Origin of the sequence: Candidatus Villigracilis proximus (assembly GCF_016717045.1) — a bacterium.
Lineage (GTDB): Bacteria > Chloroflexota > Anaerolineae > Anaerolineales > Villigracilaceae > Villigracilis > Villigracilis proximus.
Map to the genome: position 1 here is coordinate 1 of NZ_JADJUO010000006.1, position 56,557 is coordinate 56,557.

Consider the following 56,557-nt stretch of genomic DNA (forward strand, 5'->3'; position numbering starts at 1 on the left):
CTTCATCCTTATCCTCACCGCCCACGTCTTCTACAACACCACCATCGTCATCCGCATCGTCGGCAACGCCCTCTCGCGCCTCGACCCAAAACTCGAAGCCGCCGCCCGTTCCCTCGGCGCGGACTCGTTCCACGTGTGGAAAGATATCACCCTGCCATTGCTGCGCCCATCCCTGCTTGCCGCCGCCTTGCTCGTCTTCATGTTTGACTTCACCAGCTTCGGCGTCATCCTTTTATTGGGCAGCTCGAACTTCTCGACCCTTGAAGTGGAAATTTATCTGCGTGTGCTCAAGCTCCCCAACCTGCCGCTTGCCGCATTGCTTTCCATCGTTCAACTGATTTTCACGCTCATCTTTTCTATTCTCTACACCCGCACCATTAATCAAGTCACGACCCAAACCGCGCCGCGTTTTTCAGCCTCGCGTCCTCCCAAAACCATCCGCGAACGAATCTTTGTTTTTACTTTTTACTTATTACTCATTACTTTTTTCGCTCTTCCACTGATTTCCCTCCCCATCCGCTCCCTCACCCGCCTCGAAGCAGACCGTGGTCAACGCGGCGAAGTTCAATACGGATTCACCACCGACTACTACAAAGAACTTTTCATCAATCGCCGCGGATCATTGTTCTACGTCCCGCCGATTCAAGCCGCCGCCAATTCACTCGGGTACGCCAGCGTCACCGTTTTTCTTTCGCTCGCACTTGGTTATCCCGCCGCGTACGCGCTTGCCAAACCGACCCGACTCGAAAATTTCTCGACCCACTTATTATGCTTCCGCTTGGTTCTTCGGCGGTCATGCTAGGTTGGGTTTCATCATTTCTTTCGGACGTTCGCTTGCGTCGCCGTGGTTCGTTCCCATCGCGCATACGCTTGTTGCGCTTCCTTTTGTCATTCGCACACTTCAGCCTGCGCTTGCATCCATTCCTGAACGTCTGCGTCAAGCTGCATCCACGTTGGGCGCATCGCCTTTCCGCGTTTGGCAAACTGTTGATTTTCCAATCCTTTCGCGCGCCACGTTGAGCGCCGCTACTTTTGCTTTCACGGTTTCGCTCGGCGAGTTTGGCGCGACCCTGCTGCTCACCCGCCCCGAATACCCGACCATCCCGATTGCCATTCAACGGTTTCTGTCCCAGCCTGGCGGTCTCAATTTTGGTCAGGCGATGGCGATGGCGACTCTGCTCATGCTGCTCACCACGCTTGCGATTCTTGCCATTGAAAAACTGCGTCTTTCCGACTCTGGAGAATTCTAAAATGCTCGAAGTCCGAAACATTTTCAAAACCTATGAAAACAAACCGCTTCTGCGCGGCATCTCATTTTCAGTGGCGCAGGGTGAAACCATTTGTTTGCTCGGCGCATCAGGAAGCGGAAAGTCCACCCTCTTGCGGATGATCGCTGGTCTGGAGTTTCCTGAAAGCGGACAGTTTCTGTTTAACCAAATTGACCTCGCCCAAACACCGCCTCACCTCCGCGACTTTGGCTTGGTCTTTCAAGACTATGGGCTTTTTCCTCACCTGAACATTTTCGACAACATCGCGTTTGGGTTGAAGATGAGAAACGTCCCCGCCGAAGCAATAAAACCAAGAGTCGCCGAGATGTTGGACTTGGTCAATTTGACAGACTTCGAAAACCGCAAAGTGACCGACCTCTCAGGCGGCGAGCAGCAGCGCGTGGCACTCGCTCGCGCCCTCGCGCCGAGTCCGCGCCTGTTGATGTTCGATGAACCTCTCGGCGCGTTGGATAAATCTTTGAAGGAAGACCTGCTGAATCAAATCCGCGCTATTTTGCATAAGACAAAAATCCCTGCGATCTATGTCACGCATGATCAAGATGAAGCCTTCACTATTGCAGACCGCATCCTGTTCCTGCACGACGGCGAAATCATCCGCGACGGCACGCCTGATGAAGTGTGGAATCATCCGAACTCTGTCCACGCGGCACGGATGTTGGGGATGGGGAATGTTATTGAAGGAAAAGTGCTTGAAATGAAAGAAGAAAGAGGAAAGATAAAGGTCTTTTCAGAAATTGGCACACTCGACGTGGAGTGTGGGCATAATCATTCGACGGGAGATAACGTCTCGTTGCTGATCAGGCAATCGGGTGAAGGAGAGGAGATAAAACTCACAGTGGAAGATGTGCTCTTTGATCGGGATCAGTTTCAGGTTAAGACGGGAAGCGCTGCCCTGAGTGGCGAAGCCGTATCGAAGGGCGGGCTTGTCATCCACATGAAAGACGCACCGAAAATCGGTGAAATTATCCGTGTGCGAGTTAAGGTAGAATGTCTCGCATGAAAATCTTAAAGAAAAATATTAACGATGAAGTGACATGGCAATATGAAGGCGTGGTTTTGAGCCGCGAAAAAAATGCCATTACGCTGGAAGCATTATTCAATCGTGACGACATGCCGTTCATGGGTATCATCCTAAAGCGCAATGACCGTTTCGTGGAGACGTTTTACTCTGACCGCTGGTACAACATCTTTGAAATTTATGACCGCGATGATGGAAAGTTCAAAGGGTTCTATTGTAATATTGGCAAGCCCGCCATTATTGAAGATGACTTTGTTTCATATGTTGATCTTGCGCTGGATCTGTGGGTTTCGGCCAATGGGGATTCAAACTGTTTTAGATGAAGATGAACTGGAAGATTTAAACCTGGATGATGACTTGAAGCAAAAAGTATATGAGAGTCTGCATGAATTGCAGGAGTTGATTAAAACAAAAAGTCCTCACGGCTAGCCGTGAGGACTTTTTGTTTTAATAGTTTTTTTATCCACCACCGCTTGCATGATGGAGTCACCAAAGAACCAACCGCCAGCAACGAACATGCAGCAGCAGCATAATAATACAACAACCACGACACCGATGATAATGGGGGTATTGTTTTTCTTTGGCTCTTCACTTGGGGTAACAGGCATTTCATTCATGATTTCGTCTCCTTATGATATAGGTAGGTCGCGCAAAATAATTTACGCGTTAAAAACTAAATGGTGGAGCGGAAGATATTGACCAGCGAAAAATTTGAGCTTTCAAGTAAATATTGTCCGACGAGTCCTATGACACAGCATAAACAACATAATATCACAGCGCCGATCACTACATAAAGAAGCAGGTTATTTTTTTGGGGCTCATTGGTTGGCAGGGTGCTTTGTTCTGTCATATGACCTTCCAGTAAATTTTGGGTGATTATATCAGGCAGTACGCGCCTTGTCTGTGCGGCGCCAGAGCCACCAAAGTACTAGTGCAAGCAGGACGACCAAAATGGTTCCCATGACGATCGGGAGCAGAATCGCAAACACGGATGCGACGAAAGCGAGGATATCTTCCGCGATGGAGACGGGGACGTTTCCTGCTCCGCCTGTGGTGGCTGTCACTGCCGGGCGTACGGCCGCCGCCTTGACTACATGTACGCCGCCTGCCATCAGCAGACCGCACGCTAATGCGAGGACGGGGTTGATATCGGTCACAACTTTTGCGCTGGCCGCGAATGCAATCGCTCCCGCTGCCGGGCGGACAACAGTTTGAATGAGATCGTTGATGTGATTCACTGCGGGGACTTTATCTGCAACCATTTCGATGATGACCAAAACACCGAGCAAAAGCAATATCCACGGGTTGGCGATCAGGTCCCATGGCTGGCTGAGTTTTAGGGTATCGGGGAAGTAATGTCCGATCACACCTACAACCAACAGCGGGATGTAGGCATTGAGTCCTGCACTGGCTGAAAGCCCAAATGCAGAAAATACACCAAGTAGCATTTCCATTTTTATCTCCTTTTATACGAACTTAAAAGCCTTTTTTCATTGTTTGAAAATCATTATGAATGACTTCCAAAGTTTTGTGATTGATGTTTATCCGGACATTCCGGGAAAACCGCTCCAGGTGCCTGTGAATTGCAGACGTAACAGGTCAATGCTGAGCAGCATGAGCATTGCCAGGGTAAAGCCTGAAAGGAATGGAAGCCAAAGTTGCCGCGCGTGCTCAAATTCGTTATCCTGCCGCATGAGCATGATCCACAAGATGGCAAAGACGATCACGAGCAGGGATAATGTGCCGAGTGCGCTGAGATATGCAATTGGGTAAAGGATGATCGGGCTGTCAGTAAGAATGATCAAATTAATAACAGCGATCAATCCAACAAGCATACCGAAGGATTTCCATTCGAGCGCGGGGCGGTCATCCATTTCACGCCACAGAGTCTGATTGATAACCGGATACAAGACTGCCGCGAGGGCAATTCCCATGCCGCTGCCGGTGAAGAGACGCAGGGTGTTGTTGGGGATATACAGGTTTGGGATCTGATCGAGCGCGCCGCCCGCAGTTTGCTTCATCAGGTATAGATAAGAATTACTTCCATCAATGCCAAAGGCGAGGAAGAACAAAACGAGCACTGCAATGATTCCGCGCGAGGGAAGTTTATTGCGTTTGCCGCTCATAAAAACCTGAAAGATCAATGCAAGGCCTGCCGCGTAAAATTCACCTGTGCAGCGCGCACAAAGCGGAAGCTGGCGGTCGTCAATTTGAAAAGAGCGTGCATCGATGCGATGACAAACGGCGTAACCGATCGCATCCAGTTTGCCGAGTGCGCCCTCGGGAGAAATATACATCCATGCCGCAAAGGCAAGGGCTGCTGCTACTGGCATAAACCAGCGCAGAATGTTCTGTAATTTTTGTCTTATTGGTTGAGTTTCCATTGGGTTCATTATATGGGTAATGAGATTGGATTGCAAGAAAGATGTATACTTTGAAGTGCGTTGTGAAAATATTTTATTTTATTAAGGAGAGTCCATGATGAAGAGAATTGGAATTCTCACAGGCGGTAGCGATGCGCCCGGATTAAATGCCGTGATCCGTGCGGCGGTTAAGACAGCCATCAACGTGTATGACTGTGAAGTCTTTGGTATTCGAAACGGATATGATGGCTTTCTTGAATCAGATGGCGTCGTGCCTTTGGGGATGGAGGAAGTGCGCGGAATTTTGCCACGTGGAGGGACGATCCTCGGGGCGGCAAATCGCGGCAATCCGTATGCGCGGAAAGTAATGCGCGATGGGGTGGAGATCACAATTGATGTTTCAGAAGAGATCGTCAAAGGTATTAAGAAATTAAAGCTTGAGGCGCTGATCGTTTTAGGCGGTGACGGTACTTTGCATATTGCCCACGAACTTGCGTTAAAAGGTGTGCCGATCATTGGTGTTCCAAAAACAATTGATAATGATATTGGCGGCACGGAACTTACCTTTGGGTTTGATACCGCACTGAATATCGCCACTGAAGCCCTCGACCGTTTACACACCACGGCTGAGTCACATCACCGTGCGATGGTGCTTGAATTGATGGGACGTGACGCAGGCTTTATTGCATTACAGGCAGGCATCTGCGGTGGAGCGGATGTGATTCTGATTCCCGAGATTCCGTTTAAGTTTGAAAGTATCATGGCAAAGATCCGCGAACGGGCCGAAAAGGGACGCAAGTTTAGCATTCTCGCTGTGTCTGAAGGTGCAAAGTCACAGGATGGCGTGCAGGTATTTTCACGTGAAGGTGATGATATCTATGTGCCGCGTTTGGGCGGGATCGGTCAAGTGGTTGGGGAATATATTGAGAAGCAGGGCTTCGAATCACGCGTGACTGTTTTAGGGCACCTGCAACGAGGAGGCACACCCACCGCCTTTGACCGTTCGCTCGCCACGCGCTTTGGCGCAGCGGCAGTTCGCCTTGCCGCCCGCGGCGGATTTGACCGCATGGTGGCGTTGCAAAGCGGCAGGGTCACAGATATTTCACTTGTAGATGCAACTGCCATTCCAAAACGTGTGAAGCTTGAAGATGATTCGGTTATCACCGCGCGTAATGTAGGCATTTCTTTCGGAGATGAATAATAAAAGCGGTACGAGACAGTCTGCCTCGTACCGCTTTTATGTTTACCTGATTACTTGTAACTAAATTCCTTATTTCTCAAATACGAACTGTCCATTTTTATAGAATAATTCACCGTCTACAAGGATTTCTGAATCCTGGCGCATATCGCAGATCATATCCCAGTGGATGGCACTCTTGTTTTTAGAACCAGTTTCCGGGTAGCCTGCTCCGAGTGCCATGTGGAAGGAGCCGCCGATCTTTTCGTCGAATAAAATATTGCCGGTGAATTGTTGAATATCGAAGTTGGTGCCGATGGCAAACTCGCCCAGGGAGCGCGCGCCTGCGTCAATATCCAATGTCTTTAGTAGGAAGGTTTCATTTTTATCGGCTTTGGCTCTGGTGACGCGGCCGTTCGAGAAAGTCAACTCTGCGCCTTCAACACTGGTGCCGCCATAATTGGCAGGGTAGGTGAACTTCACCCAGCCATTGACCGATTCTTCAACAGGGCCGGTATAGATTTCACCATCAGGCATATTGTATGTGCCAAATGAATTCATGAATGTGCGTCCCTTAACAGAAAGGGTGAGGTCAACATTCGGGCCGCGTAAAATTACCTGACTCTTACCCGCCATAAAATCCACAGCGGATTGTTGCTTGCTTTCCACTGATTTCCAGAATGCAATTGGATCGTCTTCGTTGGCGTGAACTGCACCAAAGACAAAGTCTTCATATTCTTTAAGACTCATTCCCGCATCTTGTGCGTAGCCATCAGTAGGGAAGAGGGTCGTAACCCATTTGAAGATGCCATCTCCGCCGCGCCGGAATTGTGCTTCGGTGATGGCGGAAAGTGCCTTTCCACGGCGCTGAAGTTTTTCCGGGTCAATATTTGTTGTGCCATGAGTGTTCGTCGCGGAATGAATGCGGATGCGCCCCTCGAACTGATCGTACGCCAATTTGTAAAAAGTGGGCACAAAATCCAGTTGTGTATCCTTGGCATAAGTCAGATACATTTCATCCTGACTGAAGGGCATCATACCCGGCAGCGCCATCATCATATGCGGATGGCCGCCTTTTTCAAGGATCTGGATATAAAGTTCACGTAATAACGGTTCAGCCGCAGTTGTGCCTTCCAATAAAATGCGGTCACCTGGAACCACACGCGCGGAATGTTCCACCAATACTTTTGCAAATTTAGAGATACGAGGATCAGCCACAGAGGACTCCTTGAGATTATGGGTTCAACTTTAATAATTATATCATGCGCTTTTTGCGGTATATTTTGGTAATTATCCATGAAAAAACGGTTTTTTAAGATTGCAATTTTGAGACAATTGAAATAATGTCATTTGAAGCTTGTAACTTATGTCACATGATTTTTTGGGGAAATTGGATATGATAAGTGCAGTTACCAAGGAGCAGACAATGGATTTTCTCTCTCAAAAATCGACAACTGCCTGGGCGGAAGTGGACGAAAACGGACGCCTCATTATTCCGCCCGAAGTTGCCCGCCAATATGGGCTGAATCCCGGCTCCAAAGTTCGCCTCGACGAAGGCCACAACTTTGTGCGCATGCACCGTCCCATCACCCACCTCACCAAAGTTTACATTGAACCAACTGTCGCCTGCAATCTCGATTGCATCACCTGCTTCCGCAACGCATGGGATCAACCCATGGGACGCATGACCGACGAAACCTTTGAGAGCATCTTCAATGGTCTTAAGCAAATGGACCCGATTCCCAATGTGTATTTTGGTGGTATCGGTGAACCGCTCTTCCACCCCAAAACCATCGAATGGATTCGACGCGTCAAAGAACTTGGCGTAAAAGTTGAACTCATCACCAACGGCACCATTCTCACTGAAAAGAAATCGCGCGAATTAATTGATACAGGGCTGGATGTGCTCTGGGTCTCCCTCGACGGCGCAACGCCCGAAACTTATTCTGATGTACGCCTCGGCGCCGAACTCCCGACGATCATCAAAAACCTAGAGCGTTTTGTAAAAATGCGCGCCGCCGGTCATTATCCCTCGCCGGAGATCGGCATCGCGTTTGTGGCAATGAAGCGCAATATTTCAGATCTGCCCCAAGTCATCAAGATCGGCAAATCCCTGCGCGCTAAATATTTCTCCGTCAGCAATCTTCAGCCTGCCACCGAAGATATGCAAGCCGACCGCCTCTACACCCGCACCACGCGCGATATCGCCTATTTGCAGGCGCCGCATCTTCCCAGCCTCAGCCTGCCCAAAATGGATTTTGACGAAACCACAAAGATGCGCTCTTTGAAGTTTTCAACAGCGGCTTGAATATCAGCTATGCGGGCAACAACTGGGGCGGCGCAAACGATGTCTGCAACTTCGTGGAGAACGGAACCATGTCCATTGCGTGGACGGGGGATGTCAGTCCATGCTGGCCGTTGATGCACACCCACATGAGCTATCTGCACAACAAACCGCGACTCTCTCAAAAGCACATCATTGGGAATGTAAACCAACGCCTCCTTTCTGACCTGTGGCTTGATCCCGATTACCTGGCATATCGCGAACGCCTTCACAACTTCGGCTTCGCCCCCTGCACCTTCTGCGGCGGATGCGACCTCTCCGAAACCAACGTCGAAGACTGCCTGGGCAATGACATCGCCCCCGTCTGCGGCGGATGCCTGTGGGCGCAGGGCATTATTCAGTGTCCGTAAAATAATTTTGCATTTTAATGCTCAGATTTATGATCTGAGCATTTTGTTTAGACGCGTGGGGATTAAGGGAGGGATGAGATTTTCGCCAGAACCATGCCCTTGGGGTTTCCTTCCCGCGTTTCATCGAACTATAATCATGCCATCCCGAAGGGATTGAACTGCGTAAGGTGTGTTGATAAAACACCATTCTAAAGAATGGCCTTAACGGTAAAATATAAGCGCCAAAGGATTTTATATTAGGAGTAGAGGTGTAGAAGATGGAAGAGACGATCATGAAAGTTAATTTCTATGCTACGTTGCGTCCGATCGTGGGGCAGAAGACGGTGGAGTTGACTCTCCCGCCAAATACCACTGCCATTCAATTGGTATTGATGTTCGTGAAGGAATACCCGACCATGCGCAAGGAATTGCTGGATGCGAACGATCAATTCTTTCCGCACATGAAGTTCTTTATCAATGGGCGTGAGGCGGTGTACCTGCCCGATAAATTTGACACGGTCATTCAGCCTGATGACAAGGTGGACATCTTCCCGCCGGTGGGCGGCGGCTAATTCCATGCGGACTATTGTCCACGAGATGCGCGGGATTCCTTATTATTTGCTCAAGGAATATTTGCAGGAACTTGGCGGAACGCTGCATGGTGAAGATTTGATCCAGGGAGATGGCTGGAGTGTGAAGATCGAGAAGATGGAACCGTTTCGTCTGTTTTCATTGTCTGTCGGTCAATCGCGTTTGACGATGGAGTTGGAAGAACGTGTTGCAGATGATTTTCTGGAGCGGTTCACGAAGAAGACGTTGAGGGCGGGGGGGTAGGGAAATGCGGAATGATGAAGGAGGAAGGATGAATTTGTCAGCGGGGGGAAATGTTTGAGAAAATAGAATCAGGTTCGAGATTAAGAGAGAAGCGGAAATTAAATCAAAAGCGACGTGTCCATTGGACACGTCGCCTTTTATCTTATTACTTATTACTCGTTACTTATTACTGCCCTTACGCGATTTCCAATTCCTTCAACTTGGCTTCGCTGACGACACCGTTATCCCAACCGCGGGCGGTGTAGTATTCTGCGAGCATGTCGTCCAGTTCGCAAACATGGCCGACTGAGCCGGGCTGTGTGGAGGCTTCCTTGGTGAAGCGATCAGGAAGAATGTCGGAGCCTGCGCCGAAGCCAGCGAGGTTGTTGTAATGGCGTTCGAGGTTGTAGATGCGCTCGCCGGTCTTGAGGACATCGTCTGAGGTGAAGGGGATGCCGACCATGGCAGAGTATTGCTGGGCATATTCATCGGTGCCCATGGCGAAGGCGCTGAATTTGCAGAGGTCCATGCTATCGGAGAAAGCGTGAATGTCCTGGAAGACTTTCACGAGGCCGCCCTTGTCTTTCCAGGCTAGCGGATCGACCTTGAGGGAGCCGAAAGGCATAACGCCCAATTCAGCGGCGGCAACGTAGGCGCGCAGATGGCAGGCGCCGCGGTTGGATGTGGCATAGCCGAGGCCCATGCCCTTCATGCCGCGCGGATCGTAGGCGGGGATGCCCTGACCCTTGACGGTCATGGCGAGTTCGGGGTGACCGAAATGCTTGGCGGTGGCTTCTGCGCCATCAGCCATGACGTTGCCGAGGCCTTCGCGCTTGGCGATCATTGCGGCAGCATTGGTCATGCCATCGGGGTCGCCCCAGGCGAGTTTGCCGTCGCCGTTGGTGTAACCCTTTTCGCTGGCTTCCATCCAGATCGAAAGCGGGTGACCGATTTCGATGGCGTCAAAGCCAAAGTCGTTGGCGAGGTCGATCATCTTGGCGACGAGGCGGGCATCGTTGTTACCGCAGTTCGCGCCGACTGACCATGCCGGTTCGTATTCCACTGATTCCATGCGCAGACCCTTGTACGGGCCGTCTTTGACTTCCACTTCCTTCTTGCAGGCCACAGGGCAGGCGTGACAGGTGGGGTTGTCAACGAGCAGGTTCGCGTTGATATATTCGCCGCTGATCTTTTCGGCGTTTTCGCCGTAGGATGTGACCTGGCTGTTCTTGGTGGGCAAAGCGCCAATGCTGTTGGTGATGTTCATCAACACGTTGGTGCCGTAGACGGAGAGACCGCCCTTGCGCGGGCTGGTGATGTTCTCTTCGGCCATGATGTTCTTGAGGGCGCGGTCGTGAGCGGGTTTCCACTCTTCGCGGTTCGCGGCTTTGACGATCTTCTTCTCAGCCTTGACGACGATGGCTTTGAGATTCTTGGAACCGCCAACTGCACCCGTGCCGCCGCGGCCGGAGGCGCGGTCATCTTCGTTCATCCAGCACGCAAATTTGACGAGGTTCTCGCCAGCGGTACCGATGGTAATGACGGTGAGGTCTTTCTCGCCGTATTTTTCTTTGAAATGTTTAATGGTGTCGTGGACGTTTTTTCCCCAAACTTCGGAGGCATCCATCAATTCAATCTTGTCATCATGGATGTAGGCATAGGTCGGTTTTGCAGCTTTGCCTTTGAAGACGAGGCCGTCAAAGCCAGACCAGCGTAATCGGGCGGCAGACCAGCCACCATGGTGAGAATCAGTTACGGTTCCAGTCAGAGGCGATTTGGTCACAACCGCCATGCGTCCGCTCATGTTGGCTTCAGAGCCGGTGAGCGGGCCGTTCATAAAGCAGAGAATATTATCAGGGGAGAGCGGGTCTACCTTGGGGCCATTATCATAAACATATTTAACACCCAACCCACGTCCACCAATATATTTTCGGGCATCACTCTCTGCGATAGGCTTGACATCCACTTTGCCTGCGCTGAGGTCTACCCAGCCGATCCGATTTGCATAACCACCAAGTTCCATGATGTTTCTCCTTTTTGCAAACGAAAATAAACAGCCGCACGCTGTTTTTGTATTTTTAGAATAGCATCTAAAAAAAACAGAATCAATAATTAAGGAAAAACTTAATCGTAAACGTGACGTTTGTCATATTGCGCATGTTTTCACATTTCCATAAGCCCTGGGATGATATGCGTTATACTTTCGCAATCCAATCCAAATCAAAATCAAAATAAAATGAAACAACTCCTCCAAAACATCAAAAACGGAAACACCATTATCGAAGATGTGCCCGTCCCCACCCCGCGTGAGGGACAGGCTCTTGTCAAAGTTTCAGCCAGCCTGGTCTCTGCCGGAACCGAGCGCATGGTGGTTGAATTTGCCGAAAAAAGTTATCTCGGCAAGGCGCGCTCCCGCCCTGACCTCGTCAAGCAGACCCTTGATAAAGCCAAACGCGAAGGCATCATGCCAACCGTCAATGCCGTCTTCAATCGTCTCGACCAGCCGATGGCGCTTGGCTATTCCACCGCTGGCACCATTGTTGCGCTTGGCAAAAATATGCAAGGCTTCAAGGTCGGTCAACGGGTGGCATGTGCGGGCGGGGGCTATGCCACGCACGCCGAATATAATGTTGTGCCGCGCAATCTATTAACTCCGCTCCCCAAAAATGTGGATTTTGAATCCGCGGCCTTTACCACCCTCGGCGCAATTTCTTTGCACGGCTTCCGTCTCGCAGAACCTCAGCTTGGCGAGAACGTAGCTGTGATCGGTTTGGGTCTTTTGGGATTATTGACGATTCAACTGGCGGCTGCGGCAGGATGCAACGTCCTCGGCATTGACCTCGATCCGAAGAGAATCAAACTCGCTTCTTCACTTGGACTGAAAGCTGTTACCCGCCCGAACGCAGAATCAGCGGCCGCGGCATTCACCGCCAATCGCGGCTTTGACAGTATCATCATCTGCGCGGACACTCCCTCCAATGATCCCGTTGAACTCGCAGGCGTCATCGCCCGTGACCGCGCCAAAGTTGTCGCCACCGGCGCGGTGGGACTCAACTATCCCAAGCAAAATCTACTACGAAAAAGAAATCTCCTTCATTAATTCACGTTCCTACGGCCCGGGCCGCTACGACGCAAATTATGAAGAGAACGGCAATGACTATCCCATTGGATACATCCGCTGGACTGAGGGACGTAATTTTCAAGCGGTTGTAGATTTATTATCAAGTCGAAAGCTGAAGGTCGAAAGTCTCATTTCACATCGCTTCGATATTGAAGAAGGCGTGAAGGCTTACGAGGTAATTACAGGGAAAAAGAAGGAGCCTTTCCTTGGCGTTTTGTTGAAATACGATGAGACGAAAGAAGAAAGAGGAAAGAAGATTGAGTTCTCTCCCACCGTCCACCGTCCATCGTCCACGGTCAAATTAGGTGTTCTCGGCGCTGGACTCTACGCCAATGCAACTTTGCTTCCTGTTCTTAAAAACAACAAAGACTTTGAACTGATCGGCATCGCATCCTCCGGCGGACTCCACGCTCAGCACTCCGGCAAAAAATTCGGCTTTCAATACGCCACATCTTCTGAAGATGAAATTATTAATGACAAAAATATAAATACAGTTGCCATTCTCACCAGGCATGACTCTCACGCGGATCTGGTTGCGAAAGCGTTGAAGGCTGGGAAGAATGTGTTTGTTGAGAAACCGTTGGCAATAAATAGCGTTCAGCTATCAGCGATCAGCAAAGTTCTTAAAGCTGAAAGCTGTCCGCTGACAACTGTTGGCTTTAATCGCAGATTTGCTCCACTAATCCAAAATCTAAAATCGTCACTCGTAAATCGCAACGAACCTCTTCACGCACATTACCGCATCAACTCAGGCTATCTCCCGCTCAACCACTGGACTCAAGACGAAACCCTCGGCGGCGGACGCATCATCGGCGAAGCCTGTCACTTTATTGATACGCTTACTTTTCTCATCGGCGCAGCACCTGTCAGCGTCAGCGCGCATGCATTGCCCAATAACGGCAAATACCGCGAGGACAATGTCTCGATGACCTTCACCTTCCCCGATGGTTCAATTGGCGTAGTGGACTATCTCGCCAACGGCGATAAATCCCATCCCAAAGAACGGCTGGAAGTTTTCTGCGAAGGCATGATCGCAGTGCTGGATGATTATGTTTCGTTGACCACTGTCAAAGATGGAAAGAAAAATGTCCAAAGCGGCGCACAAGATAAAGGCTGGAAGGCAGAAATGGCCGCTTTTGCTGAATCAATCAAAAGCGGGGATGAACCGCCGATTCCGTATGAGCAACTCATCGGTGTGACCAAGTCCACGTTTGCGGCGGTCGAGTCGATACGAAGTAAAAGTCCGATTGAAATAAAATAAATATGCAAGACAAGACTTCCGAGTTCATGCAGAATTCGGAGGTCTTTTTCTCTTAACAGTTATAATTCGCTTACTTCATTTCACGGGGACATAACCCATGCCTGTCAATTGCCAAAATCCGTTATTATCCGTTGAGTTCATCTCTACTATGGCATATCTTGTGACATTATTATTTCAAAATTCCATAAGTAATGAATATATTCTTGCACTTGTTATATAATTTGTAGTGATCATTATTGAAACCCCTTTCAAGGTTTAATTAGCTCATTATCCAAGCGGTGCTTTGAGAATCCCCATGCCAAATAAATTAGAGATTCTTCTTTCCAAATTAAGCGAACAAACTGATCCGGTACAGCGTTTACAGTTGCTGGATGATCTGGTCGAGGAATATGCTGACAGCGATTTTATTAAAGCGTTTGAAACAGTGGAGGAGATGCATCAACTCGCGCTGAAGCATAATTTTGATCAATTTGTTGCGCAAGCGCTTGCTCAAAAGGCTTGGCTTCATATCAGTTTCGGCAATGTGCAGGAAAGTTTTACGTTTGTTACCCAGGCCCGGTTGATCTATACCCGCCTCGGAGATGAAAAAGGACTGGCGAAAACTTCTTTACATGCCTCGGCTGTCTTGCGGCGTTTGGGAGATTACCCCGGCGCTTTAGAAGAGGCGGTTACGGCTTTGGATCTTTACCAGGCCCATGGAGATCTGCGGGGTACGGCGGAGGCGCTGGCGAGGCTGAGTTACTTATATAGCCATCTTGGGGATTATAAGCAGGCGGAAATGTATGGATTGAAAGCATACAACGAACTTGAAGCCATTAAGGGGGAAGATGAATTTTATGCTTTCTCCATCCCCAATAGTTTAGCGATGGCGTATTTTTACCAAAAAAAATATGCTGAGGCGCTGGATATTTTTTTGAGAGAAGCTGACTTTCTCCGAAAGAAAAATAATAAACCGGATTTGGCTGTTGTCCTTAATAATCTGGGCACGGTTCTTTTAGAATTTGATCAATTGGAAGAGGCAGAGCGTAACGTCACCGAGGCGTTGGCGTTGAATGTGGAAACCAATCATCGTTATGGTGAATTGAATTGTTTATTTACACTGGGGGAGATTGAAGAAAAGAAAAAAAATTATGAAGAGGCAATATTATATTTTAACCAATCTTTGGAGAAAGCGAATGCGCAGCATGTGGAGCAGGTCGTTTATGAATTACACGACCGCCTGGCTGCCGTGTATGAAAATCTGGGGCAGATCGATCTGGCATTCGCCCATCTCAAGAAGTATCGAGAAATAAGAGAGACTCTGTTTAAAGCCGAATCTTTGGATCGAATCCGCGGCTTGCGGATCGTGCATGAGATGAAGCAGGCAATGGATGAAGCCCGACGTAACGCTGAAGTTGTGACGCAGCGAAACCATGAGATCGATTTATTAAAAAGAACTCTTGTGGTTATGCCTACAATCTCTGAACGACGGGAAGTTTTGGATATTGTCTGTAAGGAGTTGTTAAGCGTCTTGAAATCCACTGTCAGCGTTGCGGCTGTATTGAGTGATGACCAGTCTCAGGCCGTCATTGAGGCGGGGTTCCGTGGAGATGCCCGACTTGATTTAGTTGATTTCAATGTAGGGGAACTGATTGCGCGTGACGCGCCTCTTGTCGTTGATTTGCTGGATAAACAACAGGTTGTGATGATTAATGATGCCATAGCTTCTTTCGGCAGCACGGAATTGGCAAATATGTTCACGGATTTGGATGTTGTTGGTTTGCTTTTTCTGCCCATTGTGATTCGGAAGCGTACCGCAATCATCCTTGTTGCAGGGTTTGATGTTATGCGAGAGTTTACCAGTGCAGATAATAATCTCGTCACAGCCTTGACTGCATCTTTAAGTCAGATCTTTGAAAATGCTCAACTTTATCAGGATTTATTGCTTTCACATGAAACGCTGTCAAAAGCGTATGATGCCACCATTGAAGGATGGGCAAAGATACTGGAGTTGCACGATCTGGAAGCGGAAGGACATGCGCGACGTGTGACTGAACAGACTGTCAAGCTTGCACGGGCGTTCGGTTTAAGCGATGAGGAGATTGTCCATATTCAACATGGAGCCCTGTTACACGATATTGGTAAGTTGGGAGTTCCTGATCAAATTGTACTTAAGCCAGGCAGTTTGACTGACGAAGAATGGACAATCATGCGTAAGCACCCACAATACGCTTACGAAATGCTTGTGTCGATCGACTACTTGAAACCTGCTTTGGATATTCCGTATTGCCATCATGAAAAATGGGACGGGAGTGGATACCCACAAGGCTTAAAGGGCGAGCAAATCCCGTTAGCAGCGCGGCTTTTTGCAGTTGTCGATGTATGGGATGCTCTTCATTCTGACCGCCCGTATCGAAAAGGGTGGAGCGATGAAAAAATTAATGAATACATTCACTCATTGGCAGGTATACAGTTTGACCCCAAAGCTGTGGAAGCTTTTTTTATTATGATGAAAAACAATAAAACAGAAAAGTAAGGCGTTGATGGAGGATGACCTCCCTCTGTTGATGCGCGCATATCCTGATTCGTGGATGGTTTGTCGATCCCTTGCCCGTTCCACTGGGGTTACCTTTCGCCCCCTGCCTCCCGCACAGGAGCCCTTTAACTGTGGAGGGATATAATCTCATAAAATCACTTATTTTTGGGGAAACCCTATGACCACTAACCGCCCTCTCCGCGTTTTCCTCTGCCATTCATCCAATGACAAACCCGCCGTGCGTGAGTTATATCAAAAACTGCGTGCCGAACCGTGGATTGAACCGTGGCTGGACGAAGAAGAACTCTACCCAGGGCAGGATTGGAACATGGAGATCGAAAAAGCCGTCGAAGCCGCCGACGCAATCATTGTTTGCCTTTCCAAAGGCTCACTAACCAAAGAAGGCTATATTCAACAAGAATAGTTTGTCTGTTGCCGATTACAAACCCGAAGGCACTTATATTTTCCCGTGCGTCTGGAAGAATGTGATCCGCCAGACGATTGCGCGCTTGGCAATATGCAGATTATTTTAAGGTCAACGTGACCGAGCATTTCAAAGATTGATAGTCAGTTTGAAAAAACGCGTCGACTCTCTTGATTTGAAAATTGAAAAATCTGTACCCAAACGAGAAGAAAAGGCAGTTGTAGAAAAGAAAGTCCCTGAAAATAAAACGAAGCCTTATTCTAATAAAGAAACGAAAGTAAAAGAAAAGAAACTTCTTGCTGAAACACCTGGCCAAAAAAAGACGTAAAACCTGTTGAGAACATACCTGTTATCAGAACGCCCAACCTCATTCATGCCCGCCACCGAACAAAATCACCCTCTTCCAACGGCATGGACTTTATGCGCGTCCTGCAGGCAAATTCTTGATGGAGATGGCAGAGGATGAAAACTCACAATGTTGATATTCCCTACGACTATTGGATGGGGCGTTATCCTATTACAAATGAACTATATAACACATACATAAAATCTGAAGGTGGTAAACACCCTGTTAATGGTTGGGAAAAGAAAAAGGATCATCCCGTTGTTAACGTATCATGGAAGGACTCAATGGCGTATTGCCAATGGCTGAACAACCTGTTCGAAAATGAATTGCCAGCAGGAAGGATTTTGCGTTTACCTACCGAATCCGAATGGGAGAAAGCTGTACGTGGCACAGATGGACGCGTATCCGGGGAAATACTTTGAAAAAAAAAAGTAACGTGCCTTCAAATCTTTTTTGGCTTGGCACGTCTTTATAAATGAACTCCTGTAAGAGCTATTCTCCCAGGAGATTGACTTATGACTGCGCCGACATGACAGGTAATGTTTGGGAATGGACCAGCAAGATAAGCCTTATCCCTATAATGCTAATGATGGACGTGAGGGGAGGACAGGCGTGACGAAGCGGGTGTGCGCGGGGGCACATACTTCGATGTGATGGCGCGTTGTGCGTTACGACAGCCAACTCCCAATAACAATAAGGGTTGCTCACATTGGCTTTCGTGTTGTGATGTGTGTTGGCTACTTTTCCGCAAGAAAATATTTCTAAATTTTGTCAGCGGAAATCTTATCGAAACTTAAAGATGTAATTTTCCACCTCGCCTTCACAGGGGAGAAAACCATCCCGACGAATTCACGAATACTCGAATTGCAACACGTATTCAGAATTGAGGTGATATATTCGTGGACGGTTTTGAACGTCCCCTTGTAATTTGTTCCACTTCAAACTGGGGAAGCTAACCATCCATCAATGGGCACGCAATGCACGGAAATGGACGACTCCGATTGGTGGAATTCGTGGCAATATCCATCACACAGACTTCAAGGGGCCTTGGTTCTTTTATAATGAATGCGACCTTCCAACTTTCAACCTGATACCTGCCACCTAATCCCCCAACTGGAGCCCTCATGCAACTCAAAGGAATATACGCCCCCATCGTCACCCCGTTCAACGCGGACGAAAGCATCAACTACCCCGTCCTTGAACAACTGATCGAATACCTGATCGCCAACAAGATCGCAGGGCTTGTCCCAGGCGGCACCACGGGCGAAGTCTACGCCTTCACCGAAGCCGAACGGCTGGACATTTTCAAATTCACCAAAGAAAAAGTCAACGGGCGGGTCACGCTCATTGCAGGCACCAACTCTGGCGCCACGCGTGACGTTGTCCGCTACTCGCAGATCGCCGAGGGCATGGGCTACGACGCGCTCATGGTCGCCGTCCCGCCGTATTCACGTCCCAACCAGCGCGAACTGCTCGCGCATTACGAAGCCGTCGCCAAAGCCGTCAAAATTCCCATCGTGCTTTACAACTTCCCCTGGCGCGCGGGCACCGAAGTCAGCTACGAAGTGATGGACGGTCTGACCAAATACGATCACATCATCGGCATCAAAGAAGCCAGCAGCGACATGTCCCGCGTCTACGAGTTCCGCCTGCGCTACGGCGACCGCTATCAAATGATCTGCGGCTCCGACGATCAGGCGCTCGACTACTTCCTGTGGGGCACCACCTCATGGATCGGCGGCGCCGCCTCCTGCGCTCCGCTCGAACATTACAACGTCCTCGAAGCCGCGCTCGCCAACGACTTCGTCACCGCCCGCCAGCACATGGACAAGCTCCTCCCGCTCCTCCGCAACATGGAAAGCGGCGGCTACACCCAAAAGGTCAAACTCGGCTGCGAACTGCGCGGCATTCCGGTTGGTAAGCCACGCCAGCCGTTGCTGCCCTGTCCGCTGAAGACCGCGCAGAATTTGAGCATCTTCAAAACCATTTAAACACGGCAGGTGAGCCAAACGTTAAACCTTCGTGCCCTTTGTGTCGCGTTAATTCTTTGGATGTCCACCCCATGAAACGAATCCCATATTTAGATTCCCACACCGGCGGCGAACCCACGCGATTAATCACCTCGCTTCCCTTCGACCTCGGAACTGGTTCCGTTGCTGACAAATTATCCACGCTGAAAAAAGACCACGACGACTTCCGCACCACCGTCCTCAACGAACCCCGCGGCTCAGACGTGCTCGTCGGCGCATACCTCGTCCCGCCCGCTGACCCGACCTGTCAATTCGGAGTCATCTACTTCAACAACGTCGGCTACCTCGGCATGTGCGGACACGGCACCATTGGTCTCATTGCATCACTGGCATATTTAGGAAAAGTCCAACCTGGAGTGATTCGAGTTGAGACTCCTGTTGGAGTTGTTGAAGCTACATTACACCGAGGGTCGAGTAGCCGCGAAGCGGCGTATCGAGACCCGGCGTTGTATCCAAATAAAGTTTCCGTCAAAAACATCCCCGCCTACCGCCACTTGACTCACGTCCCTGTCACCGTTGACGGCAAAACCATCCACGGCGACGTGGCGTGGGGCGGCAACTGGTTCTTCCTCTGCCACGACCACGGACTTGAGGTCAACATGCAAAACCTCGAAGCGCTGACCGAATTCTCATGGCGCGTGCGTGAACAACTCACCGCCAACGGCATCACCGGCGCGAACGGCGCAGAGATTGATCACGTGGAATTATTTACTTCCACACCCGATGCCGACAGCAAAAGTTTTGTCCTCTGCCCCGGCAAAGCCTACGACCGCTCTCCCTGCGGAACAGGCACCAGCGCAAAACTCGCCTGCTTGTACGGCGATGGAAAATTGCAAGTGGGTCAAACATGGAAACAACAAAGCGTCGTCGGCAGTATCTTCGAAGGCAGTATCCAACTCGACGGCGACAAGATCATCCCAACCATTACAGGCGAAGCATGGGTCATGTCCGAAGGCACGATCTTGGTGGATGAACGCGATCCGTTTGGAAAAGGGATTTAGTAGAAAAAAATGAACCGCAGAGGCGCAGAGCGCGCAGAGATTTTAAAGTTCTTCTCCGCGTTCTTTGCGCCTCTGCGGTGATTTCTTTTGGAGTTACACATGACAATAAAATCAGATGTACTCATCATCGGCGGCGGACCTGTCGGCTTAAGCTGCGCCTATTATCTTTTGAAATCAGGCCGTAAAGTCACAATGCTCGATGCGAAAGAGATCGGCAAAGGCAGCGGGTCAGGCAACGCAGGGCACATCGTGCCGAGTCATATTATTCCGCTGGCGGCGCCGGGCGTGGTGACCTCCGCTCTTAAGTGGATGCTCGACCCCGCGCACAGTCCGTTTGGGATGAAGGTCAGCCTCGACCCGAATTACATTTCATGGCTTTTGAAATTTGTATTGGCTTGTAATGAATCCAATGTGCAGCGCAGTATCAAACCGTTGAATGATCTTGGTCAATTGAGCGCAAAGAATTTTTCGCAAATTATTGCCGAAGAAAAGTTCGATTGCTCGTATCAAGAGAAAGGCTTGCTCTTTTTATACAAAACCGAAAAAGCCTTTCACGATGGACAGCACGAAGGCGAGTTCATGCAGAAGCATGGGATTCCTGTCAGCGTGTATGACAAGACGAAAATTCACGAGATCGAACCCGCCGCATTGGACGACATCATCGGCGGCGTGCATTTCACCGGAGACTCACATCTCAACCCTGCGGTGTTTCTCAAATTATTAAGTGACCGCGTGCTCGAGATGGGTGCGGAGATGATCGAGCATACGCCGGTCACGGGATTTGAATCAGCGGAGGGGAAAGTCAAAGTTGTAAGAACAGGCTCGGGGGCGTTTGAAGCGCAGCATGTCATCCTCGCTGCCGGTGCGTTGACTCCGTCTGTTGCAAAAGATTTGAAGTTGAATATTCCCATCCAACCAGCGCGCGGATATAGCATGACGATGTCTGCCACGCAGACCATGCCGAGCCACGCATTGATCCTCGGCGAACGCAGAATCGCAGTCTCGCCCGTAGACGGATTGCTCCGTTTCACTGGCCGGCTTGAAGTGGGCAATTACAGCATGGAGCCGAATCCCGTTTGGATAGAGCGCATCGAAAACTCTGCGCGCGAGTATCTGCGTTTGGATGAAAAACTGGATGTGAAAGAAACCTGGGCCGGACTGCGCCCCACCACGCCCGACGGTGTTCCGATCATCGGGCGTTCGCCGAATCACAGCAATTTGATTCTCGCCACAGGCCACGCCATGTTGGGGCTGTCACTTGGCCCGGGCACAGGTCAGGTGGTGGCTGAGTTGGTCAATGGGCAGGAACCCGCTTTCAGTTTAAGTCCGATGCGTTTGGAGCGTTTTGGATGAGCCAAAAGCAGCAGGGAAATCCATCCTTGAGTATGGGGTGAATACAGTTCCATACCTCTATAATCCTTCCAACTTCTTGAGGAGGAAGGCACATGAGCAAAGTATTGATTGCTGTTTTCTTGAGTACGCTTTTATTGGCTGCATGTGGGGTGCCCGAAACGATTGCCGCAACTTCCACATCCGAATCGAATCAAACTCCTGTGATTGAGGTGACTGTGACCCCTGAACCACCAGTTGAGGTCGTGATCAGTACGGAAGGAATGAAGGATCCGTATGGCGTTGCTGTCAATTCGCTTGGACATATTTATGTCAGTGATGCGGGAAGTAAACGCGTGCTTGTTTTCGATGCCGATGGCAGCCTGCTGGCGAAGTGGGATAAGCAGGGCAGTGGTGAAGGCGAATTCAACACACTGGGCTTTGGCGGACTGGCAATCGACGCGAATGATCAAGTTTTCGTGGTGGATAACGCCAATTTTCGTGTTCAGAAATTTGATAAAGATGGGAACTTCCTTGCGCAATGGGGCAGCGAAGGCACTGGTGATGGGCAGTTCGTGCGCGCCATTGGTATTGCGGTGGATGTGGATGGTAATGTATATGTCACAGACGACGGCAATCCTTTTGTGCAGAAGTTTGATAACAATGGAAAATTCTTGATGAAGTTTGGTGGTGAAGGCGAAGGTAATGGAAGATTTAAACATGCCACCGGTATTGCTGTTGATCTACAGGGGAATATGTACGTTGCTGATTATGAAACCAAATTTGTTCAGAAATTCGCGCCTGATGGCACGTTCCTGATCTCCTGGACGATGAGCGCAGATGTAAGCATCAAAGGCACGCCGGAAGGCATTGCGGTGGACGCAGACGGTAATATTTATGTCACTGATTATGATCTGGGGCGTGTGCAGGTCTTCGATGCTGAAGGGAATTTCCTTTGGGCGTTGGATAATAAACTCATTCTGGATAGCCTCTTCAAACGTCCCACCGCGATTGCTTTTGGCAATGGAAAGATGTATGTCGTGAATCAATCTGGTGATAATATCTCGGTGGTGGAGTTTCCGTAACCAGTTTTTTGTGAATGCATGTTGGATCGTGGAAAGTGGTAAGTGGAAAGTATAATCAGCCGCTCATCACTTTCCACTTACTATTTAATCACCTTGCCTCCTTCCTTCTTCATCATCCTCGTTTCCGTTTTTGTAGACATGCTCGGCTACGGCATTATGCTGCCGCTGCTGCCGTTCTTCGTGCAGGCACACGCCTCAGCGGGCGGCGCCGCCATTGCGGGCGGGTTGATGTCGATGTATTCCACCATTCAACTTGTCTCCGGTCCCATCCTCGGTGCGCTCTCCGACCGTTACGGACGCAAGCCCATTTTGCTGCTTTGCCTGCTCGGCACGGGCACGTCCTATCTTCTGCTTGGACTGGCGAATTCACTCCCCATCATTTTTCTTGCGGTCTTCATTGATGGACTGACCGGCTCGAACCTGACCCTTGCCCACGCCTACGTGGCAGACACCACCAACGCTGAGAACCGCGCCAAGGGCATCAACTATTCTCAACTCGCTTTTGGATTGGGCATCATGGCGGGACCCATCCTCGGCGGCACCCTCAGTGGATTTGGTCTCAGTGTTCCGGCGCTCATCGCATCTTTCTTCGCCTTTGCCAACACCGCCTTCGGATTCTTTTTCCTCCCCGAATCTTTACCTCCCGAACGACGCGAGGCCAGGCCGATCACACAAGTGTTTTCGTGGGCAGGCCAATTTACAAGCATCTTCCGTCAGAAAAATATTCAAAATTTTCTCGTTGTGCTTTTCCTGCTCAACCTCGCCTTTGCCGGATTGCAGACGAATTTTCCACTTTACTCCAATGCCCGCTTCGGCTGGACGCCTGCGCAGAATAGTTATTTCTATTTGTATGTCGGCTTGTGCGGCATTTTGGTTCAAGGCGTTTTGTTCGGTAAGCTGCAAACCCGTTTCGGTGAACGCAAACTCATCCCTGTGGGACTCACTTGCATGGCCATCGGTTTGGCTGGCATGGCATTTGTCCCAGCGGCATGGATGATTTTCCCCGCTGTTGCAGTCGTTGCCCTGGGCACGGGCATCAGCATTCCTTCACTGACAGCGCTGGTTTCGTTGCGCATTCCCGATAATGAGCAAGGCCGCTTGATGGGCGGTAACCAAACCCTGCTTGCCTTAACAAACATCTTTGGCCCCGCCATTGCAGGCATCTCTTTCGACGTTGTCGCCATCTCAGCACCCTATTGGCTCGGAAGTTTACTTTCCATTTTTGCTTTGATGATTGCGTCTGTTGGATTTTCGACTCGATCAGATTCATCCACCCCCTGACATTTTCTACATAAGATCACGCATCTGTCTCACCGCAGCCCGGACCCCGTTTTCTGTGACCAATCTTGCGCTGAGAGTTTTTGCCCTTTCACGCATGTCAGCATCATACAGCGACTCTTGAATCGCGTTCGCAAGTTTCTCCGCCGATAAAGTCCGCTGTGGAATTGGTTTTGGCCCGACGCCCATTTTATAGATCCGCTCGCCCCAGAAGAATTGATCAATCGCCAGCGGCATCGTGATGGTGGGAATCCCCGCATGCAAACTCGCGGACGTTGTCCCCGCACCGCCGTGATGCGCCGCAACTTTAACACGCGGATACAACCAGTCATGCGGCGCGTATTCGATGGGGAAAATATTTTTTGATTTAATTTCACTATGATATTTTTCAGGGATGGTTAATACTGCCTGAGCATTTGCAAGTTGCAAAGCTTCTTCGAGCATCGGCAAATATCCCTGCGTGCCGGGGCTGCCGAATCCGATGGCGATGGGATTGGGGGAAGAATCAATAAATCTATGGAGTTGAGCGGCTTGCCGCTCATATTTTTGAACAGCAAGCTGTTCGACTCCATAGCTTCTCCAATAGCCAGTGATGATCTGCTTCTCATTCCAATCTTGCGGACGGGGGACAATGTGTTCGATGAATCCATTTAGGGTGAGAGGTTGGCGGGAAAATGTTTGGAGCGAAGGGTCTGCCCATTGGGCACGCGGCAGGCCAAAGTCCGCGTGACGCGCGTGGTTTATTTCCGAGCGCCACGAATGCCAGATGGCTTGAGTCACTGCCCAATGCGAGAACCAATTCCCGATCACGGAAAGTGAGAAGTAAAAAGGGAGAAGTGTAGAAGGAAACTGCGGGTGGGCGCAAGCGGCTGCAATACCGCGCGGACGGCGGGAATGCCCAAGCCTTCGGCGATGTGTGCGCCCCAGATCGTCGGCAGTCCGTGGACGAGAATGTCTGAGCCGCGACAGGCTTCGGCGGCGGTGTGCAGCATGCGCCGGTAAAGCGGACGTGCTTTCTTTATAAAGTTTTGTGTGGCGCGAATCGAGTTGATGAAGTTACGGCCAATCGTCAATGGAGTCTGGTTGCCTTGTTCCACAAGCAGATCAGATGGATTGCCTTCAAAGGGAGCGAAAGTTATTTTGCTTTCCCGAAAAAGATTTGCAAACCCAACCGGCGCAGCCACGCGGACGTTGTAGCCCGCGTCACGCAAGCCTTCACCAAGCGCAATATACGGAGTCACATCGCCGCGTGTGCCGCTGGTAAGAAGGGTGATGGTTTTTTTCATAATAGTTCACATCCTGAGCGGAGCCGCCGATCTTGCGGCGTAGTCGAAGGACGGTGGATATCTTGCTACTTGTCCTTCGGCTGCGTTCCTCGCTATCGCTCGTCTCTCCGCTCAGGATGTGGGGAGTTAAATTTTTTCAAACACCAAAAACCGATACTCAACAATTCCCATGTGCAGACATTGCTGCAATGCCATGCTCCCCAGCATGGACGGCAGAATCGCGTGCTTGATCGGTAAAAGATTGCCAAGGAAAAGAATTGCGCGCGCCAGAAGATCGGGCAGATTGCGCAAACGCAAATGCGGTGTGAGTTCTTCGTTTTTGACCAAACGCAAATTATATTTTTCAGCCCACGCAGATACCTGCTCCACGGTCCGCACGCCGGGGACGTACCAGCCGTCGATATAGGCTTTCAGCCAGTTGGATTCATTTTGCGAAAGCGGACGCGGCGTTTGGTAATCATCCACGAGAATTAATTTTCCTCCACGGTGCAATAAACGGGCAGCCTCACGGAAATATTTTTCAGGGTCAACGGCATGACAAACTGCTTCCACTGAATAAACCGCATCCAAATGATTTGCGAGCGGCACGGAAGTAAAGTCACCTTCGGCAAAGAGGATCTGATCTTGCAAATTTAATTGTTCGGCTGATCCGCGTGCCAGTCTGGCCTGCACAGGGCTGAGGGTTAATCCAAGCGCGGATGCGGGGTTTTGCAATCGCGGATAAATATAGAAGAGACTCGCGCCAACTCCGCAGCCGAGGTCTGCGAAATGTGCGTGTTCAGGCGCAACAGATTCTATTTCCTTGAGAATGCGCGCATTGGATACATTCAGCGCTTCGTCAAGAGTCTGCGCGCCGTCTGTCCATAGTGAGCGGTGGATATTTTGCGCTTTGGTGGAGCTGCTGAATTTTAGAAATAAATTTGTGTTCTGATCGTAATACGTGCGGACGGAATCTGTTGTAGTAGGCATGTCAAAAATTATAATGCACGGATTAGACGAACGAACTTCGGAAGTCTGCAATTGCGAACATAAGTCATGAGGCTATTAAAAAGACTTCCGAAGTTTTCTCTGCAGGGGGAAAGACTTCCGAAGTCTTTTTTGTTGACTCTTAGCCAAGGTGCTTCCATGCAGACTTCGGAAGTCTGGGTGAGCCCTTCCACGTAAAACTCTCCCCGTTTATACTGACCATTGCCTCTAAAAATTCTGACAACCGGAGAATCCCATGTCTCATACATCCTTCGCCACCACCACCCGTGGACTTAACCGCGACCTGCCTCCCATGCGTTTGTATGAGAAGGCCAAGAAACTCGGCATTTGGAATCCATCGGATATTGATTTCTCAAAAGATAAACAGGACTGGTCCCGTTTTACAGATGAAGAAAAAGATCTGTGTCTCTTGCTTTTGTCCATGTTCGTGGCTGGCGAAGAAGCAGTGACCCTCGACCTGCTCCCGTTGATCCAAGCCATTGCTCAGGAAGGACGTCTCGAAGAGGAGATGTTTCTGACTACTTTTCTTTTTGAAGAAGCCAAACATACAGATTTCTTCCGCCGTTTTATGGATGAAGTAGCCGAAGCAGGCGTGGACTTAAGCCGCTATCATGGCGATAATTATCATCAGTTATTCTATGAAGCATTACCATCCGCGCTAAATGCCCTGCGGACAGATGCTTCGCCCGCTAATCAAATCGCCGCCTCGGTCACATACAACATGGTCGTCGAAGGTGTCCTCGCGGAAACCGGCTATCAGGCTTTCTTCACCATGCTCGAACGCAACGATCTTATGCCCGGCTTGCGAAAAGGAATCTCATTGCTCAAGCAGGATGAATCCCGTCACATTGCCTATGGCGTTTATTTATTGTCCCGCCTGATCGCCGAACATCCGCAGGAATGGGATAACCTGCAAATGCAAATGAATATGCTTTTGCCTTCGGCCATCGGCGTGATCGGTGACGCATTTGCACGTTATAAAGTGGTCCCGTTTGGATTGGTGGAAGAGGACTTTGTCAATTACGCCATGAGTCAATTTAGCAAACGCTTTGAACGTTTGGAAAAAGCCAAAGGCCAATCCTTGGATGAAATTAACCGCACAACCAAACAGATCATCGAATCCGGAGATTCGTAAGTCATGCCGCTGAAACCGTGGAAAATTCTTGAGTCGAATTACGTCCGCCCGAGGTATCGGTTTGATAAAGTGGAATTGCCAAATGGTAAATTTCTCGAAGCCACCGCGCTTGAATTCCGCACCTGGGCATCGGTGCTGGCACTGACAAAGAATCAGGAAGTCGTTTTGGTCCGGCAGTTTCGGCACGGAGCGCAGGATATTTGCTGGGAATTCCCCGGCGGAGTTGTGGAAGATGGCGAGAGTCCGCTGGTTGGGGTGCAGCGTGAGCTATCTGAAGAAACAGGCTATACAACTTCAAATATTATCGAGGTTGGAAAATTCTATCCAAACCCCGCATTGCAAACAAATCTTATGCATGCTTATCTGGCGTACGATGTCGAAAAGACCGCAATACAGGAATTTGATGACGCCGAAGATATCGAAGTGCATCTCGTGCCATTGGATGAATTGATCGCCATGACCAGACGCGGAGAATTTCTGCACGGATTACAAGTTGCGGTTTTGTTTCACGCCCTCGCTTATTTGGATCGCATTAAATAAATGAAATCAAAAATTCTCACCGGCCTCAAATTCCTTCGCCAACTGGGACTTCGTCCGCTGGCGCTGTTTGCGTTGTATAAATTCGGGTTGAAGACCGGACACTACAAACGAGTAACACCTGCAAATCCTAATTCCCTAATTCCTAATTCCTATTCCCTGTTCACACTTCCACCACGCGATCAACTCACTCAAGTTCTCAGCGAAGACGGCAAATCAATTCTCCTAAAAGAAGCAAATGAAATCGTCAACGGAGAAATTCACATCTTCGGCGAAAAAACTCCGCTCGATTTCACAATCCCCCAACCGCTCCAACACTGGACAGCGCACGAAAAAAATCACAAACTATTTTCCATTTTCCACTATCTTCACAACGACATCAAATATCTCTGGGAACCTGCCCGCTTCGCATTTGCCTTTTCTCTCGGCCGCGCTTTTCATCTTACGCAAGATAATCAATACGCAGAATCTTTCTGGAAGAATTTTGAGTCATTCACACAAAACAATCCCGCGAACCTCGGTCCGCATTGGATGAATGGACAGGAAGTTGCCATCCGGTTGATGAGTCTCGTCTGGGCTGATCATGTCTTCGAGACTGCACCAGCTACCAGTTATGAAAGACGCGCGGCTCTTCATCGATCCATTTTTGAACACGCGTCACGCATTCCATCCACGCTGGTGTATGCCCGTTCGCAAAACAATAATCATCTTGTCACTGAAGCGGCGGCAATTTATACGGCCGGTTTATTTTTTAAAAATAAAACATGGCGTAATCTCGGTTGGAAGTGGCTCAACTGGTCTTTCCAAAATCAAATTGGAAGTTACGGCGAATACATTCAACACAGCACGAATTATCATCGTGTGATGCTGCAAACTGCGCTGTGGATTAATTTTATAAAACAGGATGTCTTTTCGGTCAACACTTCACAAGCGATCGGACGCTCTGCTCATTGGCTTTTTTCTTTGCTGGATAACGCATCAGGGCGGACCCCGAATCTGGGAGCCAACGACGGAGCTTTGATCTTCCCTTTGAGCGCTTCCGCCTTTGACGATTACCGCCCAACCGTGCAAGCCGCCGCGCGCGCATTTTTGCGGACCAGTTTGGAATCAGGCGCGTGGGATGAACTGTCTTTGTGGTTTGGCTTGAAAGCCACCGAGCGGATCGCAGACTCAAGCGCCTATCTCACCGAAAATCTACGCGGACAAAATTCATGGGCCTATCTGCGCGCTTCGCATTTCAAGAGTCGACTCTCGCATATTGACCAGTTGCATCTCGATCTCTGGTGGCGTGGATTAAACATCGCACAGGACGCAGGTACATATTTATACAACGCCGCAGCGCCCTGGGACAATCCGCTCGTGACCACGCGTGTGCATAACACCGTCACCGTGGATGGCCGCGATCAAATGGCTCGCGCCGGAAGATTCCTCGTGCTCGATTGGGCCAATGCATTTTCCAAAAACATAGTCGAAGCGGATGAAAATATTCTAGGCCGCGTGCGTGCCTATCATCGCGGATATCGCAACATCAAACATGAGCGCACAGTCACTGTCTATCAAAACGAACGCTGGGGTGTTGAAGATAAATTATCGTCACGCAGCAAAACTCCGCACGCTTATCGCCTGCACTGGCTTTTACCCGATTACGAATGGAAGATAGAGAATCGGGAATCGGGAATCGATCTTCGTCTAAACTCCCCACACGGCTGGATAACACTCTCACTTCATTCTGCATTCTTTATTCCGAATTCTTCATTCTCCCTCGTCCGCGCCGGCCAACTGCTCCACGGTCAACGCGATGTGCAACCCTACGAAGGCTGGGCTTCGCGAAATTATGGACAAAAATCTCCAGCCCTCTCACTCGCCTTCGAAGTAACCTCCGCATTTCACACAACACTCACAAGCGAATTCGTTTTTTCATCCTGAGCGAAGTGACGAGCGCTCTTCGAGGAACGCAGCCGAAGGACAGATCAGCACGCGAATAGTGCAAAATCTATTTTGCAGCAAGATGAAACGCGAATTTATCGAATGAACGAATTTTGCGAATTTAAAAGGTTTTATTCGCGTAACACCTGCACTGGCGCGCGGCGCAAGTGTTCGCTTTTTCGCGTAATTCGCGTTAAGATTTTCCTGACCTTGGAAAAGCCGTCCGGTTAATCCATCCAAGGTTGTCTGATTCAACTAACGGGCGTAAAATAACACCGCCATAAAGGCAAGGAAATGATGTATCACACAGACGAGAGCGACCTTAGTTCTTCCGATAGTAACCCGCCCAGTATAAAAAACTGGGCGCAAGACGTGTTTGATTTAAGTACCACCATCACGTAGGTGCGCGTGCGCCTCTGCGTGATGTCATATCACGCAAGGAGGCAGCCATGCTGAGCATTTACAAAACCACTGAGCAAGGGCTCGAAACAATCGAAATGATCGCCAACGGCGCGTGGGTCAATGTTGTAGACCCAACGCATGAAGAGATCGAAAAGCTCATCAACTGGGGGATGGATATGGACTATATTAACTATTCTCTCGACCAGGACGAAATGGCACGTATGGAGCGCGATGATGATTACACATTCATCCTGCTTCGCATTCCCATGCATCGCCCCGAAAGCGACGTGCCCTATAGTACCGTCCCATTGGGCATCATGATCCTCGGCAATAAGATCATCACCGTCAGCCGTTACGACAGCGATATCTTCCGGGTGCTCGCCAATGGAAAATACCGTCTCATGAAAACAGGCAAGCGTTACCGTCTTGCGTTGTATATCTTCCTTGAAACTTCCGCCCGCTATTTAAACTTATTACGTGAGATCAACCGCGCAACAGAATTGGTTGAAGACCAACTGCAAAAGTCCACGCGTAACCGCGAAGTTTTGGAATTGCTCAAGTATCAAAAGAGTCTCACCTATTTTGCAACCGCGCTGCGTTCAAACGAAGTGATGATGGAGCGTGTTCAAAAGACACAGCTCTTTAATTATTATGAAGAAGATCAAGACCTGCTCGAAGATGTGCTGACCGAGAATCAGCAGGCCATTCAAATGACCAGCATCGCCACCGAAATTCTTTCAGGCATGATGGACGCCTTCGCATCCATCATCTCCAACAATCTCAACGCCGTCATGAAAGCGCTGGCCGCACTCACGATCATTCTCAACCTCCCGTCACTGGTCGCAGCCTTCTACGGCATGAACGTTGCCCTACCCGGCGAAGGTCAGCCGTTTGCCTTTCTTACCGTGATCGGCATCTCAGTTGGGCTCACTGCGGTCGCAACCTATATCTTCTACAAAAGGGATTGGTTCTAAATGCAAACTGAACTATTACTCGACGCCAAAGCCACCCTCGGCGAAGGTCCCGCCTGGGATTCGAAAACGCAAACTCTTTACTGGATCGATATTCTTGAAAAACGAGTCTATCGAAACACGGAAATTCTTGCCGAACTGGATGATCTCATCGGCTGCCTTGCTCCGCGCAAAAACGGGAATCTCATCTTAGGCACCCGCTTCGGCTTCGCGGACCTCGAACCTGATTCTGCTCAATTAACAGTTCTTGTGTCTTTAGATGAACTACCAACCAATCGCATGAACGATGGTAAATGTGACCCCGCAGGCCGCTTCCTCGCCGGCACCATGGATATGAACGAGAGTGACCCCAACGGCTCGCTTTATTCATTTGACGGAAACCAAACTACACGCCTGCTGGATGGCATCACCATTTCCAACGGCCTCGCGTGGAGTGTGGACCATAAAACTTTTTACTATATAGATACACCCACACGTCAGGTCAAAGCCTTTGATTATGATGTAACCACCGGCCAGATCGCAAATCCGCGTGTAGCAATTACGATTCCAGAATCACTCGGCTGGCCCGACGGCATGACCTCGGACACAGATGGTAATTTGTGGATCGCACTCTGGGGGGGCGCGCAGGTCACCAAGTGGAATCCAAACACAGGCCAACTGCTTGAGCAGATTCCTGTGCCGGCTTTGCAATCGTCCGCTTGTGTGTTTGGCGGCAAAGACATGAACGAGTTATACGTCACCTCGGCCCGCAAAGGGGATGAGCGAAGAAAATCTAAAAAATACCCGCTCTCCGGCGGGTTGTTTAAAGTTGTTACAAATGTGACGGGAATGCCAACATTTGAATTTGGGTAGAGAGAAAAAGAAGAAGAAAGAGGAAAGAAGAAAATTTTTTCTTCTTTCCTCTTTTGTTAATTCCAGAGTTTTTTCGTTAACTCAACCACATCCTTGCATTGATCTTCTGATAATTCAACAAACGGGGAATTTTCAACAACCGTATCACGGTTTTCCACGATCAATACGCGCGCATCTTCGCTGAATGTATGCGAATGCCAGGCTCCTCTTTTCACGTTATATAATTTGTATAATTCCATATCCACCGCGTGGACTTTTATCACGCTTTCTTCGCCTTCGCCAAGAAACAAGATACAGTGTCCCTTCATTAACACAAAAACCTCATCGGTCTCTGTGTGCTTTTGCATGCGGTTGATCTTCTCAGGCAGCAGGTCCGCTGTGTAGTTCATCAGCGCCACGCGCCATGACTGATAGTCGATCATTGGCATGTAGTCTGGTTCGTTGTGCTCGCGGATTTCGATCAGGGATTCAGGAATTGTGGTCATAAATATTTTGCTCCGAATATTAAGTTATTTTTCTTCGCTGGTTTACCAATTCATCAATGAATTTCCAGCGTTTGGTTTTTGTGTAGTCCCCGCCTTCAGGGTAGAAATAGCCTGCGTAGTCAGACCAGTTGTCGGCGATGTGATAGACCGGGTCTTTCATCCCGTTCGGCAGAAGATAGCGCTCAATTCTACCGTGAGCGGTTTTTGAAAGCGAGTTGTTGCGTCCCCAGCCGCAATACATCACAACTGATTCGGCAAAATCCTCTTTGCGGTTGAAGCGCCAGTTTGCGCCGCTGGGTTTGTCACCGTAGAAATATCCATACGCGTTGACGCCCGGCTTCCGGCCGTAATACCCCGGTTTGCTTTCTGCGCCGCGCGGACCGGCATCCCATTGAGCGGGGATTCGTTTTCTTAAGGAAGATAGTAATAAGCTTGTACGGCCGCCTGTGATTTTTTCGAGACCCAAAGATAATTTCCACTGATTCTTCGCATCCCAGACATGCGCCAGTTCGTGGATCACCGACCATGCGCTGAATTGGCTGTGTTTGCTTAGCTTGATGCGGTCTTTATACGCCAGACCTAAACTGGTGCCCGTATCTGTTCTTTCGAACAGAACTTCTCCAAGCTGGCGTTTGAAATTTTCATTTCCGCCCAGAGTTTCTGCAAACAAGGCTATGGATATATGTAGTAATTCCAGATCGCTTATTTGCCAATTGCCATTGTCTGTGATCTTTATCTGAAAATCTGCGTGTAAGCGTGTTATATGTTCCATGGCGGAAGTATAAACCAACATGAAAGGAAGAAAAAATCCTCCTGTCATGGCGGATGAGTCCCCACGGGGCAGTCACTGTGACTGCCCTGTGAAAAAAATTTCCGAAGCGCTTTCCCCTATGGATGTCCAGCAGGCGCCATCGGCTGCAGTGTCAAGAAATTCAATCTGCCATGCCCCTCATGTGTGCTTTGCCTGTAAAGAGCAGGATAAATGGCACAAATTCTTCATAATTATCTCCCGTGTCTTGATATTGTCAAAAAAAAATGTTATATTTTTCTCAAAGGAAAATTCGAGCAGACTCGAAGATTTTTATAGTTTTTATACGTAGGAGTGCAATGAACCGTTTTGAATTTGGCTCGCTTGTAGCGTCTTTGCGGGAAGATATGCGATGGACGCAAATGGAACTGGCCGAAAAATCAGGTGTGGATGTGTCGGCGATTAGCAATATTGAGCGCGGTGCAAGGAAAACGCTGCTTAAAGATAATATGTTGGTGAAACTGGCAGATGGTTTTCAATTAACTTCCATGGAACGCCAGGAGTTTTTGTTTGCCGCGAGCGGGGTGACGGAGCTTGAGGCCGTGCGCAAGGAAAACAGCCGTGAAAAGAAGCAATTTGATCCACAGGCTTTCCTCAAAGAAATTGGGGAACATATTGCCTGTATCACTTTGCCTGTGCTTGTAACGGATGCCTTTTGCGATATCCTGATTGCCAATCACTGCCTGATCGATTTTTACGGCACGCCGTCTGCTTTGCTGACCAATGCGGATCATATTGTCGGTGGATATAACTTGATGCGTTATATTTTTGATCCACTTTCAAATTTTCCCGAGATCATTGGCGAGGATAGGTTTGAGCGGCTGGCGTGGATCAATGTCCACTATTTTCGCAGACGTACGCTGCGTGTTCGTTCCAAGCCGTATTTTTCCAGTTTAATGAATGAGCTGCTGAATAATAAAAAGTACCCGTCTTTTGAACGTTACTGGCGCAGGATGATGTTTGAGGATTATGACGATTTCACCACTCCCATCAAACGCTCCGGGCCTGAGTACGATCATTCATTTGTGGCAGTTGAATCATTGCTGGCGCTTACCCCGTACGGCGAATTGTATTTGCATCAAATATTGCCGCTAAATAAAAAAACCGCAAAAAGAATTGAAGGAATAACCAATAAAGTTGGGGAGGGTTACGCATTATTCGCGCCTTTTCCTGATAAGAACAAGAAATAAAAAAAACATCCGCCAGCGCCGGAATTTGATCCTGCTTTGGCGGGCGTTTTTATTCGTGATCTGTTGAACGTTACAAGGTTAATGTTTCCCCGTTTTCACGCAGCCACTTTCTGTGCTTTTTATATTCAGGGGCAATAACTTCAACTGCGCCCCAGAAATTTTTGGAGTGATCTTTTACACGTAGATGAACCAACTCATGGACAACCACATAGTCGATCACTTCCAGCGGAGCCATGACCAGCCGCCAGGTGAAATTAAGCGTGCCGCTTGAACTGCATGATCCCCAGCGGGTTTTGGCAGAGTTGATCTTCACTTGTTTGGGGGTGAAGTTATATCGCTGCGCATATTGTTTGACGCGTTCAGTGATGACTTTGTATGCCTGTTCCTTATACCAGCGGGTGAAAGCGGACTCGCCTTTTGACCGGGCAGTTTGGCTGAGGATGAATCCGTTGTCAAATTGCAGGGCAGGTCGTTGAGACTGAATCAGTTTCAGGTTAAAGAATGAACCGAGATATGGGAATTTCTCGCCGTCTGCATATTGTCTGACGGGCGGCGCTTCAATCGCCTTGACCTTTTGGCGGGTGCGTGTGATCCAATCCGCTTTTTCGCTGATGAATTTTTCGATCAAGGCCTGCGGCGCGCGCAGCGGTGCGCGTACGGTAAGTGTGCCGTCGCGTTCAATAATGAGCGCAATTGTTTTGCGTTTGCTGCGGGTGAGTTTGTCGATTTGTATTTGCATGTTCGTCTGGATTTAATGGCGTTCTTTTGCCCGTTTGGCGGGAACGTTCCATGATAACGTATAAAATCAAACAAAAAAACAACCCGGTTAAAATAATGGGTTGTTTTGAGTGCCGAGGGAGAGATTTGAACTCTCGACCGAAGGCTTATGAGTCCTTTGCTCTGCCACTGAGCTACCTCGGCATTATCCAAATGGCGCCCCAAATATTACTATGGGAGGGGGCATTTGTCAACGTGAGCTAAATCTTTTCATATTAAAATCAGTTCAGGAAAAAAATGGGTGAAACAGGCGGGGGAACAGACTGTATAATAGCCAAAAAGGAAATCCAATGAAAATACTGGTGATTGAAAATGACCCAAAAGAATTTGCTCTGATCCAACAGGCGTTGAGCCGCAAAAGCGTGGTGATTCAACTTGCTTCGAGTGAGCAGGTCTGGCCGTATGTCCATTCGGGAGAGGCGCGATTTTTGATCGCGAATTGGGATACGAGCGATCTGCGCGGCACACAGTTTATTCCGCGGGTTCGTGCGGCAAAGACTTCCATTCCCCTTTATATTTTGTTGACGACTTCAAAAAATGCAGAAGATGATCTTGCGCCTTCGGGTGCAGACGATACGATTCAGCGGCCTTTTAAGAATCAGGATTTGAAGAATCGAATTGGCATGGCGGAGCGGATCGTTTCTTTGGCGAGCAATCTTGCGATGGCACGTGATCAGTTGGAGCATCAGGCGGCGTTCGATGCGCTGACTGGGTTTATGAATCGTGCGGCTTTCTTCCGCCAGTCTACGGGGGAGTTGGAGCGTGCGCGGCGTTCATCGTTGCCGTTGAGTTTGATCTCGCTTGATATTGATAATTTTAAACTGATCAATGATACGTTTGGCGTGGATATCGGGGATGAGGTGCTGCGGGTGGTGGCGCAGGCCATTCGTGAGAAGAGCCGTCCGTATGATTGCATTGGACGTTGGACGGGGGATGAGTTTGTGATTTTGCTTTCGGGGGTGATCGGCGCGGATGCGGAAAAAGTAACAGAGAGGATCATTGCCGGGGTACGCGGCACCCGCATCGAGGTTAAGGGTGAAGCGCCGCTTAATGTCAAGATCAGTGCAGGGATTGCGTCTGCGGCGCGCATCAGCACATCCACTGAAGTAGAGCCGTTGATCCAGCAGGCGCGGCAGGCCATGTCGCGTGCGAAAGAGGCGGGCGGGAATCAAATCTTTTTAATGTTTGTGTAGTTTTTATATCAATTGCAAAATTAATAACGCGATCATGCCTGCCAGAATGGTGAGTAGTGTATTTTTTGTGAACCATGCGGCTAGAATGGCAATGATGCCTGCGAATAAACGGACATTGTCAAAAGATAGGTCGAGGCTGTTTGCGCGATACAGCAATTCGGGGAAGATGATGGCAGAGAGGACTGCGGGCGGGACGTAATGTAATGCCTTGCGCATCGTTTCCGGGACTTCAAGCCTGCCAAATAAAAAGATCAGAGAGAATCTCATTCCAAAGGTGGTCAACCCGCCGATAAACATGATCAGCCAGATATTCATTTTCTGCTCTCCATGATCGTTCCAACTGCAATGCCTGCCAGTGCGGCGAGGATCAATCCCAACTTGAATGGAAGACTATAAGCCAGCAGGGCAACGATCCCTGCGGTTAATGCAGCCGCGATCATGGGACGGTTTTTTAACGCGGGCACGACCATGGCGATAAAGGTTAAGGGCAGGGCAAAATCCAATGACCAGGATTCGGGAATGGCAGTGCCAAGAAAAATTCCGATCGCGGTGCTGGTCTGCCAGATGAACCATAAGGAAAATCCCGCGCCCAGTAAGAACCAATGATTTGTGGGTGTAACGCCTTCTGCTTGTAGTTTAGGATGCTTGGCGCGTAGGCTTCGTCGGTTAGAAAATAAGAGAGAATGACCTTCCATTTTAACGAAAGATTTTTCAAGTAAGGCGCAAGCGATGCGCTGTATAACATGTGACGCAGATTCACAACTGCGATGGTGACGATGATCACGAAGCCGGGCGCTTCATCGTGAATTAACTGTGCTGCTACAAATTGCGATGAGCCTGCGAATACAATCTATGACATGAATTGCGAGGCCAGTGTGGAGAGTCCGGCTTTGAGTGCCAGGGTGCCGTAGATCATGCCGAATGGGAATACGCCAACCAGTAATGGAAATTCTGCGCGGACGCCCTCGATAAAATTTCTTCTTGCTTCACTCATAAATTCTCCGTGATCTTTTTGGGCGGCTAGGATGTAATGCCGATAATATTTTGTGCGGCGCGTTGACCACTTTCCGCCGCGCCTTCCATAAAGCCTTGATAGATCGTTGCGTGTTCGCCCGCGAAGTATAAATGACCCGCAGGCGCAAAGAGGGTTTGCCAGTGTGAAGTCACCTGGCCGGGAGCGAGCGCCATGTAGGAACAGCGTGAGTAGGGTTCGTTGATCCATGCGATGGTGGCTGTATTTTCGATCAGGTCGGAGGAACCGGGGAAGATTTTTTCGATGACGGAAACAGCAAGGTTTATCCGCTCCTGGTCTGATAAGGCGGATAGCTTCGCGCCGGGGCCGCCGCCAGTGTAGGCGGTGAGGATGCCGTGTTCACTTTGTATGTGACTGGTCGCTTCCCAGGTCAGAACGATTTGCTGGTCGGTGGACAAGCGGCCATTCCAACCTTTGGCTTTCCAAAAGCGTTTGCGATATTCGATCATGACCTTGGTCACAGCACCGTAGGAGATCTCGTTGACCATGCGTTGATGTGCCTGCGGCAGCGGCGGATTAAACTCGATCAGCCGCGCTGTTGTCAGCGGGATGGCAAGGATTGCAAATGAAGAGGAGATGGTTTGGAATGAATTTCCCTGTTCATAGGTGACAGTGACTCCATCGGTTTGGTCATTGATGGAAGTGACTTCCGCGTTTAAGCGCAGGTCTGGAAGGGTGGATGCGATGGCGCGTGGTATTTGGTCATTGCCGCCGATGACACGGTAGGTTGGTTCGTAGAGTCCCGGTTTGCTGTAATACATGGCGGAGTTGCGCGCCAGATCAAGCAACGAAAAATTTTCAGGCTCGCAGGTATATTCCGAGCGGATATGATCCGCGAAGGCCATGCGTGCCAGCGGATGCGCGGCTTGTCGGTTGATCCAGTCTGCGGCGGATTGTTGATCCAATTCTTTTGCATTCGGCGCGGATTCAGGATGCTGCGGGTCGGGGACTTGCTTTGACAATTCTGCGAGTGCCGCCCAAATGGAATCAACTTCCTTTCCCAGATCAAAGCCCCAGATATTTGTGTCGTTTGAATTTCCGGCTTTGCCTTCGTATGCGTCCCAGTCGTCGGCTTGTCCCTGCCAACTGCCGACTTCGCCCAATGGCAGATGAAACTCTTTTGCAAAACCCAGCATACGTGTGTGATCTTTATCAATGAACTCGGCGCCGCCCTCGGCGATCAGTCCGTTTGAAAAATTATGCATCGAAAAAACACGTCCGCCGACACGGTCTCTGGCTTCAAGTACTGTCACCTGCCAGCCTGCACGATGTAATTCATAGGCGGCTGAAAGGCCGGCCATTCCTGCACCGATCACAGTGACTGATTTGTTTTTTTTCATGGGGCTCACTTCTACATTAAATTTAATTTGGGCCTGTATTGCAGCGCCTCAGCCAGATGTGTCGGCTGGATCTCGTCACAGCCGCCGAGGTCTGCAATGGTGCGGGCGAGTTTGAGCACGCGGTGATAGGCCCGCGCGGACAGTTGTAACTGTGCCATGGCGGAGCGCATCAGGCTCTGACTTTGATCGTCAAGTTTGCAATGTTCGCGGATTTCCTTCACGCGCATATCTGCATTCGAAACTACATGCTTTGAATCTGAATTTGCATAGCGCGCAGTTTGACGATCTCTCGCAGCCTGAATACGGGCGCGGATGGTTTCGGATGATTCGCCGACTCTGTCTCCGCTCAGTTTTTCATAATCCACACGCGGTACTTCGATGTGGATATCGATGCGGTCGAGCAATGGGCCGGAGATTCGTTTTTGATATTTGGTCACTGTAGATGGGGAGCAGGTACACGGCTTTTGGCTGTCACCAAAATATCCGCAGGGACAGGGATTCATGGCGGCCACCAGCATAAAATTTGCAGGGAAGGTGGATGAGCCTTGCGCGCGTGAGATCGTCACGACCTTATCTTCGATCGGTTGGCGCATCACTTCCAAAACCCGTGAGCCGAATTCGGGCAGTTCATCTAAAAATAAAACGCCGCGATGTGCGAGTGAGATTTCTCCCGGATGCGGCCAATTGCCGCCGCCGACCAGACCCGCATGTGAAATGGTGTGATGCGGAGCGCGGAATGGACGATGGCGGATCATTGGTGTTTCGGGTGGGAGCGCATCAGCTACGGAATAGATGCGGGTCACATCGAGAGATTCGTCCACGCTCATGTTGGGGAGAATGCCTGGCAATGCGCGCAAGTAATGTTTTGCCAGAGCCGGGCGGGCCAACCATAATTAAATTATGTCCACCGGCGGCGGCTACTTCAAAGGCACGCTTGACATGTTCCTGACCTCTGATCTCCTGAAAGTCAGTTGCAACTGTGGCAGCGGATGTGTCTACTTCGATGGTGGGGTGGGGATTAATCTCGCGGTTACCGCTTGCTATTCGTAGAGTTCGGAGAGAGATGCGACAGGGATGACTTCTAGATCGGGGATCAGAGCAGCTTCCGGTGCGTCAGAAGCGGGGACGAAAATCCGTTTGAATCCTTGCTGACGGGCGGTGGCCGCCATCGGTAAAATTCCCGCGCGCGTGGCGCACGGTCCCATCTAAAGACAATTCACCGACGATCATGGTTGATTCGATTGACTCAGCGGGAATGGCTCCGGTCATTGCCATCACACCCACGGCGATGGGTAGATCATAATATGGCCCCTCTTTGCGGACGGATGCGGGCGCGAGATTAACGATGACGCGTTTGCGTGGAAAAGTTAAGCCGACATTTCGCACCGCAGAAAAGACACGCTCGCGGCTTTCCTGCACGGCGGCATCGGGCAAACCAACGATAGTCACACCGCCTTTGCCCGCGGTGATATCCACTTCCACTTCGACGACGACGCCTTCAAGGCCAATGACTGCACAGGAATATACGCGGGATAACATGAGGTTATTGTAGCATTCCTTTTTTAGAATTGACTTATCTTTTTTTCTTTTATTTGTAATATCCAGACCTGAGAGGCTGTTTAATAATTTCACTTTGCAAAAAACCTTTTCCACGAATTTACGCTAATCTGCGCGAATTTTAAAAAAATTATGTAAATTAGCGAAGATTAGCGGAAGAAAATGGAGTTGTGCAAGAGGTCCAATCTATTAATTTTCTACTGTCCTGCTGTCTGAGATCGTAAAGCAAAATGTTGAACCTTTGCCCAGCCCTTCTGATTCGACCCATATTTTTCCGTTGTGGACTTCGATGATGCGTTTGACGAGCGCCAGCCCAATGCCTATGCCTTCACTGTCTGCGTTGAGCTTTTCGAATAGCCCGAATATTTTTTCGTGAAAGCGGGATTCGATCCCGATGCCGTTATCTTTTACATAGATGATGGTATCAGTTTCGCTTTGCCGTTTGCCGATCTCGATCTGCGGCTGTGATTGGCTGCCCATATAATTGACGCAATTTTCAATTAAGTTTTGAAGAACCTCCAACAGTCGCTTGCGATCTCCATAAACAAGGGGAAGGTCATCTGCGATATGCACAGTAATCCCTTGTTTTGTGATCTGCTCATTCAGCAAACCAATGGCTTCATCAAACAAGGTGCGTAATGATATTTTTTCAGAGGGATTGACAACCCGCCCGATGCTCAAGAGTTCAAGCAGTTCGTTGATAAGGCGCTGCATCTTGTCGGCCCCGTCGCTGATGCGTTCGATGTCTGTTTCAAGGCGGGGTATATTTTTGTCGAACAAGTCCTTGCGTAATAAGCCCACAAAGCCTTTGATCGTGATCAGCGGTGACTTTAATTCATGTGAAAGTGTGTAGGCGAAGCGTTCCAGTTCGGCATTCCTTTGTTCGAGTTCTCTGATCAATTTCTCCCGTATTTCTTCGGCATGTTTGCGTTCGGTGATGTCTTGAAAAATGCCAATGGAAATGAGCTTTTCGCTCTGCTCGTCGAAGCCTTTGACTGATGTATCGGCTATCCAACGCGCCTGACCATCTCGTGTGCGGATGTGGAAGTCGCACTCCCAAAGAATGGAAAGATCTTCATTGGTGAGGCGATCAGCTTCCTGCAAGGGTGAGATCCGAGAGTCTGCCGCGCGGAAAGGCTTCCAGTATCAGTGAGTTCCAGAGGTCGGAAGTTCTTTCGGCGGCGGAGTAGCCGGTCATGGAGAGGATGCCTTCGCCAACGAATGTGAGTATGAACGTGTGTTCACCGCTGTGACTAAGAACATAGGGCACCAGGCCTGCGGAATCAATGGCGCGGCGATACATATCATCCAATTGTTGCAGGGCAAGTTGTGCTTGTTTGCGTTCGGTGATCTCGGTTTGTAGTTGTTTGATGTTGACCTGTTGCAGGTGCAGGGACTTTTCCATTTGTATGCGCAGGTAGCGGACGATTAAGACGATGGCGCTTTCCTGCACTGCCAGGGTGATGAACATCTTCCAGAAAACAATAACAGGTTGACCCGAAGAGAGAAGCGGCGGATCGTAATGATTAACATCCAGCCAGTTGCCCCATAGTCCGATTGTGGAGAGTTGAAAGATCATAAAGGGCAGGATGGCGCGGCTTGGCAGGAACAGTGTGCCGAGTACGGCCTGAATGATGATGGAGATTTGATAGCCGGCGTACCAGTAGCCTTCGGCGGGCAGGCTGAGCATATCGATCAGATACCAGTGCAGGAGAAAACTTGCGCCAGCCCAATTCACTTTTTGGCGCGCTAGAAAGTAAAAGGTGAAGAGCAGGGGGATAATAAGGAATGAAAGGCTGACCCACAGCGGCGCGTAAGGCTCGGGCTGATCGGGCGCGCCCGAATAGTTTTGGGTCGTACCGAGCACGCGCAACAGGATAACGATCGGCAGGAGTGACCGCAGAGCACGCTCGCGATAGGCGATGGTGAGATCGGTGGAACGCGGCGTGTACCACCACTTCCAGGCGCGGACGAAGGGATTGGTCAATGAGTTCCTTCTGGCATTTCCTTGATGATCTTTATCGTTTCCACGCTGACCGACACACACGCCCCAATAACTCAATCACCTGTTTCTTTATACGCCGCGAATTGATACGTGTTGAACTTCTCGGCAATGGTTGTGTTCCTTGGGTTTCTTTTCTTTACAGCTTTTCAAAATCCATTTTGGTAAGACCCTAATGGTTTCTGAGACCATTATGGTCTCTCTATTAAAGTAGAATAAATGTAAACGGATATAAAAAAGTGTGTGGAGATCATAGTTTCTTTTGGAATTTTACCCGGCTGGTCTTTTTGCAATCAGAGTCGTCACTTGATTTAAATCGGTTGCTCTTTCTGGGCTGGATAATAGTGATTTTGTGCCACCCATTATTACTTCCCACCCCTCTTTTCCAATACGCGAAAGATACGCGTCAAGAGTATATGGCTTTGACGATGATAATCCTTTGCAGGTATTATATCTCGCCTACATCGATTGGAATGGCCCGTGGTGGCTCTACATCGATTGGCTGCTGCTTGGCGTTTTTCTTTTCATGTCCATTACCATTGTGGCGCGCGCGAATCTTAAGACCGATGTGTTGATTGTCTTCGTCGGCATTTGCGGCGGCCTCGCCATTGAATCATGGGGCACACAAACCAATCTCTGGCATTACTACACCGCCGAACGTCCGCCCTTGTGGATCATCCCCGCCTGGCCGATTGCGTCCCTTTCAATTGACCGCATCTCCAGATTTCTAAACCAACTTTTTGAACTGACGATTCAACGAATCCAAATTCTTGTTGGCAAACTTTTTTACTGGCTGACATTCGCATCTTTCCTAACCCTCATGCTGGTCTTTGTTTCTCCAACATTCGACAAATCCTATACATGGCTCGCGTTGACGTTATGCATCCTGCTCATTGTCACGCCCAACGATCAGCGCTTCGCCCTGCTGACCTTCATCTCCGGCGCGGGCCTCGGCTACTTTTAGAATTATGGGCACCACCCGTGAATGCTGGATATATTACACAAATCAAACGCCGCCATTGTTCGCCGTCCTCGCGCATGGCATGGCCGCAGTCGCATTTTGGCGCGCGGGCTTGTTGATGAAGTTGGTATGTGGGGGAGAGTGGTGAGAAATGAGTAAAAGTGAGTAAAGAAAAGTGAAAAACTGTCATTTTATTAACTCACTTTACGCAACACAACTCCGAAGGAGCGAAATGATTCTAGAATCAACGCAAAATTTGTCCAACCCCGAAGGGGTGCGTCATCCCCTGGATTAGATCGCGCCACAATTTTAAATCGTGCCATCCCTACGGGATTGTTTACTGCGAAGGTCACTTTATTAAATTATGTCGTATGAATTGGTTCTGGTTTAAATAAAAACAGCGCGGACGATTATCGTCCGCGCTGTTTTTGTGATCGAAATTATTTTTAGTCTAAAAGAGACTGGGGGATGTTTCCGCCATTGGCGGCGATCTGCTTCAAAACTTCCTTGTGAAGCCAGACGTTCATCTTGGCCGAGTCGCTCATCAGATCTTCAGGGCAGCCAAGTTCTTTTGCCAATTCATTGCGGGCTTCACGGCTGCTGTCAATATCGAGGACTTTGAGCAAATCCACGATCGAGACTTTCCAGTTGTAATCTGAGCCAGCGGAAAGTTTTTCGAGTTTTGCAAGCACGTCCACTTCTGAAACGGCGGCATGACAGGTTTCAAGCTTCGGCAGTGCGGATAGAATCGAAGTCTTCCTTTTCCACCGGAGTTTTTGGTTTTGCGGCAGGTGCAACGGTCATTGGTTTGACAGTGGCTGCAGGTTTCCGCGGCGGGTGTAGCGGGGGCTGCTGCGGTTTCGGCTTTGTCTTTCTTGAGTCCAAGTTTTTCGAGAATGTTGCTGAAGAATCCCATTGTAGTAACTCCTTTTTTGAACGTTTGATATGATGAAATATAAAACTGATTACAAATAACGTTTGATAATCAATATATTTATTATAACCTGTTGTCTGTTGTGCAAGGTTAAAAAAAGCGTTAAAGATTTATTTGTATTTCTTCCACGCATAAATATAAAAATAGTCCGCAAAGTACAGAAAAAAATAAGACCAGATGTCTGTCACATCGTTCCCGGCGGAGAGGTGAGGAGAGGGAAATCCACTTGACAAAAACTGAATCATCCTATAATGTGACCTCGCGGTCATATGACCGTAAGGTCATGTGACTTGAGGTCACTTCTTGCCAAAGCAAACATTTCTCAATCTGCCCCAGGAAAAACGCACCATTATCACCAACGCCGCTGTCGATGAATTCGCGGCCTATGGCTTTGAAGCCGCTTCCATTAACCGCATCGTCGCTGCCAGCGGCATTGCCAAGGGAAGTTTCTATCAATACTTTGAAGACAAAATGGATGTCTTCCGGCACTTGCTCGACCTGCTGACTCAGGAAAAAGTTGAGTTCTTTAAAGACAAACATCCACCGAGTCCCAGCCAAAGTGTGTTTGATTATTTCCGCTGGGTCACAAAAGCAGGCATGGAATTTAATTCCGCATATCCGCGCATGATGCAGGCTGCCACCGCGTCTTGTTTGTCGAAGGCCTATACTACGGGAAGCTTTTTCCGAATATCATAAAATGGCCCGGGATGGCATCACCGGCATGATCCAGAAAGCCATGAAACAGGGTGAGCTGGATCCGAGTATTGATGTTGAATTGGCGGTCATGATCATTGAGATCTGGACCAATGCGATTACCACTTACATCCTTGATGAAGGCATGAAGCAAAAGGATATTCTGAAATGGGTCCGCTCTGCGAAGACCCAGGAAAAAAATTGACAAGCTGTTATATGTAATGGAATATGGTTTACGTAAAACAGAATCAGAATTTACAGCGAGTTCTTAGAAAGGAAATCAAATGACTTTATTTTTGCGCATAGCATGGCGTAACGTCTGGCGGCAGCGCCGCAGAACATTTTTGATCGCCATCGGTATGGGAGTAACGATGACTCTGTTGGTCTTCTACGACGGACTCATCGGTGGTTTCGAACAGGCGATTTATGGCAATGCCATCCAGTTGCTTGGCGGTAATATTCAAGTCCATGCGCCTGGGTATAACGAAAAAGGTGGGACGAAAACCTTTACTACCAATGGATAATCCCGATGTCGTTGTTCAAGCGGCCGAGGCGCAATCCAATGTGGTCGTTGCTTCGAAGCGCATTGTCACCGGCGGATTGGTCACCAATCGCGAAGGCGCGTTTGCGGTCTCGATCATCGGCGTTGAAACTGACAAGGAAGGGCTGATCACTCCAGTTGCAGATAATATCTCCAGTGGACGTTACCTGAATCCTGATGATGGTGATCTGATTGTCATCGGTCAGGGGCTTGCCACGGCGATGGAGATCAAAGTGGGTGACCGCATCACCATGGTCGGTAACTCGACCCATGAACAGACCCGCCAGCGGACAATGACGGTTGTTGGAATTTATGATGTAGGCGTTCCGTCTATTGAGAAGACCACGATCTATATCTCACTTGTCGAGGCGCAGCAACTTTTCGGTCTTGAAGGACAGGTAACCGAAATTGTTATTTCCCTGAAACAGATCGGGCAGGAACCGCCTGTGATCAATGCCATCAACAAATTGGCGCCGGGCTATGAAGTGGAAAGTTGGGAAACAAGCATCCCCGACTTGAAAAAAACAATGGATATGAAAACCGGCGTAATGGGTTATCTCGGCGTGTTCATGCTGGGTATTGCCGCCATCGGTATCCTTAACCTGTTGATGATGGCTGTCTTTGAACGTACACGCGAGATCGGCGTGATCGGCGCAATGGGATTAAAACCACGCGAGATCACATTCCTCTTTTTGCTGGAAGGGACTTTAATTGGCCTAATGGGCGCTGCGATCGGAGCGGTATTAGGCACCACGTTCAACGGAATTTTTAGCGTGGTCGGAATGAACTACAGTCAGTTCGCCGATCTCACTGAATATACCGCCCTGATCAGCGGGAGCATATACACCCAACTCGTGCCGATGAAAGTGCTGCAGCACGCCATCACCGTTGCCGTCATTTCCGCGCTTGCTGCGTTGTATCCCGCAATGGAAGCATCCAGGCGTGAACCAGCTGAAGCGCTGCACTACGTTTAGTAAAAACCTGACAGGTTTCCACGGAGCCTTTCCAAAAAGAGTTCTGCGGATACAAAGTGTCTGCTCGTCAGACATCTAAATAAAACCTGTCAGGGTTTGGAGAGAATCTTATGATGAATTATTTTAAAATGGCATATCGCAATTTAGGCAGGCATCGTCGCCGCACGCTTCTTTCGACGCTGGCACTTGCCATGGGAACAGCGTTATTAATGTTCATTGCCGCTTTCTTTCAAGGCGAAATGCGCAGTTCCATGGAAACTACGCTGCGCCTCAACACCGGTCATCTTCAAGTCAAGAATGCAAACTACGATCCCGATAAACTCAGCGTCGCCTGGGAATATCTGATCGAAAACCCGGAGCAGGTTGCAGCGCAGATCGAAGCGTTGGGTCAGGTCCAGTCTGCAACTCCGCGCTTACTCGCAAGCGGAATCGTATCAGCCTCGGATGAATCGGTTGGCGTCCAGATCATGGGCATTGTCCCTGATTCTTCAGCGAATGATCCTTATCGCAATGGCCTGTTATCTGGTGATTTTTAACTGCGGACGATCGCGAAGGGATCGTGATCGGATATCCGCTGGCAGAGAGTTTGGGGTTGAAGCTGGCGATCAACTTAATCTGCTGGTGAATACATCCGAAGGCAATGTGGATGAGCAAAAGTTTACGGTGCGCGGCATCTTTTCAACCGGCACAACCTCTTACGACAAAGGCGTTGTCTTTCTGCCGCTCGCCAAGGCGCAGTCGTTTTCAGGTGCAACCAATCATGCCAGTATGATTTTCATTCTTTTGAATGATCGCGAACAAGCTGATGCAGTTTCTGCTGCGATCAAGGGTGAGGGGTATCAGGTTGAGACCTGGAGAGAATTGAATGAACTGCTCGTGCTGATCAACGATTTTTCAAATGCTTATCTCACGATCCTTAACTTAATTATTCTCGGCGTAACCGCCACGGTCATCGTCAACACCCTGCTCATGTCTGTCTTTGAACGTACACGTGAGATCGGAATCCTTTCTGCGATTGGCATGAAGGGACGGCAGATCATCGCTCTGTTTCTCGCGGAAGCCACCTTGCTGGCGTTGAGCGGAATCACCTTTGGCTCGTTGATCGGTTGGGCAATCTCTGCCTACTTTAGCAAAGTCGGTGTTTACTTTGGAGATCTGGGGATGAGCCAGGACATGCTTCTCAATGACCGCATCTACACTGAGCTGACACTTGACTCTGCAATTAATTTGATCGTCACCGCATTTATCATTACCATCATCGCTTCACTCTACCCCGCGCGGATGGCTTCACGTATGGAACCTGTTGAAGCCTTGCACGGCGCAAAATAAAGGAGAAATACCATGGAAGTCGCAAAATTAACAGATGTCACCCGTGTATATAAAATCGGCGAACTTGAAACCCGCGCCTTGAATGGCGTCAGCATAACCATTAATGACGGCGAGTTTACCTCTTTGGTAGGTCCTTCCGGCTCGGGCAAAACGACTCTTTTACAGCTCATTGGCTGTCTTGACCAGCCAACATCGGGCAAGGTAATTATCAATGGAAAAGAAACCACTAACTTAAATCGCAACCAACGCGCTGATCTACGCAAAGAGGCGATTGGTTTTGTGTTCCAATTTTTTGCACTGATCCCCACGCTCACTGCCTACGAAAACGTGGAAATGCCGCTTCTGCTTAACGGCAAGAGTCCCGCAGAACGCAAACAGCGTGTGATGGAATTACTCGCAGCAGTGGATGTAGCGAATCGTGCGCATCATCGCCCCGATCAACTCTCCGGCGGACAGCAGCAACGCATCGCTGTCGCCCGAGCGCTTGCTACAAATCCCAAGCTGATTCTAGCTGACGAACCCACTGCCAACCTCGATACTGAAAATGGCAAGCAGGTCATGGATCTTATGCAAAAGCTAAATAAAGAAACAGGTGTCACTTTTGTATTCGCCACACACGATCCGCGGGTGATTGGATATGCCAATCGCGTGGTGACTTTGCAGGATGGCCTGATTACCAATGACTCAAAGGCGTAGGTCAGGCTCCCTTGATAAAACCTGTGCAAAACCTGTGCAATCTGGTAGAATTTATTAATAAATTACAATCACGCTAGAGATAGCGCATGGAGATAAATTAATGAAAAAGTATTTTGATGTTGACCACCACACTGGCGCTTGTGCTTACCGCCTGTGGTTCGTCTGCTACACCAACGGCTGTTGCCACAGTGTCGCTTGATTCGGCTTCGCAGCCTTCCTCTTCATCCGGGAATGCATCTGCTTCGGCGGTTGTTGTCCCAATGCAAAAAGTGGAGTTGGCTTTCCCGACCCTCGGCGCTGTTAAAACTGTTGAGGTCGCCGAAGGTGATTCAGTAACCGCGAACCAGCCTCTGGTCACGTTGGATACGTCGATCCTTGAGTCGCGCATAAAAGAAGCTGAGTCTAATGTCATTATCGCGCAGACCAACGTCACCTATCTTAAGCGTTCAGGTACAACCCCTGAAAGACTCGATGCCGCGCTGGCCGATGTGCAACGTGCTCGAGCCGCAGTGGATATTGCCAAGGCGCAACTCGCACAGACCACACTTGCCGCGCCTTTTGATGGCACGATCGCTTCGGTTGAAATTTCACCTGCTGAAATTGCCAACCCCGGCCAGATCATCATTGTGATGGGCGACCTTTCAAAATTCCAGATTGAAACTACCGACCTCAGCGAAAAAAATGTAACCTCGGTGCAGATCGGTCAGAGCGTAACGATCTTCATTGATGCGCTCGACACAGAATTCAGCGGCAAGGTTAGTGATATTGCGCGCGTTTCTGAAACCGTTGGCGGCGATGTTGTTTATAAAGTAACCATTGATTTTGACTCTCAACCCGAAGGCTTACGCTGGGGCATGAGTGCTGAAGTGAATATTGAAACGAAATAGCGAGACTCCCATGAAGAAATTTTTTTGGACTGTGCTGCTCGCCCTGACTGTGACACTCGCAGCTTGTAGCAGCGCGCCAACCGCAACTCCGCTTCCTTCCGCGCCGGTAACTGCTTCTGCTCCAACAGGCTTGATCTTGTCTGGGGGTGTGGTGGCATCTGCTGAAGCCGTGCCCGCGCAGGATACACAGATGAGTTTTCTGGTCTCTGCACCAGTGCAGGAAGTGCTCGTCAAAGAAGGTGACATGGTAACAGCCGGACAGCCGTTGTTGACCTTGTATTCCCTGATCTTGGAGTTATCCGTTACCTCAGCTGAACTTGCTGTGCAGTCTGCCGAACTCGAACATCAATATTGGATTTTACGCAATGACCGCACGCCAGAACGGCGCGATCGGGCCAAAGCCGAGCTTGATGGTGTGATCGCAAAACTGGAAACAGCAAAGGCTTCATTCGCTCAAACCACACTCATTGCTCCTTTTGACGCAACAGTGATTAACATTAAAATTCAACCCGGCGAATTTGCGCAAGCCGGCCAGGTTGTGATCGTATTAGGCGACCTTGCTCACTTGCAGATCACCACCACAGACTTAAGCGAACGAGATGTTCCTTCTGTGCAGGTTGGTCAAAATGCAAATATATACATCGAAGCGCTGGATGTAACGGTCACAGGCAAGGTGATACATATTTCTCCCGTTGCAGAAACTGTTGGCGGCGATGTTGTTTATCCCGTAACAGTTGAGTTGGATGAACAGCCCGCAGGTCTTTTGTGGGGCATGAGCGCCGAAGTGGAGATCGTGGTTGAGTAGGTAGCGCGTTAATTAGTAAATAGTAATTAGTAATCAGGTAGACAGGTAATGTGTGGATTAATTTTCATGCACTCACTTGTCTACTTTTTTCTTATCAACTTTTTACTTATTTACTTTTTACTTTCCTTGTATACTTTGACCAATAAAGGAGAACTCACATGACCATTATCACTGTCATCGGCGCAGGCAGCGCATCATTTGGAGAGAATACACTCTCCGCTTTATTACGTTCCGAAAAACTAAAAGGCTCCACGCTGCGACTTGTAGATCGCAACGCGCAAAGTCTTGATATTGTTTACAGACTTACAAATCGTTTGAACAAAGAGTGGAATGCAGGCTTCATCGTCAGCGCACATGCCAGTCATAAAGATGCATTGGATGGCGCAAATTTCGTTGTCTCGGCCATTGAAGTTGGTCCGCGTGAAGAATTGTGGAAATCAGATTACGACATCACCTTGAAGTACGGCGTGCATCAACCCTATGCGGAAAACGGCGGCCCCGGCGGATTTATCCACACGGCACGCAATATCATGCCGCTCATGGAAATTGTCCGCGATATGGAGCAGGCTTGCCCTGATGCGTGGTTTATTAATTTCACAAATCCCATGGTGCGGATTTGTGATGCGGTTAATCGTCACAGCAAAATAAAAGTGGTTGGCTTGTGTCATCAAATATATACCGGCTACACCATGGTGGGCGTCGCGCTTGCAAAAGAACTCGGTATTCAAATTCCCGACGGACTCGAAGGCATGCACGCTGATGTCATGCAGCATCCGCTGCAGCAGATGATCCGGCAGCAAGTCGTCCCGTTGATCGATATCCGCGCCGCAGGGACAAATCACTTTTCGTGGATACTGTCTGTTCACGACAAGCGCACAGGCGAGGATTTATATCCGCTTTTGAAGAAACGCTTCTTTGAACTGGATGAAAAGTTTGAGCCGCTCACACGTCGCATCTTTCGTGACTTTGGCCTGTTCCCGGTCCCCGGAGATACTCACTTGTGTGAATATCTGCCGTGGATGAGCGACCCCGTCACAAAGCCGTGGGATAAGTTCAACATCCGCTTGTATGATTGGGAAATGATGGCGAGTTTGCGCGATTTCAGCCTTGATCGACTAAATGAAATGGCAAACAGCGAAATGACCGTTGAAGGTCTGCTCGATGCCGATTCTGAAGGCGCGCTGGAAATGATCGAAAATATTTCACATGCGAGTAATCATTATCACCTTGCGGCCAACCTGCCGAATGTGGGACAGATCAGCAATTTGCCTCATGGTGCAATCGTTGAAACGCCGGTCATGGTGGATGGCTCCGGGATTCATCCCGTCCACGTGGGCGCGCTGCCTGAACCGATCGCGGAATTATGCCGCCGTGAATTGATGATCGCACAGTTGGGTGTTGATGCCGCTGTTGAAGGGAGTTATGAAAAGGCATTGCAATGCCTTTTGCTTGATCCTGTGATCCGCGATCTTGATTCTGCAAAACTTATTCTGGATGATTATCTAAAAACATACAGAGAACATCTTCCGCAGTTTTGGAGATAGCACAAATTTCTTTGCGTGATTTACAGTTAAGGCATGTTTGCGTAAGAGACACGAAGCGATTCTTCGTGTCTCTTTTCTTAAAAACGTTAAAGACCTTAAAAACCTTAATGAAAAAATATGAATAAAAATAAAAACATCTCATGAAATTTTAAGATAATTGTATATTCAAAAACCTTTACATAAATCAATATATAGATACAATGGATATGTAAGTAATAAATTTTTTGTGTTTAATAACTTCAATTGTAAAAAATATTAAGTGATAAAAATAAAATCATGCAATTGAATAGATAATAAGATAATAAAAATAAAAAGAAAACAACAAAGGAAAGATTATGTATATCTGTGTATTAACAAGCACTCCGGATGAAAATGATATTCCGTACGACCCATCTCCATATATGAAGGGCTATCGTTGGAAGCAGCATCTGGTTGGACCAAAAAATGTAGACAAGCAAATTCGCGATCTGATGGATGAAGGTGTTGATGCATTCATCAATTTGTGCGATGGCACTCCCGATGATGCGCTTTCAGGGATCGCACTTGTCAACGCGCTCGAAAAATATAATGCAGCCTTTACCGGTGCGGATTCAAAATTCTTTGACCCCACACGTGACGAAATGAAAAACGCAGCGCGTCGTGTGTCTGTCCCCACACCGAATTGGATATTTGTGAATCGTATTGAAGATGCTGAAAAGGTTGTCAAGCGTTTGAAATTCCCAATGTTGGTCAAACCGCCGCATGGGTACGCCAGCGTGGGCATCCGCCGCAATTCGCGCGTTGAAAATATTGACCAGCTACGCGAACAACTTCAACTTGAGATCAATGAATTTGGTCGCGCGCTGATCGAGGAATTCATTGAAGGACGTGAGTTCACCTGTCTCATCGCGGAAAATCCTGTAGATCCCAAGAAACCGCTTACCTTCACTCCGGTTGAGTTTATTTTCCCGAACGGCGAATCCTTCAAGCATTACGACATGAAATGGGTCGAATACGAGAAAATGTCAGTGGCTGTTGTGAATGACCCGAAGATCCAGAAGGTATCTGCGCGAACAAACCATGCGCGTTTTCAAGGAATTGGGCGGCAATGGTTACGCTCGTTGTGACTATCGCATGGACGCCGATGGCGTGATCCACATGCTGGAGATCAACCCCAACTGCGGTATCTTCTATCCGCCTCATGAGCCGGGTTCAGCAGATTTCTCATTGCTCAACGACCCGACCGATCATACAAAATTCATGAAGTTGATCATTCGCAATGCGCAGATGCGCCAGACCCGCATCGCCGCAGAAAAGATCATCAAGCGCCAGCCTCGCAAGCGTGCCATTGAAGTTGAACAGATGGCATACAGCTAAAACAGATAAACAAAAGTGGACACGCAAACGTGTCCACTTTTTATTTTAATCGGCGAATAGTGTACTCTCTATTCTTTGATGATGCTCGCGCCCTCGCTTGCCTTGCAGACGTAAACACTCGCATCCAAACCTGACCTTTGCCTGTATGCGGCGGAAACAGCATGAGTGAACTCTTCAGCTTTTTCTTCCTGCACCAGCGCCACTGCACATCCGCCAAAGCCTGCGCCTGTCATACGTGCTCCGTAACATCCGGGTTGTTCCTGTGCGCACTCAACGATTTGATTAAGCGCTTCGTTCGTCACTTCAAAATCATCGCGCAGACTGATATGGCTGGCATTGAATAACTCTCCCAGTCGTTTTACATTCCCGGCTTTCATCACTTCAACAGCTTCCAGTACGCGTGCGTTCTCTGTGACAATATGCCGCGCTCTCCTGGTCGCAATTTCACTTAATCCGCTTTCTTCTTTTGTCTTTCTTTCAAAATCTTCCACACTGACATCACGCAATGCCTTTACACCAAACCAGCGCGCCGCTTCTTCGCATTGACTTCGTCTTTCGTTATAGGCAGAATCAACCAGCCCGCGCCTTGTGGATGTGTCCAATATCACCACGGATATGTTTTTCGGCAAGGGCGCATGTTGATATTCAAGTGTGCGGCAATCCAAAAATAAAGCATAGCCCTCTTTTGACGCTGCGCTTGCCATTTGATCCATGATGCCGCAATTGACTCCAACCCATTCATTCTCAGCTTTTTGTGAGAGTTTCGCCATTTGAGCTGCATCCCATGTGATGTTACAGATCGTTGCAAAAGCGCGCGCAGTTGCAAGCTCCACTGCGGCAGAGGATGAAAGACCTGCGCCGCTTGGCACGTCGCCGGTCATGACCGCGTCGAATCCTTTTAATACATGGCCCGCTTTTTGTAATTCATAGGCAACTCCCTTTGGATATTCAGCCCAGCCTTCGCCTTTCGTGAGGGAATGCAGATCGAAGGCCGCATCAGTTTCCAGGTCCAGAGAGCGGATGCGGATCTGTGAATCCGTTCTGGGGGAAAGCGCGATCCATACGGCGCGGTCAATTGCCATCGGCAGAACAAATCCATCGTTATAATCGGTGTGTTCGCCGATCAGATTTACACGTCCGGGAGCGCGGACGATAAATTCGGGATTGGCGTTAAAATAGGTTTTGAAGAGTTGCGCGAGGGTTTGAGTTTCCATAATTGCGTTTATACCATAGAGGCCGTGTGACTGAGCTTGAATTGCTTGAAAAATATGAACCAGTTTTGCGCTTTGCAAAGAGTGAGCGCTTTTTTCCAATGGCAGTGGAACACTACGTGGAGAAATGTTCGATCTTTGCGAGCGGGCCGCAGGGTGTGTTGGAGTTGCTTGCTCATCTGCATGAGCCATTGATCGCCCGCATTGGCAAGTTGCAAAGCGAGCAGTTTTATTTGCGCTTTGTGAATAAGCCGTTGAATGATTCTGATGCGTGGGTCTGGTGGGTGATTCTGTCGCTGGCAGGGATTGTGGGCGGCTGGTTTTTTTGGGGCGTGATTGCAGTGGAGACAGTACTTGCAGTTTCGTTGACCGCCGCGTTGATTATTTTTATGCTTGCATCTCCGGTTCGATTGCGAATCATTCCGGCGGCGTTGGCTGCTTTATTTTTTGTTGCGCTTGAGATTGCGCCGGTCTGGTTTTTTCTTCATCAAAATAAATATATCAGTTTGGCAGTGGAGTATCTTATTTTACTGCCGATCTATTTGATCGTTCTGTTTTATCTTTCGGTGCGCACGATGAAATTTGTTCTTGATCGCGTGATTCCAGAAGGCCCGGGAATGATGATGGATGTTCTTTCGCAGGCCACGGAAAAGATCGCGCAGGAATCTTATTTTGAATATGAAAAGATCCTTGAAAAGTATTCCCAGCCTGTTTATTATGGACGTGTTGTCAATGAAGTTGACAACGAAGCAAATCAATGGACGGTCCTGCAATATCATTTCTTTTATGCTTTCAACGACTGGCGTTTGGCGGCTAATGGCGTAAACCATCACGAAGGGGATTGGGAAATGGTGGCTGTTTATTTAAAAAATGACGTGCCGTACTCGGTTTTGTTTTCACAGCATGGAGCGGGCAATATCGAAAAATGGGATGCAGTCCGCGTGGCTGTGGATAAACTGGGGAATGCCACGACTCATCCGGTGGTCTATGTTGCGTTGGGATCGCACGCCAATTACAGCAGGCCGGAAGTGATCCGCTCGCCAGGGATGTATAAGCAGGGAAAATTGCAACGTCTCCTTTTTTGGGCCGATGGCCTGATCCAGTATATATTTTTATTACTCAACCCGAATCAGAAGGCGCGTCAGATCGCGTTAAAAGAGATCGCTGTCAAGCGGACGCATTTTCTTGAAGAGGATGCGTTTATGTATCTGCGTGATGAAACTGATCATTATATAGTCAGCCTGCCGATGGAATTGGCGACAGGCGATGGCTTTCGGCTTGGGTATCAGGGAGACAATGCGCGCGAAGGTGTGCTTAAATCAAGCAGTTATTTGAGGCGGATCATGTCAGACCGCAAGACGACGCGTCCAAAGATAAAAGAGTGGAGCCGTGTGCTATTGAATTCCGGGTTGGATTGGGTACAATATAAAGGATTGTGGGGGGTAAAGAGTTTGCTTAAAGAAGAGTCTGGTCCGCCGGGTCCAAAATGGGATCGCCCCCGGAAAAATCAAGTTGGCGTGGACGAAAGAAAGCGCTGGAGCAAGCCTTTGGATTGGCTCGCAGAGTTGGAAAGACATTCACAGTCGGAAGATCACAAGGAGAAAACCATGTCCATTTCACAAGCGCTCGATGTTGCTGTTGGTCTTATTGTTGTTTATTATTTACTGGGCTCCGTGGTGTCAATTGTGACACAGTGGATCAATGAATCGCTCGAGTCGCGCGGGAAGGCGCTTGAGCAGTATTTGATCAAGATTGTCGGTGATAAAAAGATTGGCGATCTTTTGAGTCTGCCTCAAATGCAGGCGCTGCGCCCGATCCGTTATAAGCATTTTTTCAGCGTCTTTGCCTCGGTGACTGAGCCGAAGCGGATCGAAAAAATTCCGGTTGCCACGCTGGTGGATGCTTTTTTTGACCTTTCCGGGTTGACGACAAAAAAAGAAATGGATTTGCTGCAATTGGCTGAGTTGGTTGATAAGCTGCCCGACTCTGACGGAAAGAAGGCATTTATCAATTGGATCAATCAGGGAGTGACCAGTCTCACTGAGCTGCGAACACGTACCACCGCTTACTTTAACGGAATGCTGGAACAGGCCGCAGAAACCTTCCGCGCGCGTGCCCGTAGTTTTGTGATCATTCTTTCCATCGGCATTACCGTTTTGTTTGGAACCGATACCATTCAACTTGCCAAGGCGTTATGGTCAAGTGCTGAACTGCGCGCGCTTGCCGCTGCGCAAGCGGACGCGGTTGTGGCGCGTGAGGGCGCAAACGCAGACCTCTCGGATATTATTGACGATCTCGGCGCATTTTCCATTCGTCTCGGGTGGTGGCAGACTCAGCAACTCCCGGAAAATGGGAATGTAGGAGACTGGGCTTTGTTCATTGTTTTGAAGGTGATCGGACTTGGCTTAACTGCCGCGGCAGT

The 56,557-nt window shown here is 49.1% G+C and carries 62 protein-coding genes, 1 tRNA gene and 2 pseudogenes (1 of these 65 cut by a window edge); 42 read left to right on the forward strand and 23 right to left on the reverse strand.

Going from position 1 to position 56,557, the window contains the following annotated elements; all coding sequences use genetic code 11:
- From IPL71_RS08105 to IPL71_RS08120, 4 genes are all read left to right on the forward strand, one after another.
- Positions 1-802, forward strand: an 802-nt coding sequence (locus tag IPL71_RS08105) for an ABC transporter permease (RefSeq protein ID WP_345320572.1), incomplete at its 5' end; no start/stop codon positions are given.
- 1 nt (position 803) lies between these two features.
- Positions 804-1,250, forward strand: coding sequence for an ABC transporter permease subunit (locus IPL71_RS08110; RefSeq protein ID WP_345320573.1), 447 nt, complete (start codon positions 804-806; stop codon positions 1,248-1,250).
- 1 nt (position 1,251) lies between these two features.
- Entirely contained in the window at positions 1,252-2,289 is a 1,038-nt protein-coding gene (locus tag IPL71_RS08115; protein WP_345320575.1) for an ABC transporter ATP-binding protein, read from the forward strand.
- A complete protein-coding gene (locus IPL71_RS08120; protein ID WP_345320578.1) occupies positions 2,286-2,630 on the forward strand; it encodes a ribonuclease FAU-1 family protein in 345 nt (114 codons plus the stop codon). The genes IPL71_RS08115 and IPL71_RS08120 overlap by 4 nt, the downstream gene beginning before the upstream one ends.
- A gap of 102 nt (positions 2,631-2,732) precedes the next feature.
- Here the strand turns inward: IPL71_RS08120 and IPL71_RS08125 are convergent, their stop codons facing one another.
- The 4 genes from IPL71_RS08125 to IPL71_RS08140 all read right to left on the reverse strand — a co-directional run bounded on the left by IPL71_RS08125 (position 2,733) and on the right by IPL71_RS08140 (position 4,691).
- Positions 2,733-2,924 (reverse strand): hypothetical protein, encoded by a 192-nt coding sequence (locus IPL71_RS08125; RefSeq protein ID WP_345320579.1) that lies wholly within the window; start codon positions 2,922-2,924, stop codon positions 2,733-2,735.
- A gap of 56 nt (positions 2,925-2,980) precedes the next feature.
- On the reverse strand, positions 2,981-3,157 hold the full coding sequence (locus tag IPL71_RS08130; RefSeq protein WP_345320580.1) for a hypothetical protein: 177 nt from the start codon (positions 3,155-3,157) through the stop codon (positions 2,981-2,983).
- Positions 3,158-3,188: 31 nt separating this feature from the next.
- On the reverse strand, positions 3,189-3,761 hold the full coding sequence (locus IPL71_RS08135; RefSeq protein ID WP_345320581.1) for a DUF4126 domain-containing protein: 573 nt from the start codon (positions 3,759-3,761) through the stop codon (positions 3,189-3,191).
- An 87-nt stretch (positions 3,762-3,848) separates the two neighbouring features.
- Positions 3,849-4,691: a DUF2085 domain-containing protein gene (locus IPL71_RS08140; protein ID WP_345320582.1), complete on the reverse strand. Its 843-nt coding sequence runs from the start codon at positions 4,689-4,691 to the stop codon at positions 3,849-3,851.
- 94 nt (positions 4,692-4,785) lie between these two features.
- Here IPL71_RS08140 and IPL71_RS08145 point away from each other — a divergent pair, with 94 nt between their 5' ends.
- The gene (locus IPL71_RS08145; RefSeq protein WP_345320584.1) at positions 4,786-5,871 is read left to right on the forward strand and encodes a 6-phosphofructokinase; all 1,086 of its coding nucleotides are present in this window, start codon (positions 4,786-4,788) and stop codon (positions 5,869-5,871) included.
- Between the two features lie 69 nt (positions 5,872-5,940).
- On the opposite strand, the gene IPL71_RS08150 is transcribed toward IPL71_RS08145, so the two are convergent.
- A complete protein-coding gene (locus IPL71_RS08150; protein ID WP_345320586.1) occupies positions 5,941-7,065 on the reverse strand; it encodes an aminopeptidase in 1,125 nt (374 codons plus the stop codon).
- A gap of 208 nt (positions 7,066-7,273) precedes the next feature.
- Here IPL71_RS08150 and IPL71_RS08155 point away from each other — a divergent pair, with 208 nt between their 5' ends.
- The 4 genes from IPL71_RS08155 (at position 7,274) to IPL71_RS08170 (ending at position 9,354) form a co-directional block, all read left to right on the forward strand.
- Entirely contained in the window at positions 7,274-8,155 is an 882-nt protein-coding gene (locus IPL71_RS08155) for a radical SAM protein (protein ID WP_345320587.1), read from the forward strand.
- Positions 8,152-8,541, forward strand: a complete 390-nt coding sequence (locus IPL71_RS08160; RefSeq protein ID WP_345320588.1) for an SPASM domain-containing protein — start codon at positions 8,152-8,154, stop codon at positions 8,539-8,541. The genes IPL71_RS08155 and IPL71_RS08160 overlap by 4 nt, the downstream gene beginning before the upstream one ends.
- Before the next feature lie 272 nt (positions 8,542-8,813).
- Entirely contained in the window at positions 8,814-9,092 is a 279-nt protein-coding gene (locus IPL71_RS08165; protein ID WP_345320589.1) for a ubiquitin-like small modifier protein 1, read from the forward strand.
- A 4-nt stretch (positions 9,093-9,096) separates the two neighbouring features.
- Positions 9,097-9,354, forward strand: a complete 258-nt coding sequence (locus IPL71_RS08170) for a MoaD-like domain-containing protein (RefSeq protein ID WP_345320590.1) — start codon at positions 9,097-9,099, stop codon at positions 9,352-9,354.
- A gap of 175 nt (positions 9,355-9,529) precedes the next feature.
- Here the strand turns inward: IPL71_RS08170 and IPL71_RS08175 are convergent, their stop codons facing one another.
- Positions 9,530-11,356 (reverse strand): aldehyde ferredoxin oxidoreductase family protein, encoded by a 1,827-nt coding sequence (locus tag IPL71_RS08175; RefSeq protein WP_345320591.1) that lies wholly within the window; start codon positions 11,354-11,356, stop codon positions 9,530-9,532.
- A gap of 213 nt (positions 11,357-11,569) precedes the next feature.
- Between IPL71_RS08175 and IPL71_RS08180 the strand changes: the two genes are divergently transcribed.
- The 11 genes from IPL71_RS08180 (at position 11,570) to IPL71_RS08230 (ending at position 23,726) form a co-directional block, all read left to right on the forward strand.
- Positions 11,570-12,433, forward strand: coding sequence for a zinc-dependent alcohol dehydrogenase (locus tag IPL71_RS08180; protein WP_345320593.1), 864 nt, complete (start codon positions 11,570-11,572; stop codon positions 12,431-12,433).
- Positions 12,345-13,715, forward strand: a complete 1,371-nt coding sequence (locus IPL71_RS08185) for a Gfo/Idh/MocA family oxidoreductase (RefSeq protein ID WP_345320594.1) — start codon at positions 12,345-12,347, stop codon at positions 13,713-13,715. The genes IPL71_RS08180 and IPL71_RS08185 overlap by 89 nt, the downstream gene beginning before the upstream one ends.
- Before the next feature lie 295 nt (positions 13,716-14,010).
- On the forward strand, positions 14,011-16,230 hold the full coding sequence (locus IPL71_RS08190) for an HD domain-containing phosphohydrolase (protein ID WP_345320596.1): 2,220 nt from the start codon (positions 14,011-14,013) through the stop codon (positions 16,228-16,230).
- Between the two features lie 178 nt (positions 16,231-16,408).
- On the forward strand, positions 16,409-16,654 hold the full coding sequence (locus tag IPL71_RS08195; RefSeq protein WP_345320598.1) for a toll/interleukin-1 receptor domain-containing protein: 246 nt from the start codon (positions 16,409-16,411) through the stop codon (positions 16,652-16,654).
- Positions 16,655-16,802: 148 nt separating this feature from the next.
- Positions 16,803-16,982 carry a hypothetical protein gene (locus IPL71_RS08200; RefSeq protein ID WP_345320600.1) on the forward strand — a complete coding sequence of 60 codons (180 nt, stop codon included), beginning with the start codon at positions 16,803-16,805 and terminating at the stop codon, positions 16,980-16,982.
- Between the two features lie 134 nt (positions 16,983-17,116).
- Positions 17,117-17,422 carry a formylglycine-generating enzyme family protein gene (locus IPL71_RS08205; RefSeq protein WP_345320601.1) on the forward strand — a complete coding sequence of 102 codons (306 nt, stop codon included), beginning with the start codon at positions 17,117-17,119 and terminating at the stop codon, positions 17,420-17,422.
- A 702-nt stretch (positions 17,423-18,124) separates the two neighbouring features.
- Positions 18,125-18,991 carry a 4-hydroxy-tetrahydrodipicolinate synthase gene (gene dapA, locus IPL71_RS08210; protein WP_345320603.1) on the forward strand — a complete coding sequence of 289 codons (867 nt, stop codon included), beginning with the start codon at positions 18,125-18,127 and terminating at the stop codon, positions 18,989-18,991.
- 71 nt (positions 18,992-19,062) lie between these two features.
- Positions 19,063-20,031: a proline racemase family protein gene (locus IPL71_RS08215; RefSeq protein ID WP_345320605.1), complete on the forward strand. Its 969-nt coding sequence runs from the start codon at positions 19,063-19,065 to the stop codon at positions 20,029-20,031.
- Positions 20,032-20,130: 99 nt separating this feature from the next.
- Positions 20,131-21,384, forward strand: coding sequence for an NAD(P)/FAD-dependent oxidoreductase (locus IPL71_RS08220; protein WP_345320607.1), 1,254 nt, complete (start codon positions 20,131-20,133; stop codon positions 21,382-21,384).
- 92 nt (positions 21,385-21,476) lie between these two features.
- A complete protein-coding gene (locus IPL71_RS08225) occupies positions 21,477-22,445 on the forward strand; it encodes a 6-bladed beta-propeller (protein WP_345320609.1) in 969 nt (322 codons plus the stop codon).
- 42 nt (positions 22,446-22,487) lie between these two features.
- Entirely contained in the window at positions 22,488-23,726 is a 1,239-nt protein-coding gene (locus IPL71_RS08230; RefSeq protein ID WP_345320610.1) for an MFS transporter, read from the forward strand.
- 6 nt (positions 23,727-23,732) lie between these two features.
- Here the strand turns inward: IPL71_RS08230 and IPL71_RS08235 are convergent, their stop codons facing one another.
- From IPL71_RS08235 to IPL71_RS08245, 3 genes are all read right to left on the reverse strand, one after another.
- Positions 23,733-24,503: a glycosyltransferase gene (locus IPL71_RS08235; protein ID WP_345320612.1), complete on the reverse strand. Its 771-nt coding sequence runs from the start codon at positions 24,501-24,503 to the stop codon at positions 23,733-23,735.
- Positions 24,504-24,529: 26 nt separating this feature from the next.
- Positions 24,530-25,009, reverse strand: a complete 480-nt coding sequence (locus IPL71_RS08240) for a glycosyltransferase (protein WP_345320613.1) — start codon at positions 25,007-25,009, stop codon at positions 24,530-24,532.
- A 126-nt stretch (positions 25,010-25,135) separates the two neighbouring features.
- Entirely contained in the window at positions 25,136-25,978 is an 843-nt protein-coding gene (locus IPL71_RS08245) for an SAM-dependent methyltransferase (protein WP_345320615.1), read from the reverse strand.
- A gap of 253 nt (positions 25,979-26,231) precedes the next feature.
- On the opposite strand from IPL71_RS08245, the gene IPL71_RS08250 reads away from it, so the two are divergent.
- The 5 genes from IPL71_RS08250 (at position 26,232) to IPL71_RS08270 (ending at position 31,819) form a co-directional block, all read left to right on the forward strand.
- Complete coding sequence (locus IPL71_RS08250; RefSeq protein ID WP_345320617.1) at positions 26,232-27,131, forward strand: R2-like ligand-binding oxidase; 900 nt, start codon at positions 26,232-26,234, stop codon at positions 27,129-27,131.
- 3 nt (positions 27,132-27,134) lie between these two features.
- Positions 27,135-27,671: an NUDIX hydrolase gene (locus IPL71_RS08255; protein WP_345320619.1), complete on the forward strand. Its 537-nt coding sequence runs from the start codon at positions 27,135-27,137 to the stop codon at positions 27,669-27,671.
- Positions 27,672-29,594, forward strand: a complete 1,923-nt coding sequence (locus IPL71_RS08260; RefSeq protein WP_345320621.1) for an alginate lyase family protein — start codon at positions 27,672-27,674, stop codon at positions 29,592-29,594.
- A gap of 449 nt (positions 29,595-30,043) precedes the next feature.
- Positions 30,044-30,970, forward strand: coding sequence for a magnesium transporter CorA family protein (locus IPL71_RS08265; RefSeq protein WP_345320623.1), 927 nt, complete (start codon positions 30,044-30,046; stop codon positions 30,968-30,970).
- Positions 30,971-31,819 (forward strand): SMP-30/gluconolactonase/LRE family protein, encoded by an 849-nt coding sequence (locus tag IPL71_RS08270; RefSeq protein ID WP_345320625.1) that lies wholly within the window; start codon positions 30,971-30,973, stop codon positions 31,817-31,819.
- 56 nt (positions 31,820-31,875) lie between these two features.
- Here IPL71_RS08270 and IPL71_RS08275 read toward each other — a convergent pair whose 3' ends face one another.
- Positions 31,876-32,304 carry a cupin domain-containing protein gene (locus IPL71_RS08275; RefSeq protein ID WP_345320627.1) on the reverse strand — a complete coding sequence of 143 codons (429 nt, stop codon included), beginning with the start codon at positions 32,302-32,304 and terminating at the stop codon, positions 31,876-31,878.
- Between the two features lie 19 nt (positions 32,305-32,323).
- The gene (locus IPL71_RS08280; RefSeq protein WP_345320629.1) at positions 32,324-33,124 is read right to left on the reverse strand and encodes a hypothetical protein; all 801 of its coding nucleotides are present in this window, start codon (positions 33,122-33,124) and stop codon (positions 32,324-32,326) included.
- A 287-nt stretch (positions 33,125-33,411) separates the two neighbouring features.
- On the opposite strand from IPL71_RS08280, the gene IPL71_RS08285 reads away from it, so the two are divergent.
- Positions 33,412-34,302, forward strand: a complete 891-nt coding sequence (locus tag IPL71_RS08285) for a helix-turn-helix domain-containing protein (protein WP_345320631.1) — start codon at positions 33,412-33,414, stop codon at positions 34,300-34,302.
- A gap of 70 nt (positions 34,303-34,372) precedes the next feature.
- Here IPL71_RS08285 and IPL71_RS08290 read toward each other — a convergent pair whose 3' ends face one another.
- Together IPL71_RS08290 and IPL71_RS08295 are read right to left on the reverse strand one after the other, a co-directional pair.
- A complete protein-coding gene (locus IPL71_RS08290) occupies positions 34,373-35,041 on the reverse strand; it encodes a M48 family metallopeptidase (RefSeq protein ID WP_345320633.1) in 669 nt (222 codons plus the stop codon).
- 110 nt (positions 35,042-35,151) lie between these two features.
- Positions 35,152-35,223 (reverse strand) — tRNA-Met (locus IPL71_RS08295).
- Between the two features lie 146 nt (positions 35,224-35,369).
- On the opposite strand from IPL71_RS08295, the gene IPL71_RS08300 reads away from it, so the two are divergent.
- Positions 35,370-36,272, forward strand: a complete 903-nt coding sequence (locus IPL71_RS08300; RefSeq protein WP_345320635.1) for a GGDEF domain-containing protein — start codon at positions 35,370-35,372, stop codon at positions 36,270-36,272.
- A 3-nt stretch (positions 36,273-36,275) separates the two neighbouring features.
- Here IPL71_RS08300 and IPL71_RS08305 read toward each other — a convergent pair whose 3' ends face one another.
- From IPL71_RS08305 to IPL71_RS08340, 8 genes and pseudogenes are all read right to left on the reverse strand, one after another.
- On the reverse strand, positions 36,276-36,587 hold the full coding sequence (locus IPL71_RS08305; protein ID WP_345320636.1) for a branched-chain amino acid transport AzlD family protein: 312 nt from the start codon (positions 36,585-36,587) through the stop codon (positions 36,276-36,278).
- Positions 36,584-36,967 carry an AzlC family ABC transporter permease gene (locus IPL71_RS08310; protein WP_345320638.1) on the reverse strand — a complete coding sequence of 128 codons (384 nt, stop codon included), beginning with the start codon at positions 36,965-36,967 and terminating at the stop codon, positions 36,584-36,586. Before IPL71_RS08310 ends, IPL71_RS08305 begins: the two co-directional genes overlap by 4 nt.
- A pseudogene (locus IPL71_RS08315) lies at positions 36,967-37,122 on the reverse strand (AzlC family ABC transporter permease); the annotation flags it as partial. The pseudogene IPL71_RS08315 and the gene IPL71_RS08310, both read right to left, overlap by 1 nt.
- The gene (locus IPL71_RS08320) at positions 37,123-37,266 is read right to left on the reverse strand and encodes a hypothetical protein (RefSeq protein WP_345320640.1); all 144 of its coding nucleotides are present in this window, start codon (positions 37,264-37,266) and stop codon (positions 37,123-37,125) included.
- Positions 37,267-37,292: 26 nt separating this feature from the next.
- A complete protein-coding gene (locus IPL71_RS08325) occupies positions 37,293-38,645 on the reverse strand; it encodes a flavin monoamine oxidase family protein (protein ID WP_345320643.1) in 1,353 nt (450 codons plus the stop codon).
- An 11-nt stretch (positions 38,646-38,656) separates the two neighbouring features.
- Positions 38,657-40,184: pseudogene (locus IPL71_RS08330) on the reverse strand (YifB family Mg chelatase-like AAA ATPase).
- Positions 40,185-40,391: 207 nt separating this feature from the next.
- Positions 40,392-41,306: a sensor histidine kinase gene (locus IPL71_RS08335; RefSeq protein ID WP_345320644.1), complete on the reverse strand. Its 915-nt coding sequence runs from the start codon at positions 41,304-41,306 to the stop codon at positions 40,392-40,394.
- Positions 41,293-42,189, reverse strand: coding sequence for a PAS domain-containing protein (locus tag IPL71_RS08340; protein WP_345320646.1), 897 nt, complete (start codon positions 42,187-42,189; stop codon positions 41,293-41,295). Before IPL71_RS08340 ends, IPL71_RS08335 begins: the two co-directional genes overlap by 14 nt.
- A gap of 454 nt (positions 42,190-42,643) precedes the next feature.
- Here IPL71_RS08340 and IPL71_RS08345 point away from each other — a divergent pair, with 454 nt between their 5' ends.
- Together IPL71_RS08345 and IPL71_RS08350 are read left to right on the forward strand one after the other, a co-directional pair.
- Positions 42,644-43,168 (forward strand): hypothetical protein, encoded by a 525-nt coding sequence (locus IPL71_RS08345; RefSeq protein ID WP_345320648.1) that lies wholly within the window; start codon positions 42,644-42,646, stop codon positions 43,166-43,168.
- Positions 43,169-43,172: 4 nt separating this feature from the next.
- Positions 43,173-43,313 (forward strand): hypothetical protein, encoded by a 141-nt coding sequence (locus IPL71_RS08350; RefSeq protein ID WP_345320650.1) that lies wholly within the window; start codon positions 43,173-43,175, stop codon positions 43,311-43,313.
- Between the two features lie 298 nt (positions 43,314-43,611).
- Here IPL71_RS08350 and IPL71_RS08355 read toward each other — a convergent pair whose 3' ends face one another.
- Positions 43,612-43,857, reverse strand: a complete 246-nt coding sequence (locus IPL71_RS08355) for a DUF3597 domain-containing protein (protein ID WP_345320651.1) — start codon at positions 43,855-43,857, stop codon at positions 43,612-43,614.
- Between the two features lie 545 nt (positions 43,858-44,402).
- Between IPL71_RS08355 and IPL71_RS08360 the strand changes: the two genes are divergently transcribed.
- The 12 genes from IPL71_RS08360 (at position 44,403) to IPL71_RS08415 (ending at position 52,924) form a co-directional block, all read left to right on the forward strand.
- Positions 44,403-44,795, forward strand: coding sequence for a TetR/AcrR family transcriptional regulator (locus IPL71_RS08360; protein ID WP_345320653.1), 393 nt, complete (start codon positions 44,403-44,405; stop codon positions 44,793-44,795).
- Between the two features lie 25 nt (positions 44,796-44,820).
- Complete coding sequence (locus IPL71_RS08365; RefSeq protein ID WP_345320654.1) at positions 44,821-44,997, forward strand: hypothetical protein; 177 nt, start codon at positions 44,821-44,823, stop codon at positions 44,995-44,997.
- A gap of 79 nt (positions 44,998-45,076) precedes the next feature.
- Positions 45,077-45,316 (forward strand): hypothetical protein, encoded by a 240-nt coding sequence (locus IPL71_RS08370; RefSeq protein ID WP_345320656.1) that lies wholly within the window; start codon positions 45,077-45,079, stop codon positions 45,314-45,316.
- Entirely contained in the window at positions 45,309-46,307 is a 999-nt protein-coding gene (locus IPL71_RS08375) for an ABC transporter permease (RefSeq protein WP_345320658.1), read from the forward strand. The genes IPL71_RS08370 and IPL71_RS08375 overlap by 8 nt, the downstream gene beginning before the upstream one ends.
- A gap of 110 nt (positions 46,308-46,417) precedes the next feature.
- Positions 46,418-46,843, forward strand: a complete 426-nt coding sequence (locus IPL71_RS08380) for an ABC transporter permease (protein WP_345320659.1) — start codon at positions 46,418-46,420, stop codon at positions 46,841-46,843.
- Entirely contained in the window at positions 46,803-47,636 is an 834-nt protein-coding gene (locus IPL71_RS08385) for an ABC transporter permease (RefSeq protein ID WP_345320660.1), read from the forward strand. Before IPL71_RS08380 ends, IPL71_RS08385 begins: the two co-directional genes overlap by 41 nt.
- A 12-nt stretch (positions 47,637-47,648) precedes the next feature.
- Positions 47,649-48,332 (forward strand): ABC transporter ATP-binding protein, encoded by a 684-nt coding sequence (locus IPL71_RS08390; protein WP_345320661.1) that lies wholly within the window; start codon positions 47,649-47,651, stop codon positions 48,330-48,332.
- A 116-nt stretch (positions 48,333-48,448) separates the two neighbouring features.
- Complete coding sequence (locus tag IPL71_RS08395) at positions 48,449-49,219, forward strand: efflux RND transporter periplasmic adaptor subunit (protein ID WP_345320663.1); 771 nt, start codon at positions 48,449-48,451, stop codon at positions 49,217-49,219.
- 10 nt (positions 49,220-49,229) lie between these two features.
- Positions 49,230-50,024: an efflux RND transporter periplasmic adaptor subunit gene (locus IPL71_RS08400; RefSeq protein ID WP_345320665.1), complete on the forward strand. Its 795-nt coding sequence runs from the start codon at positions 49,230-49,232 to the stop codon at positions 50,022-50,024.
- 158 nt (positions 50,025-50,182) lie between these two features.
- Positions 50,183-51,568 carry a family 4 glycosyl hydrolase gene (locus IPL71_RS08405; protein ID WP_345320667.1) on the forward strand — a complete coding sequence of 462 codons (1,386 nt, stop codon included), beginning with the start codon at positions 50,183-50,185 and terminating at the stop codon, positions 51,566-51,568.
- 335 nt (positions 51,569-51,903) lie between these two features.
- Positions 51,904-52,674, forward strand: a complete 771-nt coding sequence (locus tag IPL71_RS08410; protein WP_345320668.1) for a D-alanine--D-alanine ligase family protein — start codon at positions 51,904-51,906, stop codon at positions 52,672-52,674.
- Positions 52,628-52,924, forward strand: a complete 297-nt coding sequence (locus IPL71_RS08415; RefSeq protein WP_345320669.1) for a hypothetical protein — start codon at positions 52,628-52,630, stop codon at positions 52,922-52,924. Before IPL71_RS08410 ends, IPL71_RS08415 begins: the two co-directional genes overlap by 47 nt.
- Before the next feature lie 68 nt (positions 52,925-52,992).
- On the opposite strand, the gene IPL71_RS08420 is transcribed toward IPL71_RS08415, so the two are convergent.
- Entirely contained in the window at positions 52,993-54,138 is a 1,146-nt protein-coding gene (locus tag IPL71_RS08420) for a galactokinase (protein WP_345320670.1), read from the reverse strand.
- Positions 54,139-54,164: 26 nt separating this feature from the next.
- On the opposite strand from IPL71_RS08420, the gene IPL71_RS08425 reads away from it, so the two are divergent.
- Positions 54,165-56,557, forward strand: partial view of a hypothetical protein gene (locus tag IPL71_RS08425; protein ID WP_345320672.1) — the 5' portion only. 124 nt of this gene lie beyond the right edge of the window; the window shows 2,393 of its 2,517 coding nt (coding positions 1-2,393); the start codon lies at positions 54,165-54,167; its stop codon lies beyond the right edge, outside the window.

Bases quoted from the DNA above. Each gene is read 5' to 3' on its own strand.
- IPL71_RS08115 (WP_345320575.1), top strand. From the start codon at position 1,252: ATGCTCGAAGTCCGAAACATTTTCAAAACCTATGAAAACAAACCGCTT.
- IPL71_RS08120 (WP_345320578.1), top strand. From the start codon at position 2,286: ATGAAAATCTTAAAGAAAAATATTAACGATGAAGTGACATGGCAATAT.
- IPL71_RS08125 (WP_345320579.1), bottom strand. From the start codon at position 2,924: ATGAATGAAATGCCTGTTACCCCAAGTGAAGAGCCAAAGAAAAACAAT.
- IPL71_RS08130 (WP_345320580.1), bottom strand. From the start codon at position 3,157: ATGACAGAACAAAGCACCCTGCCAACCAATGAGCCCCAAAAAAATAAC.
- IPL71_RS08135 (WP_345320581.1), bottom strand. From the start codon at position 3,761: ATGGAAATGCTACTTGGTGTATTTTCTGCATTTGGGCTTTCAGCCAGT.
- IPL71_RS08140 (WP_345320582.1), bottom strand. From the start codon at position 4,691: ATGGAAACTCAACCAATAAGACAAAAATTACAGAACATTCTGCGCTGG.
- IPL71_RS08145 (WP_345320584.1), top strand. From the start codon at position 4,786: ATGATGAAGAGAATTGGAATTCTCACAGGCGGTAGCGATGCGCCCGGA.
- IPL71_RS08155 (WP_345320587.1), top strand. From the start codon at position 7,274: ATGGATTTTCTCTCTCAAAAATCGACAACTGCCTGGGCGGAAGTGGAC.
- IPL71_RS08165 (WP_345320589.1), top strand. From the start codon at position 8,814: ATGAAAGTTAATTTCTATGCTACGTTGCGTCCGATCGTGGGGCAGAAG.
- IPL71_RS08170 (WP_345320590.1), top strand. From the start codon at position 9,097: ATGCGGACTATTGTCCACGAGATGCGCGGGATTCCTTATTATTTGCTC.
- IPL71_RS08175 (WP_345320591.1), bottom strand. From the start codon at position 11,356: ATGGAACTTGGTGGTTATGCAAATCGGATCGGCTGGGTAGACCTCAGC.
- IPL71_RS08180 (WP_345320593.1), top strand. From the start codon at position 11,570: ATGAAACAACTCCTCCAAAACATCAAAAACGGAAACACCATTATCGAA.
- IPL71_RS08190 (WP_345320596.1), top strand. From the start codon at position 14,011: ATGCCAAATAAATTAGAGATTCTTCTTTCCAAATTAAGCGAACAAACT.
- IPL71_RS08195 (WP_345320598.1), top strand. From the start codon at position 16,409: ATGACCACTAACCGCCCTCTCCGCGTTTTCCTCTGCCATTCATCCAAT.
- IPL71_RS08205 (WP_345320601.1), top strand. From the start codon at position 17,117: ATGAAAACTCACAATGTTGATATTCCCTACGACTATTGGATGGGGCGT.
- dapA (WP_345320603.1), top strand. From the start codon at position 18,125: ATGCAACTCAAAGGAATATACGCCCCCATCGTCACCCCGTTCAACGCG.
- IPL71_RS08215 (WP_345320605.1), top strand. From the start codon at position 19,063: ATGAAACGAATCCCATATTTAGATTCCCACACCGGCGGCGAACCCACG.
- IPL71_RS08220 (WP_345320607.1), top strand. From the start codon at position 20,131: ATGACAATAAAATCAGATGTACTCATCATCGGCGGCGGACCTGTCGGC.
- IPL71_RS08225 (WP_345320609.1), top strand. From the start codon at position 21,477: ATGAGCAAAGTATTGATTGCTGTTTTCTTGAGTACGCTTTTATTGGCT.
- IPL71_RS08240 (WP_345320613.1), bottom strand. From the start codon at position 25,009: ATGAAAAAAACCATCACCCTTCTTACCAGCGGCACACGCGGCGATGTG.
- IPL71_RS08245 (WP_345320615.1), bottom strand. From the start codon at position 25,978: ATGCCTACTACAACAGATTCCGTCCGCACGTATTACGATCAGAACACA.
- IPL71_RS08250 (WP_345320617.1), top strand. From the start codon at position 26,232: ATGTCTCATACATCCTTCGCCACCACCACCCGTGGACTTAACCGCGAC.
- IPL71_RS08255 (WP_345320619.1), top strand. From the start codon at position 27,135: ATGCCGCTGAAACCGTGGAAAATTCTTGAGTCGAATTACGTCCGCCCG.
- IPL71_RS08260 (WP_345320621.1), top strand. From the start codon at position 27,672: ATGAAATCAAAAATTCTCACCGGCCTCAAATTCCTTCGCCAACTGGGA.
- IPL71_RS08265 (WP_345320623.1), top strand. From the start codon at position 30,044: ATGCTGAGCATTTACAAAACCACTGAGCAAGGGCTCGAAACAATCGAA.
- IPL71_RS08270 (WP_345320625.1), top strand. From the start codon at position 30,971: ATGCAAACTGAACTATTACTCGACGCCAAAGCCACCCTCGGCGAAGGT.
- IPL71_RS08275 (WP_345320627.1), bottom strand. From the start codon at position 32,304: ATGACCACAATTCCTGAATCCCTGATCGAAATCCGCGAGCACAACGAA.
- IPL71_RS08280 (WP_345320629.1), bottom strand. From the start codon at position 33,124: ATGACAGGAGGATTTTTTCTTCCTTTCATGTTGGTTTATACTTCCGCC.
- IPL71_RS08285 (WP_345320631.1), top strand. From the start codon at position 33,412: ATGAACCGTTTTGAATTTGGCTCGCTTGTAGCGTCTTTGCGGGAAGAT.
- IPL71_RS08290 (WP_345320633.1), bottom strand. From the start codon at position 35,041: ATGCAAATACAAATCGACAAACTCACCCGCAGCAAACGCAAAACAATT.
- IPL71_RS08300 (WP_345320635.1), top strand. From the start codon at position 35,370: ATGAAAATACTGGTGATTGAAAATGACCCAAAAGAATTTGCTCTGATC.
- IPL71_RS08305 (WP_345320636.1), bottom strand. From the start codon at position 36,587: ATGAATATCTGGCTGATCATGTTTATCGGCGGGTTGACCACCTTTGGA.
- IPL71_RS08310 (WP_345320638.1), bottom strand. From the start codon at position 36,967: ATGGAAGGTCATTCTCTCTTATTTTCTAACCGACGAAGCCTACGCGCC.
- IPL71_RS08320 (WP_345320640.1), bottom strand. From the start codon at position 37,266: ATGAGTGAAGCAAGAAGAAATTTTATCGAGGGCGTCCGCGCAGAATTT.
- IPL71_RS08325 (WP_345320643.1), bottom strand. From the start codon at position 38,645: ATGAAAAAAAACAAATCAGTCACTGTGATCGGTGCAGGAATGGCCGGC.
- IPL71_RS08350 (WP_345320650.1), top strand. From the start codon at position 43,173: ATGGGCACCACCCGTGAATGCTGGATATATTACACAAATCAAACGCCG.
- IPL71_RS08365 (WP_345320654.1), top strand. From the start codon at position 44,821: ATGATCCAGAAAGCCATGAAACAGGGTGAGCTGGATCCGAGTATTGAT.
- IPL71_RS08370 (WP_345320656.1), top strand. From the start codon at position 45,077: ATGACTTTATTTTTGCGCATAGCATGGCGTAACGTCTGGCGGCAGCGC.
- IPL71_RS08375 (WP_345320658.1), top strand. From the start codon at position 45,309: ATGGATAATCCCGATGTCGTTGTTCAAGCGGCCGAGGCGCAATCCAAT.
- IPL71_RS08380 (WP_345320659.1), top strand. From the start codon at position 46,418: ATGATGAATTATTTTAAAATGGCATATCGCAATTTAGGCAGGCATCGT.
- IPL71_RS08385 (WP_345320660.1), top strand. From the start codon at position 46,803: ATGATCCTTATCGCAATGGCCTGTTATCTGGTGATTTTTAACTGCGGA.
- IPL71_RS08390 (WP_345320661.1), top strand. From the start codon at position 47,649: ATGGAAGTCGCAAAATTAACAGATGTCACCCGTGTATATAAAATCGGC.
- IPL71_RS08395 (WP_345320663.1), top strand. From the start codon at position 48,449: ATGTTGACCACCACACTGGCGCTTGTGCTTACCGCCTGTGGTTCGTCT.
- IPL71_RS08400 (WP_345320665.1), top strand. From the start codon at position 49,230: ATGAAGAAATTTTTTTGGACTGTGCTGCTCGCCCTGACTGTGACACTC.
- IPL71_RS08405 (WP_345320667.1), top strand. From the start codon at position 50,183: ATGACCATTATCACTGTCATCGGCGCAGGCAGCGCATCATTTGGAGAG.
- IPL71_RS08410 (WP_345320668.1), top strand. From the start codon at position 51,904: ATGTATATCTGTGTATTAACAAGCACTCCGGATGAAAATGATATTCCG.
- IPL71_RS08415 (WP_345320669.1), top strand. From the start codon at position 52,628: ATGCGCGTTTTCAAGGAATTGGGCGGCAATGGTTACGCTCGTTGTGAC.
- IPL71_RS08420 (WP_345320670.1), bottom strand. From the start codon at position 54,138: ATGGAAACTCAAACCCTCGCGCAACTCTTCAAAACCTATTTTAACGCC.